The 57671-nt window shown below is 65.4% G+C and carries 54 protein-coding genes, 1 tRNA gene and 1 pseudogene (2 of these 56 only partly in view); 12 read left to right on the top strand and 44 right to left on the bottom strand.

Features of this window, described 5'->3' with window-relative positions:
* From AC1DN0_RS02110 to AC1DN0_RS02130, 5 genes are all read left to right on the top strand, one after another.
* Window positions 1-1419, top strand: the 3' portion of a protein-coding gene (locus AC1DN0_RS02110; RefSeq protein ID WP_477111081.1) for a 3-hydroxyacyl-CoA dehydrogenase. 105 nt of this gene lie to the left of the window's left edge; the window shows 1419 of its 1524 coding nt (coding positions 106-1524); its start codon lies beyond the left edge, outside the window; the stop codon is at window positions 1417-1419.
* 93 nt (window positions 1420-1512) lie between these two features.
* Window positions 1513-2292, top strand: coding sequence for an oxepin-CoA hydrolase, alternative type (locus tag AC1DN0_RS02115; RefSeq protein WP_045238115.1), 780 nt, complete (start codon window positions 1513-1515; stop codon window positions 2290-2292).
* A 78-nt stretch (window positions 2293-2370) separates the two neighbouring features.
* Entirely contained in the window at window positions 2371-3105 is a 735-nt protein-coding gene (locus AC1DN0_RS02120; RefSeq protein ID WP_477111082.1) for a histidine phosphatase family protein, read from the top strand.
* A gap of 66 nt (window positions 3106-3171) precedes the next feature.
* The gene (locus tag AC1DN0_RS02125) at window positions 3172-4248 is read left to right on the top strand and encodes a phosphotransferase (protein ID WP_477111083.1); all 1077 of its coding nucleotides are present in this window, start codon (window positions 3172-3174) and stop codon (window positions 4246-4248) included.
* 403 nt (window positions 4249-4651) lie between these two features.
* The gene (locus AC1DN0_RS02130; RefSeq protein ID WP_035868589.1) at window positions 4652-5665 is read left to right on the top strand and encodes a Bug family tripartite tricarboxylate transporter substrate binding protein; all 1014 of its coding nucleotides are present in this window, start codon (window positions 4652-4654) and stop codon (window positions 5663-5665) included.
* Between the two features lie 102 nt (window positions 5666-5767).
* On the opposite strand, the pseudogene ggt reads toward AC1DN0_RS02130, so the two are convergent.
* Window positions 5768-7627: pseudogene (gene ggt / locus AC1DN0_RS02135) on the bottom strand (gamma-glutamyltransferase); the annotation flags it as partial.
* A 263-nt stretch (window positions 7628-7890) separates the two neighbouring features.
* Here ggt and AC1DN0_RS02140 point away from each other — a divergent pair.
* The 3 genes from AC1DN0_RS02140 (at window position 7891) to AC1DN0_RS02150 (ending at window position 11755) form a co-directional block, all read left to right on the top strand.
* On the top strand, window positions 7891-9663 hold the full coding sequence (locus AC1DN0_RS02140) for a vWA domain-containing protein (RefSeq protein ID WP_477111085.1): 1773 nt from the start codon (window positions 7891-7893) through the stop codon (window positions 9661-9663).
* 92 nt (window positions 9664-9755) lie between these two features.
* Complete coding sequence (locus tag AC1DN0_RS02145) at window positions 9756-10376, top strand: RNA polymerase sigma factor (RefSeq protein WP_051648690.1); 621 nt, start codon at window positions 9756-9758, stop codon at window positions 10374-10376.
* Entirely contained in the window at window positions 10373-11755 is a 1383-nt protein-coding gene (locus AC1DN0_RS02150; protein WP_477145498.1) for a hypothetical protein, read from the top strand. Before AC1DN0_RS02145 ends, AC1DN0_RS02150 begins: the two co-directional genes overlap by 4 nt.
* Window positions 11756-11800: 45 nt before the next feature.
* Here AC1DN0_RS02150 and AC1DN0_RS02155 read toward each other — a convergent pair whose 3' ends face one another.
* Window positions 11801-12736, bottom strand: a complete 936-nt coding sequence (locus AC1DN0_RS02155; RefSeq protein ID WP_441630091.1) for a LysR family transcriptional regulator — start codon at window positions 12734-12736, stop codon at window positions 11801-11803.
* Between the two features lie 193 nt (window positions 12737-12929).
* Here AC1DN0_RS02155 and AC1DN0_RS02160 point away from each other — a divergent pair, with 193 nt between their 5' ends.
* On the top strand, window positions 12930-14192 hold the full coding sequence (locus AC1DN0_RS02160; protein ID WP_441630093.1) for an acyl-CoA dehydrogenase family protein: 1263 nt from the start codon (window positions 12930-12932) through the stop codon (window positions 14190-14192).
* A gap of 157 nt (window positions 14193-14349) precedes the next feature.
* A complete protein-coding gene (locus AC1DN0_RS02165; protein WP_441630095.1) occupies window positions 14350-15042 on the top strand; it encodes a glutathione binding-like protein in 693 nt (230 codons plus the stop codon).
* 43 nt (window positions 15043-15085) lie between these two features.
* On the opposite strand, the gene AC1DN0_RS02170 is transcribed toward AC1DN0_RS02165, so the two are convergent.
* Window positions 15086-15919, bottom strand: a complete 834-nt coding sequence (locus tag AC1DN0_RS02170) for a hypothetical protein (protein ID WP_441630097.1) — start codon at window positions 15917-15919, stop codon at window positions 15086-15088.
* A gap of 460 nt (window positions 15920-16379) precedes the next feature.
* On the opposite strand from AC1DN0_RS02170, the gene AC1DN0_RS02175 reads away from it, so the two are divergent.
* Window positions 16380-16766, top strand: a complete 387-nt coding sequence (locus tag AC1DN0_RS02175) for a helix-turn-helix domain-containing protein (protein ID WP_441630099.1) — start codon at window positions 16380-16382, stop codon at window positions 16764-16766.
* A 45-nt stretch (window positions 16767-16811) separates the two neighbouring features.
* Here the strand turns inward: AC1DN0_RS02175 and AC1DN0_RS02180 are convergent, their stop codons facing one another.
* From AC1DN0_RS02180 to AC1DN0_RS02250, 15 genes are all read right to left on the bottom strand, one after another.
* A complete protein-coding gene (locus AC1DN0_RS02180; RefSeq protein ID WP_441630101.1) occupies window positions 16812-17831 on the bottom strand; it encodes a threonine/serine dehydratase in 1020 nt (339 codons plus the stop codon).
* A 353-nt stretch (window positions 17832-18184) separates the two neighbouring features.
* Window positions 18185-18814: an urease accessory protein UreG gene (gene ureG, locus AC1DN0_RS02185; protein ID WP_035868617.1), complete on the bottom strand. Its 630-nt coding sequence runs from the start codon at window positions 18812-18814 to the stop codon at window positions 18185-18187.
* Window positions 18815-18861: 47 nt separating this feature from the next.
* Complete coding sequence (locus tag AC1DN0_RS02190) at window positions 18862-19554, bottom strand: urease accessory protein UreF (RefSeq protein ID WP_477145499.1); 693 nt, start codon at window positions 19552-19554, stop codon at window positions 18862-18864.
* 21 nt (window positions 19555-19575) lie between these two features.
* Entirely contained in the window at window positions 19576-20205 is a 630-nt protein-coding gene (ureE, locus tag AC1DN0_RS02195) for an urease accessory protein UreE (protein WP_477102668.1), read from the bottom strand.
* A gap of 9 nt (window positions 20206-20214) precedes the next feature.
* Entirely contained in the window at window positions 20215-21933 is a 1719-nt protein-coding gene (gene ureC, locus AC1DN0_RS02200) for an urease subunit alpha (protein ID WP_477145500.1), read from the bottom strand.
* Window positions 21933-22238, bottom strand: a complete 306-nt coding sequence (locus tag AC1DN0_RS02205) for an urease subunit beta (protein WP_441630109.1) — start codon at window positions 22236-22238, stop codon at window positions 21933-21935. The genes ureC and AC1DN0_RS02205 overlap by 1 nt, the downstream gene beginning before the upstream one ends.
* A gap of 19 nt (window positions 22239-22257) precedes the next feature.
* The gene (locus tag AC1DN0_RS02210; protein ID WP_441630111.1) at window positions 22258-22881 is read right to left on the bottom strand and encodes a HupE/UreJ family protein; all 624 of its coding nucleotides are present in this window, start codon (window positions 22879-22881) and stop codon (window positions 22258-22260) included.
* Between the two features lie 69 nt (window positions 22882-22950).
* Window positions 22951-23253, bottom strand: coding sequence for an urease subunit gamma (locus AC1DN0_RS02215; RefSeq protein WP_035868631.1), 303 nt, complete (start codon window positions 23251-23253; stop codon window positions 22951-22953).
* A gap of 55 nt (window positions 23254-23308) precedes the next feature.
* Entirely contained in the window at window positions 23309-24187 is an 879-nt protein-coding gene (locus AC1DN0_RS02220) for an urease accessory protein UreD (protein ID WP_441630113.1), read from the bottom strand.
* Window positions 24188-24398: 211 nt separating this feature from the next.
* The gene (gene urtE / locus AC1DN0_RS02225) at window positions 24399-25091 is read right to left on the bottom strand and encodes an urea ABC transporter ATP-binding subunit UrtE (RefSeq protein ID WP_035868638.1); all 693 of its coding nucleotides are present in this window, start codon (window positions 25089-25091) and stop codon (window positions 24399-24401) included.
* 31 nt (window positions 25092-25122) lie between these two features.
* Window positions 25123-25971: an urea ABC transporter ATP-binding protein UrtD gene (gene urtD / locus AC1DN0_RS02230; protein WP_441630117.1), complete on the bottom strand. Its 849-nt coding sequence runs from the start codon at window positions 25969-25971 to the stop codon at window positions 25123-25125.
* Window positions 25968-27173: an urea ABC transporter permease subunit UrtC gene (gene urtC / locus AC1DN0_RS02235; RefSeq protein WP_477111100.1), complete on the bottom strand. Its 1206-nt coding sequence runs from the start codon at window positions 27171-27173 to the stop codon at window positions 25968-25970. The genes urtD and urtC overlap by 4 nt, the downstream gene beginning before the upstream one ends.
* Complete coding sequence (gene urtB / locus AC1DN0_RS02240; protein WP_441630119.1) at window positions 27173-28810, bottom strand: urea ABC transporter permease subunit UrtB; 1638 nt, start codon at window positions 28808-28810, stop codon at window positions 27173-27175. The genes urtC and urtB overlap by 1 nt, the downstream gene beginning before the upstream one ends.
* 190 nt (window positions 28811-29000) lie before the next feature.
* On the bottom strand, window positions 29001-30266 hold the full coding sequence (urtA, locus tag AC1DN0_RS02245; protein ID WP_477145501.1) for an urea ABC transporter substrate-binding protein: 1266 nt from the start codon (window positions 30264-30266) through the stop codon (window positions 29001-29003).
* Between the two features lie 166 nt (window positions 30267-30432).
* Window positions 30433-30792, bottom strand: coding sequence for a hypothetical protein (locus AC1DN0_RS02250; protein ID WP_441630123.1), 360 nt, complete (start codon window positions 30790-30792; stop codon window positions 30433-30435).
* Between the two features lie 205 nt (window positions 30793-30997).
* Between AC1DN0_RS02250 and AC1DN0_RS02255 the strand changes: the two genes are divergently transcribed.
* On the top strand, window positions 30998-32299 hold the full coding sequence (locus AC1DN0_RS02255; RefSeq protein ID WP_477143852.1) for an MFS transporter: 1302 nt from the start codon (window positions 30998-31000) through the stop codon (window positions 32297-32299).
* 77 nt (window positions 32300-32376) lie between these two features.
* Here the strand turns inward: AC1DN0_RS02255 and AC1DN0_RS02260 are convergent, their stop codons facing one another.
* From AC1DN0_RS02260 to pnp, 26 genes are all read right to left on the bottom strand, one after another.
* The gene (locus AC1DN0_RS02260; RefSeq protein ID WP_035868658.1) at window positions 32377-32856 is read right to left on the bottom strand and encodes a MaoC family dehydratase; all 480 of its coding nucleotides are present in this window, start codon (window positions 32854-32856) and stop codon (window positions 32377-32379) included.
* 76 nt (window positions 32857-32932) lie between these two features.
* A complete protein-coding gene (locus tag AC1DN0_RS02265; RefSeq protein WP_441630128.1) occupies window positions 32933-33382 on the bottom strand; it encodes a MaoC family dehydratase in 450 nt (149 codons plus the stop codon).
* Between the two features lie 107 nt (window positions 33383-33489).
* The gene (locus AC1DN0_RS02270) at window positions 33490-34608 is read right to left on the bottom strand and encodes an acyl-CoA dehydrogenase family protein (protein ID WP_477145502.1); all 1119 of its coding nucleotides are present in this window, start codon (window positions 34606-34608) and stop codon (window positions 33490-33492) included.
* A gap of 13 nt (window positions 34609-34621) precedes the next feature.
* Window positions 34622-35824, bottom strand: coding sequence for an acyl-CoA dehydrogenase family protein (locus AC1DN0_RS02275; protein WP_035868668.1), 1203 nt, complete (start codon window positions 35822-35824; stop codon window positions 34622-34624).
* Between the two features lie 95 nt (window positions 35825-35919).
* Window positions 35920-36366 carry a DUF1178 family protein gene (locus AC1DN0_RS02280; RefSeq protein ID WP_441630131.1) on the bottom strand — a complete coding sequence of 149 codons (447 nt, stop codon included), beginning with the start codon at window positions 36364-36366 and terminating at the stop codon, window positions 35920-35922.
* Window positions 36367-37405: 1039 nt separating this feature from the next.
* Window positions 37406-38029, bottom strand: coding sequence for an NUDIX domain-containing protein (locus AC1DN0_RS02285; RefSeq protein ID WP_477102670.1), 624 nt, complete (start codon window positions 38027-38029; stop codon window positions 37406-37408).
* Between the two features lie 51 nt (window positions 38030-38080).
* Window positions 38081-38389, bottom strand: coding sequence for a DUF2818 family protein (locus AC1DN0_RS02290; RefSeq protein ID WP_477111087.1), 309 nt, complete (start codon window positions 38387-38389; stop codon window positions 38081-38083).
* Window positions 38390-38411: 22 nt separating this feature from the next.
* Complete coding sequence (gene nuoN / locus AC1DN0_RS02295; RefSeq protein ID WP_035868681.1) at window positions 38412-39887, bottom strand: NADH-quinone oxidoreductase subunit NuoN; 1476 nt, start codon at window positions 39885-39887, stop codon at window positions 38412-38414.
* Window positions 39888-39905: 18 nt separating this feature from the next.
* Window positions 39906-41372 carry an NADH-quinone oxidoreductase subunit M gene (locus AC1DN0_RS02300; RefSeq protein ID WP_441630137.1) on the bottom strand — a complete coding sequence of 489 codons (1467 nt, stop codon included), beginning with the start codon at window positions 41370-41372 and terminating at the stop codon, window positions 39906-39908.
* Between the two features lie 13 nt (window positions 41373-41385).
* Entirely contained in the window at window positions 41386-43485 is a 2100-nt protein-coding gene (gene nuoL, locus AC1DN0_RS02305; protein ID WP_477145503.1) for an NADH-quinone oxidoreductase subunit L, read from the bottom strand.
* 59 nt (window positions 43486-43544) lie between these two features.
* Window positions 43545-43850, bottom strand: a complete 306-nt coding sequence (nuoK, locus tag AC1DN0_RS02310; RefSeq protein ID WP_006156828.1) for an NADH-quinone oxidoreductase subunit NuoK — start codon at window positions 43848-43850, stop codon at window positions 43545-43547.
* A 16-nt stretch (window positions 43851-43866) separates the two neighbouring features.
* Window positions 43867-44517, bottom strand: coding sequence for an NADH-quinone oxidoreductase subunit J (locus AC1DN0_RS02315; RefSeq protein ID WP_045238145.1), 651 nt, complete (start codon window positions 44515-44517; stop codon window positions 43867-43869).
* A 144-nt stretch (window positions 44518-44661) separates the two neighbouring features.
* Window positions 44662-45153 (bottom strand): NADH-quinone oxidoreductase subunit NuoI, encoded by a 492-nt coding sequence (gene nuoI, locus AC1DN0_RS02320; protein ID WP_017224316.1) that lies wholly within the window; start codon window positions 45151-45153, stop codon window positions 44662-44664.
* A gap of 65 nt (window positions 45154-45218) precedes the next feature.
* Complete coding sequence (gene nuoH, locus AC1DN0_RS02325; RefSeq protein ID WP_006156831.1) at window positions 45219-46283, bottom strand: NADH-quinone oxidoreductase subunit NuoH; 1065 nt, start codon at window positions 46281-46283, stop codon at window positions 45219-45221.
* A gap of 18 nt (window positions 46284-46301) precedes the next feature.
* Window positions 46302-48677, bottom strand: a complete 2376-nt coding sequence (gene nuoG / locus AC1DN0_RS02330; RefSeq protein ID WP_477145504.1) for an NADH-quinone oxidoreductase subunit NuoG — start codon at window positions 48675-48677, stop codon at window positions 46302-46304.
* A gap of 12 nt (window positions 48678-48689) precedes the next feature.
* Window positions 48690-49985: an NADH-quinone oxidoreductase subunit NuoF gene (gene nuoF / locus AC1DN0_RS02335; RefSeq protein WP_477145505.1), complete on the bottom strand. Its 1296-nt coding sequence runs from the start codon at window positions 49983-49985 to the stop codon at window positions 48690-48692.
* Between the two features lies 1 nt (window position 49986).
* Window positions 49987-50481, bottom strand: coding sequence for an NADH-quinone oxidoreductase subunit NuoE (gene nuoE / locus AC1DN0_RS02340; protein ID WP_035868701.1), 495 nt, complete (start codon window positions 50479-50481; stop codon window positions 49987-49989).
* A gap of 200 nt (window positions 50482-50681) precedes the next feature.
* Window positions 50682-51935, bottom strand: a complete 1254-nt coding sequence (locus AC1DN0_RS02345) for an NADH-quinone oxidoreductase subunit D (protein ID WP_477145506.1) — start codon at window positions 51933-51935, stop codon at window positions 50682-50684.
* Between the two features lie 9 nt (window positions 51936-51944).
* On the bottom strand, window positions 51945-52544 hold the full coding sequence (locus tag AC1DN0_RS02350; RefSeq protein WP_045238149.1) for an NADH-quinone oxidoreductase subunit C: 600 nt from the start codon (window positions 52542-52544) through the stop codon (window positions 51945-51947).
* Window position 52545: 1 nt separating this feature from the next.
* Complete coding sequence (locus AC1DN0_RS02355) at window positions 52546-53028, bottom strand: NuoB/complex I 20 kDa subunit family protein (RefSeq protein WP_006156837.1); 483 nt, start codon at window positions 53026-53028, stop codon at window positions 52546-52548.
* Between the two features lie 6 nt (window positions 53029-53034).
* Complete coding sequence (locus AC1DN0_RS02360) at window positions 53035-53394, bottom strand: NADH-quinone oxidoreductase subunit A (RefSeq protein WP_477145507.1); 360 nt, start codon at window positions 53392-53394, stop codon at window positions 53035-53037.
* Window positions 53395-53558: 164 nt separating this feature from the next.
* Window positions 53559-53643: transfer RNA gene (locus AC1DN0_RS02365), tRNA-Leu, on the bottom strand.
* Between the two features lie 206 nt (window positions 53644-53849).
* Window positions 53850-54227 carry a preprotein translocase subunit SecG gene (gene secG, locus AC1DN0_RS02370; protein ID WP_477145508.1) on the bottom strand — a complete coding sequence of 126 codons (378 nt, stop codon included), beginning with the start codon at window positions 54225-54227 and terminating at the stop codon, window positions 53850-53852.
* 46 nt (window positions 54228-54273) lie between these two features.
* Window positions 54274-55011: a triose-phosphate isomerase gene (gene tpiA, locus AC1DN0_RS02375; RefSeq protein WP_441630149.1), complete on the bottom strand. Its 738-nt coding sequence runs from the start codon at window positions 55009-55011 to the stop codon at window positions 54274-54276.
* 160 nt (window positions 55012-55171) lie between these two features.
* Window positions 55172-56176 (bottom strand): NAD(P)H-quinone oxidoreductase, encoded by a 1005-nt coding sequence (locus AC1DN0_RS02380; protein ID WP_441630151.1) that lies wholly within the window; start codon window positions 56174-56176, stop codon window positions 55172-55174.
* Window positions 56177-56366: 190 nt separating this feature from the next.
* Window positions 56367-57671: the 3' portion of a polyribonucleotide nucleotidyltransferase gene (gene pnp, locus AC1DN0_RS02385; RefSeq protein ID WP_477111089.1), read on the bottom strand. It continues 891 nt past the right edge of the window; only the last 1305 of its 2196 coding nucleotides appear in the window; its start codon lies beyond the right edge, outside the window; the stop codon is at window positions 56367-56369.

Genomic DNA, 57671 nt, shown 5'->3' on the forward strand with positions numbered 1-57671 from the left:
GACACCAACGCGCAAGCCGTGGCGGCGGCCCGGCAATACCTGCAGGACACCTTCGCCAAGCTGGCCGAAAAGGGCAAGATGAGTGCAGAGGACGGCGCAGCGGCGCTGGCCCGCGTGCTGCCCTGCGCCACGCTGGACGACCTGGCCGGCTGCGACATGGTGCTCGAGGCCATCGTCGAGAAGCTGGAAGTCAAGCGTGACCTGGTGGCAAAGCTGGAAGCCATCCTGCGTCCGGATGCGGTGATTGCCTCCAACACGTCGTCGCTGTCGATTACCGCGATCGCGGTCGGCGCGAAGCAGCCCGGCCGCATCGCCGGCTACCACTTCTTCAACCCGGTGCCGCTGATGAAGGTGGTCGAGGTCATCGACGGCCTGTCGGGCGACCCCGCCGTGGGCGATGCGCTGATGGCGCTGTCGCGCCGGCTCGGCCACACGCCGGTGCGCTGCAAGGACATGCCCGGCTTTATCGTCAATCATGCCGGCCGCGGCATGAATATCGAAGGCCTGAAGGTGGCGCAGGAAGGCGTGGCCGACTTCGCCGACATCGACGCCATCATGCGCGAGCAGGCCGGCTTCCGCATGGGCCCCTTCGAGCTGATGGACCTGACCGGGCTGGACGTTTCGCACCCGGTGATGGAATCCATCTACAACCAGTTTTACCAGGAGCCGCGCTACCGCCCGTCGCCCATCACGGCGGTCCGCTCGGTGGGCGGCCTGATCGGCCGCAAGGCCGGCGCCGGCTTCTACCGCTATGCCGATGGCCAGAAGCAGGTGCCCGCCGCGGCCGCCGTGCCGGCCGCGCGCCCCACCAGCGTGTGGGTAAGCCTTGCCGACGAACGTGGCCACGGCATGGCCGTCAAGCTGCTGCTCTCGCTGGGCATCACGCCCGAAGCCGGCAACCGGCCCTCGGACGACGCCCTGATCGTGGTCACGCCGCTGGGCCTGGACGCCACCACCTGCGCGCTGCATGAGGGCCTGGATGCGACACGCGTGGTCGCCATCGACACCCTGCTGCCGTTCGAAGCCACCAAGCGCCGCACGCTGATGACCACGCCCGCCACCTCCGCCGCCATGCGCGAGGCCGCACACGGCCTGTTCGGCAGCGATGGCGTGCCCGTCACCGTGATCCGCGACTCGGCCGGCTTCGTGGCCCAGCGCATTGTCAGCTGCATCGTCAATATCGCCAGCGACATCGCGCAGCAGCGCATTGCCACGCCGGTCGACATCGATCTCGCCGTCAACCTCGGCCTGGGCTACCCCAAGGGCCCGCTGGCGCTGGGCGACGTGATCGGCCCGCACCTGGTGCTGACGGTGCTGCGCAACCTGGAACGCCTGACCGGCGACATGCGCTACCGCCCCAGCCCGTGGCTGTGGCGCCGCGCCGGCCTCGGCCTGTCGCTGCTGGCCGAAGAGCAGTAAGAACCGCGACCGCAGGCTTGTCTTGGCCTGCGGTCGTTTCGTATCCGCCCCCCGCTTCTGCATTGTTGCATTCGCTTCTTCCCACAGGCCGCCATGACCGCACAGTTGCTATCCGAACGCGTCGACTCCACCTTGGTGCTGACCATCTCGAACCCCGAGGCACGCAACGCGCTGCACCCGGACATCTACGCGGCATCGCAGGAAGCACTTGAACTTGCCTCACGCGATCAGGAAATCCGTGCGGTGGTGATCACCGGCGCCGACGGCGTGTTCTGTGCCGGCGGCAACCTCAACCGCCTGCTGGGCAACCGCGCCAAGCCGCCCGAAGTGCAGGCCGAGAGCATCGAAGTCCTCAATCACTGGATCGAAACGCTGCACGCCTTTCCCAAGCCCATCATCGCGGCGGTGGAAGGCCCTGCCGCGGGCGCTGGCTTCTCGCTGGTGCTCGCGTGCGATTTCGTAGTGGCCGCCAGCGATGCGAAGTTCGTCATGGCCTACGTCAATGTCGGGCTGACGCCTGACGGTGGCGGCTCGTATGAACTGGCCCGCGCCCTGCCCCGCCAGCTCGCCTCCGAACTGATGATGGAAGGCAAGCCCATCGATGCCGCGCGCCTGGCCCATTTCGGGCTGGTCAACCGCGTGGTGCCTGCCGGCCAGGCGCTCACCGAAGCGCTGCGCCTGGGCGAAACGCTGGCCGCGCGCTCGCCGCATGCCGTGGGCCGCATCAAGGCGCTGATCAATCACGCCAGCACCGCCAGCCTGACCGGGCACCTGACCGAAGAGCGCGACAACTTCGTGGCCGCGCTGCATCACAAGGATGCGGGCGAAGGCATTGGCGCCTTCCTGGAAAAGCGCAAGCCGAACTATCGCTGAGCGGCCGACCTGGCCACGCAATACCACGCCGACCATGCCCGCGCAGACGGGCGCATCGGCCAAGCACCGGAGACTTGCATGGAATTGCCGCCCTCGCCCCGCCGCCGCGTCTACCTGTTGCGCCACGGCGCCGTGACCTACTTCGACGCGACCGGCCGCCCGGCGCTGCCCGAGCTGGTACCGCTCAACGAAACCGGCCGGGCGCAGGCCAGCGCCGCCGGCCGCGCCTTTGCCGCGGAGAACATCCGCTTCGACCGCATCATCGTCAGCGGGTTGCCGCGCACGGTGGAAACCGCCGAACGCGTGCTGGCCGAACTACCCGGGATGGCAGACGCCACGCTGGAAACCTGGCCCGAGCTGCAGGAAATCCGCGGCGGCAAGCTGCAGGGCATCAGCGACGACAAGCTGCGCGATGCCTTTATCGGCGCTTTCGAAGGCGAAGTGCCGGAAGACAAGCGCTTTCTCGACGGCGAAAGCGTCGGCGAATTCCTTGACCGCGTGCTGCCCGCGCTGCGCCGCCTGCGCGAGGATCCCAACTGGGACACCGTCCTGCTCGTCCTGCATGGCGGCACCAATCGCGCCATCCTGTCCCACGCCATCACCTGCGGCCGCCGCGTGTTCTACGGCAGCCTGATGCAAACCGCCGGCTGCATCAACGTGCTGGACGTGGGCGACGATCCGCTGGACTGGGTGGTGCGCATGATGAACTACTCGCCGCCCACGCCGGTGCACAGCGGCACGCGCCACACCACCATGGAAGTGCTGCTGCACCAGTACCTGCGCTTTCGCGACCTGCGGGGGCCGGCCGGCTAGCCACGCCGCAGGCAGACAGTTTCGAATCTCGGAAAACCCGGAACATACCGAAAAAACGGAGACAGCATGAGCACCAACGTTTCGAATTTCGAAGGCACCCGCGAGGTAGCCGAGCAGCAACGCTTCGACATGGCCGCGCTGGAGGTGTGGATGCGCGAGCATGTGGCGGGTTTTGCCGGCCCGCTCACCATCGAGCAATTCAAGGGCGGCCAGTCCAACCCCACCTTCAAGCTGATCACGCCGGGCCAGACCTATGTGATGCGCGCCAAGCCCGGCCCCAAGTCCAAGCTGCTGCCCTCGGCCCATGCCATCGAACGCGAGTACCGCGTGATGGCCGCGCTGGCAGGCACCGACGTGCCGGTCGCCAGGATGTACGCGCTATGCGAGGACGAAACCGTGATCGGCCGCGCCTTCTACATCATGGAATTCGTCGCCGGCCGCGTGCTGTGGGACCAGTCCCTGCCCGGCATGACGCCGGCGGAGCGCAGCGCCATCTACGACGAGATGAACCGTGTCATCGCCGCACTGCACACGGTCGACTACAAGGCCATCGGCCTGGGCGACTACGGCAAGCCGGGCAACTACTTCTCGCGCCAGATCGAGCGCTGGACCAAGCAATACAAGCTGTCCGAGACCGAGAGCATCCCCGCCATGGACTCACTGATGGCCTGGCTGCCTGATCATATTCCGCAGGAAGACGCCGATCTCACTTCGATCGTGCATGGCGACTACCGGCTGGACAACCTGATGTTCCATCCCACCGAGCCGCGCGTGCTGGCGGTGCTCGACTGGGAACTCTCCACACTGGGGCATCCGATGGCCGACTTCGGCTATCACTGCATGAGCTGGCATATCGCGCCGGGCCAGTTCCGCGGCATTGCCGGCCTGGACCACGCAGGGCTCGGCATTCCCGACGAGGCGACTTACCGCAGGACCTACGAGCAGCGCACCGGCCGGCCGATCACGGGCGACTGGAATTTCTACCTCGCGTTCAGCATGTTCCGGATCGCGGGGATCCTGCAGGGGATCATGAAGCGCGTGGTCGATGGGACGGCTTCGTCGGCGCAGGCCCTGGATGCGGGGAAGCGGGCCCGACCGATGGCGGAGATGGGGTGGGAGTATGCAAAGATGGCGCAGCAATAAGCGCGCATTGCTGCGCACGGCTTGAATGGGAAGACCTCTTCGCTTGTTGAAGAGGTCTTTTTTTAGCCCTGGTTATCGTATCAGATGATGTGATGAGGTCATTCTCGATTTAACCAGCAAGATTGCAATGGGTGCCGGCGAACGGATGGCAAGCCGCATTGCGAACGCCCGCCCTCGCCCCCGGCCCTTCTCCCGCACGCAGAGGAAGGGGGTAAACCAGTCACCATAATCCGTATTTCAGCAGCCAGGAAGATCCGTCGCGGTAGTGAAGTTGCGCTTAAGGCCTTTAGCGTCAACGCACAAAAACCCTTCCAGAAGAATGCCCTGGACCCACCCAAGACTTCGAGCTATCATCCAACACATACGACAACATACAACACAATACAAATCCGGAGACAACAAGATGCCGACGACCCGCCGCACCTTTCTATCCCGACTCTCCACGCTTGGCGCGACAGCCACCCTGGGCAGCCTCGGCGCCGCCGGCGCCCTGATCGCCCCCCGCGCCGCGCAGGCCGCCACCGACTGGCCCACCCGCCCGATCAAGCTGGTAGTCCCCTATTCCGCCGGCGGTTCCTCCGACATCATCGCCCGCCTGATCAGCCGCCAGTTGGGCGAAGCGCTCGGCCAGCCCGTCGTGGTCGACAACCGTCCCGGCGCCAACGGCAATATCGGCGCCGCGATGGTCGCGCAGGCCGGCACCGACAACCACACCCTGCTGCTCTGCGATATCGGCGCGCTGGCCATCAGCCCGTCCGTCTACACCAAGCTCTCCTTCGATCCGGGCAAGGACCTGAAGGGCGTCGCCATGCTGGCTTACTCGCCGCATTTGCTGGTAGTCCACCCCTCGGTGCAGGTCAGCAACCTGAAGGAACTGGTGGACCTCTCCAAGCGCACCCAGCTCAACTTCGCGGTGACGGCCATCGGCAGCGCGCCGCACCTGGCTGGCGTGGCGGTGGCGCAGTCGACCGGCGCCAAGTGGCAATACGTGCCCTATAAGGGGGGCTCCCAGGCCGTGGCCGACACTGTGGCAGGCACCGCCCAGGTGCTGATGAACGGCATGCTGGCAACGCTGCCGCAGGTCCAGGCGGGCAAGCTGAAGGTGATCGCGATATCCAAGAAGACGCGCATGCCGCTGATGGGACAAGTGCCGACCATCGCAGAGCAAGGCGTGCCCGGCTTCGAATCGGGCACCTGGCAAGGCGTGATGGCGCCGGCCGGCATGCCCGACGCCCTGGTGGCGCGCATCAGCAGCGAACTGATCCGCATCATCCGCCTGCCCGAAGTGCGCGCGCAACTGGCTGGCCAGGGTGCCGAAGTGGTGACCATGACGCCGCCGGAAACGAACAAGTTCTTCGTCGGCGAGCGTGCGCGGTGGGCGGCGGTGGTGAAACAGGCTGACGTGCGGCTCGATTGAGCCAGCCGCGCGCCGGACAAAAAATGGCCGACTCGGAAGTCGGCCATTTTTTTGCGGGAGCGCCGGCAGAGCACGCCCCATGCCAACCCGGCGAAACGCCYAGTCGCCCAGCGCAACCCCTTCGCGGCGCGGGTCGGCGCCGCCGGCCCAGGCCCACGTGCCGTCGGGGCGCTGGCGGCGCATGATGGCCTGCGTGCCGCTGGTCATCTCGATCTGCGCCACTTCATGCCCACGGTCTTTCAGGCCTTGCACCAGGGCCGGGCTGACCAGTCCGGCTTCCAGTTCCGTCGGCCCGTTGCGGCTGCCGAAGTTGGGCATGTTGATGGCCCCCTGCACGTCCATGTTCCAGTCCAGCAGGCCCACCAGCGTCTTGGATACGTACTCGATGATCTGCGAACCGCCCGGCGAGCCCACCGTGGCGACCAGCTTGCCGGTCTCGCGGTCGAACACCAGCGTCGGCGCCATCGACGAGCGCGGGCGCTTGCCGGCCTGCACCCGGTTGGCGACCGGCTTGCCGTTCTCGCTCGGCACGAAGGAGAAGTCGGTGAGCTGGTTATTGAGAATGAAGCCGCGCACCATCAGGTGCGAACCGAAATAGCTCTCCACGGTGGTGGTCATGGAAATCGCGCCGCCGGTATTGTCAACGGCAACAATCTGCGAGGTGGACACGCGCGGCGGCGAACGGTCCGGTGCCAGCGCCAGCGTGTTTCCAGGCGGCGTGCCAGCCTCCGCCTTGCCCATGCTCTTCTCGCCGATCAGGCTCGCGCGTTGCACCAGGTAGTCACGATTTAGCAGCCCCGCAACGTTGACCGGCACGAAATCCGAGTCCGCCACATAGAGGCCGCGGTCGGCATAGGCCAGACGTCCGACTTCGGAAACAGCGTGCACGGCTTCGATACCCGGCTCGACGCCGGCAGGCGTGGCCACCTGTTTAGGCTTCATCGCTGCAAGCGCGTATTTCGGGTCTTTCGCCTCCAGCGCCTGCAAGGTCCCGAGCATCTGCGCGATCGCGATGCCGCCCGACGACGGCGGCGGCATGCCGCAGATCTTCCAGCGCTTGTAGTCGCTGCAGATGGGCGCGCGCTCCTTGGCGCTGTAGTCCCTCAGGTCCGCCAGAGACAGCGAACCGGCGTTGGCGCTGCCGTTGACCTGCTTGACGATTTCGCTGGCGATGGGGCCGGTATAGAGCGCATTCGGCCCGCGGCGGGCGATGTCGCGCAGGGTCTTGGCCAACGCCGGATTCTTCAACAGGGTGCCAACCGGCTTGGCCTTGCCGTCGGGCGTCAGGAAGTAGGCCGCCATCTCGGGCGAGTTCGGCAGGAACTTGTCCGCCGCGATCTGCGTATAGAGGCGCTGCGAAATCGGGAAGCCCTGCTCCGCCAGCGCGATAGCCGGCTCGAACAGCTTGGCCCAAGGCAGCTTGCCGTGCTGGCGATGCGCCATTTCCAGCGCACGCAACACGCCAGGCGTACCCACCGAGCGGCCGCCGATCTGCCCTTCGCTGAAGCTCATGGGCTTGCCATCGGGGCGCAGGAAGAGCTTCTCGTCGGCGCCAGCGGGCGCGGTCTCGCGGCCGTCATAGGCCTGCACGCGCTTGCCGTCCCAGTACATGATGAAAGCGCCGCCGCCGATGCCGGTGGCCTGCGGCTCCACCAGCGTCAGCACAGCCTGCATGGCGATCGCGGCATCGATCGCGGTACCGCCCGCGCGCAGGATCTTGCGGCCGGCTTCGGTAGCCAGGGGATTGGCGGCCGCGGCCATATGCTTGTCGGCATAGGTGGTGGTCATGCCCTGCCGGTAGCCGGACGACACTTCCGGTGCGGGCGGCATCGCCGTAGCGGCGGGAGCCGGGGCCACGGGAGGCGCGCTGGTCTGCGTCGAGCAGGCGCCTAGCAGCGCAAGCGCCGCGGCGGCGGCGAGCGGGCCGCGCCATAGCGCCGATGAATATGCCTGGGGTGCCATGCAATCGTCCTCCTGGGGGGAAAAATGCTCATTGTATGGCGCTCGGGCGCTGCTGCGGCACCCTTGACGCACACCTCAGGGACAGCACCGATGGACCGCGTCAGGCAAACGTGGGCCGGCCTGTCCCGCGCGGCGCGATCTGCACTCGCCGTCCCCTTTTGAATTTTTTCCACCCGACTTAACCCCGCCAGCCGGGCTGCTTCGTTTCACTGACAGCGCCCTGCCGCCGGCATCGCCGGCGCGGCCCTTCAGGAGAAAAAGAAATGCTCAAGCGCCTGGGAGTCCTGGCTACTGCCTTTGTACTGGCCGCATGCGGCGGCCATCCGGCGACTGCTCCGACCTCGCCAACGCGAGACGGCAACGCCGAACCGGCCACAAACCAACCGCTCGCGCCGCCGCCAGCCATGCCCGCCCAGCCCGTGCCCGCGAGCAAGGCCGGCGACGCCGCCACGCACGCCAGGGAGACAGCCGCCGGAGCCGTCGCCGATACGCGCGCCATGCGCGCCCAGCCGCCGGCGCCCCTGACCCTGATGACCCGCCCCATGCCCTACCCGCAGCCCCAGGCCGAGCCGGATCGCGAGCGCTATGGCGCCATCGACGAGAACGGCGTGCAGCTGGTTGCGCAGGCGCCCGTCTCCACCTTCAGCATCGATGTCGACACCGGCAGCTACAGCAATGTGCGCCGCCTGCTCAACGCCGGCCGCTTGCCGCCCGCCGATGCGGTGCGGGTGGAGGAGATGGTCAACTATTTCCCCTACGACTACGCGCAACCGCGCGATGGCCGTCCCTTCGCCGTGCACGCCGACGCCGCACCCGCGCCGTGGCACGCGCACAACGTGCTGCTGCGCATCGGCATCAAGGCGGCCGACGCGGCCCGCGACAGCCTGCCGGCGGCCAACCTGGTCTTCCTGGTCGATGTGTCGGGCTCGATGTACTCGGCCGACAAGCTGCCACTGCTGAAATCCTCGCTCAAGCTGCTGACGAATGTCCTGCGCCCGCAGGACCGCATCACCCTGGTCACTTACGCCAGCGGCACGCGCGTCGTCCTGCCGCCCACACCCGGCAGCGACAAGGCCGTCATCGCGGCGGCGATCGACTCACTGGTCGCGGGCGGCTCGACAGCCGGCGCGAGCGGCATCGCGCTGGCCTACCAGGCCGCGCAGCAGAGCTTTATCGCGGGTGGCATCAATCGCGTACTGCTCGCCACCGACGGCGATTTCAACGTGGGCATTACCGACTTCCGCCAGCTCAAGTCGCTGGTCGCCGAGAAGCGCAAGTCGGGCGTCTCGCTGTCCACRCTGGGCTTTGGCACCGGCAACTACAACGACCAGTTGATGGAGCAGCTCGCCGATGCGGGCGACGGCGCCTACTCCTATATCGACAACCTGATGGAAGGCCAGAAGGTGTTGGTGGAGGAGTTCAGTTCCACGCTCGCCACGGTGGCGCGCGACGTCAAGATCCAGGTCGAATTCAACCCCGCCACGGTCAGGGAATACCGCCTGATCGGCTACGAGAACCGTGCGCTCAAGCGCGAGGATTTCAACAACGACAAGGTCGATGCGGGCGACATCGGCGCCGGGCACACCGTGACCGCGCTCTATGAGCTGACCCTGACGGACCAGCCCGGCCTGCTTGACCCGCTGCGCTACCAGCCGGCCAGCCCCACCGCCAGGCCGGGCAAAGGCGCCGCCGGCGAGCTGGCCCACATCAAGCTGCGCTACAAGCTGCCGCAGGCCCAGGCCAGCGAGTTGATGGACCTGCCCGTGCAGGCCGCTTCGGTGCGGACGCTGGCGCAGGCCGACGATGCCTTCCGCTTTGCCACGGCGGTAGCGGGCTTTGGCCAGGTGCTGCGCGGCGGCAACCATGTCGGCGGCTGGACCTACGCCGACGCGCGGGCCCTGGCGCTGGGCGCGCGCGGCACCGACCGCTTCGGCTATCGCGGCGAGTTCATCAAGCTGATCGACCTGGCCCAGTCCTTGTCGACGCGCGCGCCGCTGGCGCAGGACGACGGGCCTGCCAGGGGGCAGCCACGCTGAAACCGCCATCGGCCGGGCTGCCCGCGCGCGCCGCCCGGCACGGACATCCCGGCCCGCACGACAGCGGGCGGGGCTGTCATATACTGCCGCGCATGCATGCCTCCACGCCTGGCGCCCCGCCGCCCACCCCACCCTCAGGACTGTCCGCGCTGCCTGACACCGACCTGATGCTGCTGGTCGCCAACGGCCTGATCGAGCAGCCGGTGGCCGAGCTGTTTCGCCGCCACAACGCGGCGCTATACAACTATGTGGCCTGGCTCTGCCAGGGCAATGCCGGCGAGGCCGAGGACGTGACGCAGAAGACCTGGGTCAAGCTGATGACCCGCTGCGGCGACTACCAGCCCAGCGCGGCCCTGCGCACCTTCCTGTTCCAGATCGCGCGCAATACCTGGCTGGACCAGTTGCGCGGCGCCTACGAGCGCCAGCGCGACACGCTCGACGAGGGCCACCTCGCCCTGCCGTCCGACGACCTGAGCCCCGAGGCCGAGGCGCAGCTGCGGCAGAACCTGCAAGGCGTGCGGCAAGCGTTGCTGGCGCTGCCGGCGGCGCAGCGCGAAGTGATCGTGCTGCGCTTTTTCAGCGAGATGAGCGTGGAGGAAATCGCCCTGACGCTGGGCGAGAAGTTCGAGACCATCAAGAGCCGGCTGCGCTATGCCTTCGCGCGGCTGCGCGATAGCCTGGCGGCCACGGCGTCGCAGGAGCGGCTGCCATGAGCGCGGACGAACGATTCATTGCCGGCGAAGACCGGCTCGCGGCACTGCTGCGCGAGGTGCCCGCCTTTGTGCCGCCAGCCTCGCTGGAGGCTGCGGTGATGGCCGCCGCGCGCGCCGAGCAAGCGGCCCGGCAGATGACCCGGCAAGCGGCCGCGCCATTGCCGCCCGCCGCCTTGCCGGCCAGGGTCCGGGCCTACACCGAGCAAGCCGACAACCCCGCCGTCGATGACGAACTGGCATTTGGCCCGCCAGCCGGACTGGAGGCATCGGTCATGGCGGAAGCCGCGCGGCTGCAGGTAGCACAGGCCGCCCGCCGCAGCGCCGTACTGGAGGAGGTCCGGCGCGGCGACGCGCCGCAGAGCGTGCTTGGCGCGCCGGTTAGCGCGGCGGCACAGGCCTGGCTGCGCGAACAGGCGCAGGCCGCGCAACAGGCTTCCGGCGAACAGGCGGCGGCCAAGCCGGAGCGCGCACGCCGTGCCCGGCGCTGGTGGCCCGCGCTGGGCGTGCTCGCCGGCACCCTCGGCGTGGGTGTCTTGTCGCTGCAGATCGTGTTGCGCCAGCTTGACCTGCGCGACGGCGAGATCACGCTGCCGGCCAAAGCGCCCGCGACGGAAAGCGCAAAGCGTGCGCCTGCCGCGCCGGCAATGCACGCGGAGGCAGGCAAGCCGGCAGCGGAACCAACGCAAGCCGCGTCCGCCAGGCAGCCTGCATCGCCACAGGCGGATGCCAAGGCGCCACCAGCCCCGGCAGCCGCACCCGGGCCATCGGCAGCCCAGGCGCCAGCAGCCAGCCCGGCCGCAACGGCCAACGCCCAGCCCAGTCGCGCGCCCGCTGCGGAGGCGCAGGCCAGGACCGCTCCGCGCGAGTCCGACATGCTGGCGGAGCACCGCCCGGCTGCCGCGCCGGTGATTCGCGCGCCGGCACCGATGGCATCGATGGCACCCATGCCGCCGATGGCTTCCGTCGCGCCTCCGGCCCCGGTCGCGCCTATCGCGCCGCCGGCGCCGGCTCCCGCCATCGAGCCGCCGCGCTTTGCGCTGCGAGCCAGCCCGGCACCGCAGGCCGAGACGGCGCGCGCACCTGCGGCCAGGGGACAAAAACTGGCGGCATGGACAATGAGCCTGCGGGAAGAACCTCAGTTGGCAGTAGAGCGCCTGATGTCGGATGYGCCAGGCACCGGATCCGCCGCCGGTGCGCCGCTTGCGCTGCGCATCACAGCGGCGGCACCCGCTAGCCCCGAGGTCCGGGCCTGGGTCGAACGGCTATGGCAAGCCGTGCCGGCCGAACGCCGCCCGCCGCTGCCTTACGCGGTACAGGCTGACAGCACGCTGCCCCCGGCCACCGTGCGCATCGAGCGACAGGCCGATAACGCGCCTTGACGGGCAACGCCGCGCGGCGGGCCGCGCCACCCTCAGCAAAGGGAGTCAGGTCTGCGCCGCCTCGCCAAGGCCACCGCCCAGCGAGGTGATCACGGCCATCAACTGTTCTCTCAGCCAGCGATTGGCTCCGTCGTTCTCGCCGCCCGCGTGCCAGTAAAGGTGCAACTCCAGTGAGGGCACCTTGAAGGGCAGCGACAGCAGCCGGTTGGCATAGGGTTCGTTGGCGATGCGCGCGTAGCGCAGCGGCAGCGTGGCCAGCAGGTCGGTGCAGCTCACCACGCGGCAAGCCGCGGCGTAGTGCTGACAGCGCAGCCGCACCCGGCGCGTCAATCCCATCCGGTGCAGCGCCTGGTCCTCCAGGCCGGCACCACGCCGGCGCGAAGACACATGCACGTGTTCGGCGGCCAGGTAGCGGTCCAGCGTCAGTTCCTTCTTCACCAGCGGATGATCGCGGCGGGCCAGCACCACCATCGGGTCGGCCATGAAGGGCGCGTGGTGGATCGCGGGCGACACCGGCAGCAGGATATCGATGGCGGCGTCGAGCGTGCCGGCCAGCAGTTCGGACTCCATCTCGCGCCGGTCGAAGCGGATTGCCGCGATTTCCACCTGCGGCGCGACGGCGGTCACCCGCGCCATCAGGGGCGGCAGCAGGGTCGACTCCAATGCATCGCGCATGCCGATGGTGAATCGCCGCACGGTGGCCGCCGGATCGAAATGCGGCGTATCTTGCAGGGTGCGCGCGAACGATTGCAGCGCGGTGCGCACCTCGGCGGCCAGCGAGCGCGCCAGCGGCGTGGGCGCCATGCCCTGCCCGCGCCGCTCGAACAGCGGATCGTCGAACAGGTTGCGCAAGCGCCCCAGCGCATGGCTGACCGCGGGCTGGGTCAGGTTAAGCTGGCGCGCGGCGGCCGTGATGCTGCCTTCGCTATGGATAGCGTCGAACACCACGAAGAGATTCAGGTCGATCCGGGATAGCTGCATGGCAGGCATTCTGGCATGGAATGCACCGCATTGATACTGGCAAATCCAGAAAATTCATTTTTCTAATTACCTGGATTACGGTACAGTCCTCTTCAGTCGGCGCGAACCGCGTCCGCCGGTGCCGGAAACGGCGCGCAGCAACCCGCTGCGGCCCCACCGGAAACCGGCCTCATTCTGAGGTGGAGGAGACAACATGCAATTCGAGTACACGCCCAAGGTCAAGGAAATGCAGGCCCGCCTGCTGGCCTTCTTCGACAAGCACATCTATCCGAACGAAAAGCGTTTCTACGCGGAAATCCAGGCCAATCGCCAGGCCGGCAACGCCTGGGTGCCGACCAAGGTGATCGAGGAACTCAAGCCGCTGGCCCGCGAAGCCGGCCTGTGGAACCTGTTCCTGCCCCACTCCAAACGTGCCCCGGAAGGCCTGTCCAATCTCGAATACGCGCCGCTGTGCGAAATCATGGGCCGGGTGCCCTGGTCGGCCGAAGTCTTCAACTGCGCCGCGCCCGACACCGGCAACATGGAAACGCTGGAGCGCTACGCTTCGGAAGCCCTCAAGGACAAGTGGCTGGAGCCGCTGCTGCGCGGCGAGATCCGCTCGGCCTTCCTGATGACCGAGCCGGCCGTGGCCTCGTCGGACGCGACCAATATCTGCTGCAGCATCCGCCGCGACGGCGACGATTACGTGATCAACGGCACCAAGTGGTGGTCGTCGGGCGCAGGCGACCCCCGCTGCCACGTCTACATCGTGATGGGCAAGACCGATCCGGAAGCGGGCCGCCATGAGCAGCAATCGATGATCGTGGTGCCGGCCGATACGCCGGGCATCACCATCAAGCGCTTCCTGCCAGTGTTCGGCTACGACGACGCGCCGCACGGCCACATGGAAATCGAACTGAAGGACGTGCGCGTGCCGGCCGCCAACATCCTGCTGGGCGAAGGCCGCGGTTTCGAGATCGCCCAGGGCCGCCTCGGCCCGGGCCGCATCCACCACTGCATGCGCAGCATCGGCGTGGCCGAGCGCGCGCTGGAACTGCTGTGCAAGCGCGCCCTGTCGCGCGTCGCCTTCGGCAAGCCGGTGGCCGCCCAGGGCGTGACGCGCGAACGCATCGCCGAAGCCCGCTGCGAGATCGAAATGGCTCGCCTGCTGACGCTCAAGGCCGCCTACATGATGGACACCGCGGGCAACAAGGTGGCCAAGGCCGAGATCGCCATGATCAAGGTAGTGGCGCCGAACATGGCGCTGAAGGTGATCGACTGGGCCATCCAGGTGCACGGCGCCGCCGGTGTCTCGGACGATTTCCCGCTGGCTACGTGGTGGGCGCACCAGCGCACCCTGCGTCTGGCCGACGGCCCGGACGAGGTGCACCGCAATGCCATCGCCAAGCTGGAACTGGCCAAGCACATGGGCGTGAATTCGGACGAGATCAACATGCCGGTCACGCGCGGTTTCTAAGCCGCAACCCGCACCGTTGCCGGCCCTGCCGGCAACATGGAAAACGCGCAGCCTGTCTGCGCGTTTTTTTCTTCTGTGCTTAAATCGCGCGGTTCACCACGTGCCACGCCAGTGGTTGACGTGGCGGTCACCCCTTCGCAGCCAGGAGCCCCATCCGATGATCGACGTCTACAGCTGGCCTACGCCCAACGGCCACAAGGTTCACATCATGCTCGAGGAGTGCGGCCTCGAGTACAAGGTCCACCCCGTCAATATCGGCGCCGGCGACCAGTTCGAGGCCGACTTCCTCAAGATCAGCCCGAACAACAAGATCCCGGCCATCGTCGATCCCGACGGCCCCGACGGCCAGCCCATCTCGCTGTTCGAGTCCGGCGCCATTCTGCTGTACCTGGCCGGCAAGACCGGCAAGTTCCTGCCCGAAGATGTGCGCGGCAAGTACGACGCGCTGCAGTGGCTGATGTTCCAGATGGGCGGCGTCGGCCCGATGCTGGGCCAGGCGCACCATTTCCGCATGTATGCGCCCGAGAAGATCGAATACGCCATCAACCGCTACACCAATGAGGCCCGCCGCCTCTACGGCGTCATCGACAAGCAATTGTCGGAGCATGCCTGGCTGGCGGGCGACGCGTACTCCGTGGCCGACATCGCCACCTTCCCCTGGCTGCGCAGCTGGCAGAACCAGGGCGTGGAAATGGACGACTACCCGCACCTCAAGCGCTGGTTCAACGAGATCGCCGAGCGCCCGGCGGTCAAGCGCGGGGTGGAAGTGCTGGCCATGGAACGCAAGCCCATCCGCGATGAGAAGTCGCGGGAAGTCCTCTTCGGCGCCAAGCAATACCAGCGCCGCTGAGCATCCGCCCGAAGCAGCCCCGGGGGACCGCGCGCGCGTGGCGTCAATGCAGACAGACGGACCGCAGCGCGGCCTCGCCCACCACATGCGCCGGCGCCTGCAGGCAGCACAGCAGGCTCGCCACGGGATGGAGCGCATCGATCCGATACGTTTCATCGGGATCCGGCGCGAAGACCATGCCGGGCTGCAGGTAGGCCACCTCGCGCTCGGCATGCGGCCAGGGCGAATGCCACTGCAGGCACAGCGTCCCCTCATGGCAGGCCGCCCAGTTCAGCCCGCCCGCGCGCAGGCGCATCGCCCATTCCGGCTCGCCCTCCCCAAGCGAGACAAAGGCCGCGTTGACCCGCAGCACGCCAGGCGCGGAACGCGCCTGGCCTTCGGCCAGCCCTGGCGCGAAGCATCCCGAGCGCACCGACACGCCGCTCACCTCGATCGTCTCGGCGCCGGGTGTAGCCCGCCAGCGCTCCGCCTGGCCCGTGGCAAACGCATCGTAGCTGCTGGTGATGCCCGCCCCCACCAGCCCGACGGCATTGGGATCCAGGATGGCGCGGATCATTACGGCGTCCTGCAGCACCGCCAGATCCAGGCGCTCGGCCTGACGCAGCGCGTACAAGCCGCCGGCGGACAACAGCACGGGGGCGCCGCCCACCGGCGTCAGCTTGATGGTGCCGTACAGACAGGCCCACCACTCGGCACGGGCGGTGACGATACCTGACTGCATCGCGCCCTCCGGCAGGAAGATGTAGTCGCCGCTGCTGCCCAGCCCGGCGGCCTCCGGCACCACCCTCACCTGCAAACCGACGCGCAACTGCGAAGCGCTTCCGCCCGCCAGTATTTCGCCGCGCATCTGTGCGTCGAACAACGAAAAAATACGCATGGCACTTCCTTCTCCGCGTAGTGGAAAAATGCAGCGCCGCGCTTCCCCGTGGGTTGGAGTCCCCGATGTCGTGATGCCCAAGGCTTTGGTTGCCTGGTTTCTTGGTTTCTTGGTTTTCTGGTTTTGCCGCTGCCTGGCCGCCCGGTATCGGCTCGCACAGGTGCCCGGCAGCGTTCGTAACACTCGGAAAAGCTTTTACCGAGCACTCGCGGGCATCATCCACAGGTTTTCCGAACGCATGCCGCCTGCAGCAGGCGCCAACGTATTCGCCAATGGCAACCGCGATAAAAAACGGCCGAAACCTCTTCAAACGAGGGGCAAAACCGAGCGTTCCTGCCCATCGACCATGCCAGCACTCTGCGTGTCTCGCCCAGTAACCTATAGTGCGTCCTACTATAAAGCGTCGCCACAAAGAGGTCAATAACTTAGCCTCGACCCGTTCTCCATTACGCATAGAGCCATGGTCGGTGATCCTCTCAAGCTGTTTGGACTGCACCTTGCGGAGTTGCGCAAACAGCGTGGCTGGTCGCAGGAGAAGCTTGCTCTCGAAAGCGGAATGGCACGCTCCTACCTGAGCGGTATCGAGCGCGGGATGCGCAACGTTTCCCTGATCAATATCTGCGCGCTGGCAGGCACGCTCGGCGTAAGCGCCAGTGAAATGCTCAACTTCAACAGCGGTGACGGCCAGAGCGGCGCCCTCGTGCTGGAGCAGAAGTGCGCCGAGTTCAATATCACGCCGGCGCAGCGTGTCACCGTGCGCCATATGGCACTGATGACCGACACCGAGCAGGATGTGATCGCGTCGGTGGCGCGCACAATCGCCGTCCGGGCCATGCAGCAGACCTAGCGGCCCGGCGCCCAGAGCGCCCCGGGCCGCGCGCGGCAGCCAGGCTCAGCCGGCGGCGGCCGGCGCATCCACTGCCAGCAGTTCGGCAAAGCGTGCCGCGTCGAGGTTGGCCCCGCACACGATCAGCGCCACCTTTTTCCCCGCCAGTGTTTCGCGCAGCGGCCCCAGCAACGCCGCGGTGGACACCGCCGTAGCCGGCTCCGTGGCCAGCTTCATGTCGCGGTAGAGGATGCGCATGGCGTCACGTATCGCCGCGTCGGATACCCGCACCATGCCGTCGACAAACTGGCGGCACACGCCGTAGCTGTAATCGAGCGCATACGGCGCGCCCAGGCTGTCGGCAATCGTCCTGACCCGCTCCAGGGCCTGCGGCCGCCCGGCCTCGAAGCTGCGGTTCATGGCATCGGCGCCATCCGGCTCGGCCCCATAGACCCGGCAGGCCGGATTGATCTGCTTGACCGCCGCGGCGATGCCGCCGCACAGCCCGCCGCCGCCCACCGGCACCACCACCGCATCTAGCCCGCTCACCTGGCGCATCAGTTCCAGCCCCACGGTCGCGGTGCCCTGCGCGATCAGCGGGCCGTCGTACGGGTGCACCATGGTGCGCCCCTCCTGCTCGACCAGTTGCAGCGCGTGGTCGAAGGCCGCGTGTATGTCCGGTAACAACAGCACCTCGGCCCCGGCCTCGCGGCAGGCGGCCATGCGCGCCGGACTGGCGCTGGCCGGCATCGCCAGCTTGGCGCCAACGCCAGCCACCTTTGCCGCGTGGGCTACCGCCATGGCATGGTTGCCCGCACTGGCCGCCACCACGCCACGCGCGCGCGCCGCGCCGTCCATGCGCTCGATACTGTTGAGCGCGCCGCGCAGCTTGAAGGTGCCGGTGATCTGGAACAGTTCCAGCTTGAGCCATACCTCGGTGGCGGGATCGAGCTGCTGCATGGCGCCGGTCTGCCAGCGCCACACGGGCGTCTCCAGCACCTTGCCCTGGAGCCGGCGCGCGGTCTCCTGGATGTCGGGCAGGCTGGGATAGCGGGCGTGCGCGCGCAGGTCGGAAAGATCGGACATCGGGTGTTCTCCATCGAATCGGTTGGTCGCGTGCAGGCCCCATGGCCGTGCACGGCAAGGGAGGGACCACGGGCCACCGAGCACCAGCCAAAGCCGCAGCTCAGCGACCCCGGATAATTCGAATAATGGAGAACGAGAAGGAGGAGGACAGGCGGGACGTGGGCTGCCCGGCGCCCGCGCATGCAGCGGCGCCACCGGTAGCGGTGTCGCGGCAATGCGAAGAAGGGGCGGGCGATGTCGACGTCATGGACCGGCCAGTATGCCACAAGCGGTGGCCACCGCAAACACGGAGCAGGGCCGCGCCGACATGCGGTACGCGCCGTCGTTGAAGACGCGATTGCGGCGGCCGCGCGTTACACGCCCAGCATGCCCTGGCGCTCGATAAAGGCGATCACCTGGTCCAGCCCCTGCCCCGACTTCACGCTGCCCATCACGAACGGGCGTACGCCGCGCATCTTGCGCGCATCGCTTTCCATGATGTCCAGGTTGGCGCCCACATAGGGGGCCAGGTCGGTCTTGTTGATCACCAGCAGGTCCGACTTGGTGATGCCGGGGCCGCCCTTGCGCGGGATCTTCTCGCCGCCGGCCACGTCGATCACGTAGATGGTCAGGTCCGACAACTCCGGGCTGAAGGTGGCGGCAAGATTGTCGCCGCCGGACTCGATGAAGACGATATCGGCATCGGGAAACTTCGCCAGCATGCGGTCGACCGCCTCCAGGTTGATCGAGGCATCTTCGCGGATCGCGGTATGCGGGCAGCCGCCCGTTTCCACGCCCATGATGCGCTCGGCCGGCAGGGCCCCGGAGATGGTCAGCAGCCGCTGGTCTTCCTTGGTGTAGATATCGTTGGTGATGGCGACCAGGTCATAGCGCTCGCGCATGGCCTTGCACAGCATCTCCAGCAAGGTGGTCTTGCCGGAACCGACGGGGCCGCCCACGCCGACGCGCAACGGGGGATTCTTCTTGGTACGGGCCTGGGTCATGATGAGAGTCTTGTCCTGGTAATCGTCTGGTTGCCGCGGTGGCCCGCTCAGGAACGGAACAGCCGGGAGTATTGCGTTTCGTGCCGCGCGGACAGCAGGCCCAGCATCGGGGAAAAAGTAGACAGCATTGGCGGCTCGGCATCGGYGCGGCGCACCGCCTCGTCGACGGTTGCGAGCACCGCGGGATGCAGCCGGCGCAGGATGTGCTGCCCCGCCACCTGGCCCAGCGGCACCGCCTTGAGGGCGGCGGACACCTGGTTCTCGGCCCAGCTGAAGCAATAGGCCGCCAGCCCGTCGCGCTCGCCAACGTCCAGCGCCACGCAAGCCGCGGCGAAGGCGGTCGGCAGGCATACCGGCGACAGCACCGCGAGCTGCGCGCGCAGTGCGGCGTCGCCCCACTCCATCTGCGCCACCAGCCGGGCCAGCGACCAGCCCATCTGCTCGGTCTCCAGCCGCAGCTCCGCGCTCTCGCGCGTGGCGTGGAACCAGTTGTTCCATTCGGCCAGGCGCGTCGCGTCCAGTGTGCGCCAATGGCGATAGAGCAGCAGCCACACCGGTGCCTCGCACTGCGACTGCACATCCAGCAGGTTGCTGCGCACCCATTGCTCCGCGCTGCCGGCATCGCGCACGATGCCGCAGTCGATGGCCGCCTCCAGCCCTTGCGAATAGCTGAAGCCGCCGATCGGCAGCGCGGGGGAGGCCAGGTGCAGCAGGGAGATGAGCTGGGAGAGTTGGGTCATGGAACGACTGCGCACTGAAGGTCAGTGCTTGTGCCCGCAATGCTCGTCATGGACATGCGGCGCAAGATCGTGGTCGTGCTTATGACCATGTTCATGGCTGTGCGCGTGCCCGTGGTCATGCTCATGCTCATGCCCGTGATGCTCATGAAACACCGCCTGCGCCGCGGCGTAGTCCTCGGCGAAAGTGGCATCGTGACCGTGCTTGTGCCCGCCGCCGTAGGCGCCGGCCTCGGGCTCGAACGGCAGCTCGGCGCGCTCGGCCTGCACGCCAAGGCGGGCCAGCATGTCCGCCAGCACCGGGTCGTACTCCAGCCGCAGGTAGTCGCGCCCCACTTCCACCGGCGTGTGCCGGTTGCCCAGGTGATAGGCCGCGCGCATCAGCGCCTGCGGATCACTGGCTCCCACCTGCAGCACGGACTCCGGCGCGGCGAGCACCTCGACGAAGACTCCGCTCTCGGTGACCAGCAGATCGCCGCCGCGCAGCACGGTGCCGCGCGGCAGAAACAAGGCGACTTCCTCTCCGCTATCGAGGGTGGCGCGCAGGCGGCTCTTGCTGCGCTCGGCGAAAGGCAGCACCAGCTTGGGCGCGCGGCGCACCAGCACGGCGGCGATGCCATGCGGGGCGCTGAGGTGTTTGTCGATCTTTTGCAAAGGGGGCCTTCAAAAAAGGAAATAGCGCTGCGCCATCGGCAGCACGGTAGCCGGCTCGCAGATCAGCAACTGGCCGTCGGCCACCACCTGGTACGTCTCGGGATCCACCGTGACGTTCGGCTGCCAGTCATTGTGCACCATGTCGCGCTTGCTGACGGTGCGCGTACCGCGTACCGCCGAAAGCACCTTCTCCAGTCCATAGCGGCCGCCCACATCGGCTGCCAGCGCGGCCTGCGAGACAAAGGTCAGCGAAGACTTGTGCAGGGCCCGGCCGGCAGCGGCGAACATCGGCCGGTAGTGCACCGGCTGCGGCGTCGGGATCGATGCGTTGGGATCTCCCATCGCTGCCGCGGCGATCATCCCACCCTTGAGGATCAGGCTCGGCTTGACGCCGAAGAAGGCCGGCTTCCACAGCACGAGGTCGGCCCACTTCCCCACCTCGATCGAGCCCACCTCATGCGCGATGCCGTGCGTGAGCGCGGGGTTGATGGTGTACTTGGCGATGTAGCGCTTGACGCGGAAATTGTCATGCCCGCCGCGCGCATCTCCGGGATCGCCGGGCAGCTTGCCGCGCTGCGCGGCCATCTTGTGCGCGGTCTGCCAGGTGCGGATGATGACCTCGCCGACCCGGCCCATGGCCTGCGAGTCGCTGGAGATCATCGAGAASGCGCCSAGRTCGTGCAGGATGTCCTCGGCSGCRATSGTCTCGCGGCGGATGCGSSWYTCCGCGAARGCGATRTCCTCGGCRATCGMCGGRTCCAGGTGATGGCASACCATCAGCATGTCGAGGTGTTCGTCGAGCGTGTTGATGGTGTAGGGCCGCGTCGGGTTGGTCGACGACGGCAATACGTTGGGCTCGCCGCACACCTTGATGATGTCTGGCGCGTGGCCGCCGCCCGCGCCTTCGGTGTGGTACGTATGAATGGTGCGGCCCTTGAACGCAGCCACCGTAGCCTCGACGAAACCGGCCTCGTTGAGCGTATCGGTATGAATCGCCACCTGCGTATCGGTGGCATCCGCCACGCCCAGGCAGGTGTCGATCGCCGCCGGCGTGGTGCCCCAGTCTTCATGCAGCTTGAGCCCGATGGCGCCGGCCTCGACCTGCTCCGTCAGCGGCCCCGGCTGGCTGGCGTTGCCCTTGCCGAGCAGGCCGATATTCATCGGATAAGCCTCGACCGCCTGCAGCATGCGCTCCATGAACCAGGGGCCAGGCGTCACGGTGGTGGCAAACGTCCCCGTCGCGGGCCCGGTGCCGCCGCCGATCATGGTGGTGACGCCGCTCATCAGCGCTTCTTCGATCTGCTGCGGGCAGATGAAGTGGATGTGGCTGTCGATGCCGCCGGCGGTGACGATCATGCCCTCGCCCGCGATCACTTCGGTGCCGGGACCGACGACGATGGTCACGCCTGGCTGGATGTCCGGATTGCCGGCCTTGCCGATCGACGCGATGCGGCCATCCTTGAGACCGATGTCGGCCTTGACGATGCCCCAGTGATCGACGATCAGCGCATTGGTGATGACGGTGTCGACGCAGTCCTTCGCCATGCGCTGGCTCTGCCCCATGCCGTCGCGGATCACCTTGCCACCGCCGAACTTCACCTCCTCGCCGTAGATGGTGAAGTCCTTCTCCACCTCGATGATGAGCCCGGTGTCGGCCAGCCGCAGGCGGTCGCCGGTGGTGGGGCCGAACATCTCGGCATAGGCCTGCCTGGAGATTTTCACGCTCATCACAGCGCTCCCATGATCTTGCCGTTGAAGCCGTAGACGATGCGCGCGCCGGCCAGCGCCACCAGCTCCACCGTGCGGCTCTGGCCCGGCTCGAAGCGCACCGCGGTGCCGGCGGCGATATTGAGCCGGAAACCGCGGGTGGCCTCGCGGTCGAAATCCAGCGCGGGATTGGTCTCGTAGAAATGGAAATGCGAGCCGACCTGGACCGGACGGTCGCCGGTGTTGGCCACCGTCACGCTCACCGTGGGGCGGCCGGCATTGAGTTCGATCTCGCCCTCTGCGGGCATCAGTTCACCGGGGATCATGCTGGTTTCCTTGTCGAGATCAGGCAACCATCAGGCCGACGCCATAGAGCGCCACGCCGGCGCCCGCCAGCCGTGCCAGCCAACCGGCCTGGCGGCGCAGCGCGCCGCCCAGGCCGATGCCGGCCAGGTGCAGCGTCATGGTGGCGACAGCGAAGCCGCCGACATAGGCCACCACCGCGGGCAACGCGCCAGCCGTGGCCGGCAGCTCGGCGCCATGCGCGTAGCCATGAAAGACGGCGAAGCCCCCGACGATGGCCATGCCCGCCCACGCCGGCAGCCTGGCACGCAGCGCCACCAGCACGCCGATCACCAGCAGCGATGCGGCAATCATCGGCTCCACCAGCGGCAGGCCGAGGCCGCTCAGCCCGAGCGCCGCGCCGGCCAGCATCAGTGCAACGAACACAAAAGGCATGCGCAGCGCCTCGCGCGGCGAGCGTGCTCCCAGCGCGCTCCACACGCCCACGCCCGCCATGGCGAGCAAGTGGTCCATGCCGGTGAAGGGATGCAGCAGGCCCGCCCACAGGCTGGCGCCGACCGTGGCGGCATCGTGGCCGGGATGGGCGAAGGCCGCGGCGCTGGCAAGCGCCAGCGGGACACCCGCCATGGCGGCCCTGGCGGCGCGCGAGCGATTGGAACGGTTCATGTCTTGACCTCGTGTTTTCGTTCAGTGGTTCGGCAGGCCTGGCGTGCGCAAGCAAAGCGCTCGCCCGTCTCAGACGATCGGATGATGCACAGTGACCAGCTTGGTGCCATCGGGGAAGGTGGCTTCCACCTGGATCTCGGGGATCAGTTCGGCCACCCCCTCCATCACATCTTCGCGCGTGAGCACCGTGGTGCCTTCGTGCATCAGCTCGGCCACGGTGCGGCCATCGCGCGCGCCTTCCATGATGGCCGCCGTGATCAGGGCCACCGCCTCGGGATAGTTGAGCTTGAGCCCGCGCGCGCGGCGGCGCTCGGCCAGCAGCGCGGCGGTGAAGATCAACAGCTTGTCCTTCTCTCGCGGAGTCAGTTCCATCTTGGTATTCCCGTAGTTTCTTGTTCTGCATGTCCGGTACGCGGCCGGCAAGCGCCTACGTCGCCCACAGCCTCAGCGGCCTGGCGGCAACGCCGTGGATGGGCTCGCGCAATGCGCTCCATGCGCTTACCATCAGATGCCTGACCGCCTCCATCTGCGCACCCAGCACGCGCAGCAGCAGCATGGACTGGCCATCCTGCTCAAACCGCGTCACGCCGGCACGCAGGTCCGGCCCATACGGCAGCCGTTCGGCAAGCGCTTCGGCCAGTTCCTGCGTGGCACCCTCGCCCACCGCCCACAGCGTGCCCATCACATTGAGCCCATCCAGCCCGGCCACCGCATGCCGCAGCGCGGAGCCGGCGTCCAGTTGCGCGCTTTCGATCCACAGCGGGCGCGTACCGCCATTCACCGTGGTCTCCATGACCAGCGATCCGCGCGCCCACGTTTCGCCGCTGGCCTGGCGGCCCAGCACGACGGCATCCCAGCCGATCGCGCTGGCGCCGGGCGCCACCGTCACGGTGGTGGCAAGGCGCGCGTGCGCGTCGTCGAATACGATGTTTTCCTGCGGCAGCCAGTCCACCCGCGCGCCGGCTTGCAGCGTCAGCGTGACGCGTTGCGCGGCCTCGCGGCCGAGCGACTTGTACCACTTGGTGGCGCCGGGCGTCGCCAGCACCGCATGGGCGCCCGCCTCCACCGTCACCTCGATCTCCAGGCTGTCGCCGCCGGCCACGCCGGCGGGCGGATGCAGGATCACCACGTGGCAGATCGCCCCCCCTGCGCCCTCTGGATAGAGCGGCTTTTGCACCAGCAATGGCCCCCGGTGGCGGCGCTCGGCCAGCACACTGCGTTCGCCGCGCGCGGCAAACCGCAGGCGCAGGCTGGCCTCCCATGCGGGCGGCACGGCAAGGGTCGAAGGAAAGTCTGGATGACGCATGGGCGATGGAAAGGCGGACGCTGCCGGTGATGCGTGGCGCGCTCGATGCGGGCATCATAGCGCGGGGTCGGTGCGGCTGGAAGCGGTATTGTCGGCGCGCGGCATCTGGCGGATTGGCATGCTCTTCGCTACTGCCGACGCAAGCTCTCTGCCCCGGCAGCCGCTTTATGTTCAGCCACGGCTCTCTCGCCGGACAAACCCACGACCTCGCTTACACCGCGATCAGCTCCCGCACCCCCTCCTCTTCCATTCTTGCCCCCTCCCCTCTCGCCACCACCTCACCGCGGCTCATCACGACGTAGTGATCCGCCAGATGCCGGGCGAACTCGTAATACTGTTCCACCAGCAGCACCGTCATGCCGAACTCGTCCACCAGCAGCCGCAGCGCGCGGCCGATGTCCTGGATGATGGAAGGCTGGATGCCCTCGGTCGGCTCGTCCAGGATCAGCAGCTCCGGCTCGCTCATCAACGCGCGGCCGATTGCCAGTTGCTGCTGCTGGCCGCCCGAGAGATCGCCGCCCCGGCGCTGGCGCATGCTGCGCAACACCGGGAACAACTGGTAGATCCGGTCGGGCACGCCGGCCGGGCGCTTCAGGCTCGCGGCGCCGATCAGCAGGTTCTCCTCCACCGTCAGGCGCGGGAATATCTCGCGTCCCTGCGGCACGTAGGCGAGCCCGGATGCCACGCGCTCGTACGGCGGCTTCTTTTCCAGCGCGTGCCCCGCCCAGCTGATGCTGCCGCTCCTCGTGGGCACCACGCCCATCAGGCATTTGAGCAGGGTGCTCTTGCCCACGCCGTTACGGCCCAGCAAGGTCGTCAGCTTGCCTTGCGGCACCTCGAAGGTGACATTGCGCAGGATGTGGCTGCCGCCGTAGAACTGGTTGAGTGCATTGACCTGCAACATGGTTTGGTTTCCTTTATCTACGCGTGCGCGCTTACCGGCCCAGATAGGATTCGATCACGCGCTCCTCGCGCTTGACGGCGTCGAGCGTGCCTTCGGCCAGCACGCTGCCTTCGGCCAGCACCGTGACCTTGCCGCTATCGCCGGCCAGCGCCGCGACAAATTCCATGTCGTGCTCCACCACCATCATTGAGCAGGTGCCGCGCAGGCTGTTCAGCAGCTGGGCCAGTTGCATGGTTTCCTCGTCGGTCATGCCGGCCACCGGCTCGTCGAGCAGCAGCAACTGCGGTTGCTGCATCAGCAGCATGCCGATCTCGAGCCGCTGCTTCTGCCCATGCGACAGCATGCCGGCCGGGCGATACGCTTCATCTTCCAGCCCCGTCAACGCCAGCGTTTCCTCGATGCGGCGATGCCCTTGCGCCCCCAGGCGCGCCCGCAAGGAAGAGAACCAGCGCTTGTCGCCCTTCATCGCCAGTTCCAGGTTCTCCCACACCTCGTGCTGCTCGAACACGGTGGGCTTCTGGAACTTGCGGCCGATGCCGGTCTGCGCGATCTTGGGCTCGGTCATGCGCATCAGGTCGATGCTCTGCCCGAGGAACACGCGCCCGCTCACATTGGCATTGCGTGGCCCGGTCTTGCCGGTGATCACGTCCATCATCGTGGTCTTGCCCGCGCCATTGGGACCGATCACGCAGCGCAGTTCGCCGTGGTCGATCGACAGCGTGAGCTGGTTGAGCGCGCGGAAGCCATCGAACTGCACAGTCACGTCTTCCAGGTAAAGGATGGGACCGTGCGAGACATCGATGACGCCGGGCTCCAGCACGCGGCCGAGGCCGGTGGTGCCCCCGCTTTCCGCCTGCTGCGCTCCGAGTGCGGCGTTCATGCTTCACCTCCGCTGCGGGTAACTTTGGCCGGCGCGCCGGCCGATGTGCCTTGTGCAACCGGGTGCCTGGCACGCATGCCGCGCACGCGCTTGATCAGGCCGATCACGCCGTCCGGCAGGTACAGCGTGACCAGCACGAACATCGCGCCCAGCAGGAACAGCCAGTACTCGGCGAAATAAGCCGTGAACATCGTCTTGGCGCCGTTGACAAGGAAGGCGCCGATGATCGGGCCGATCAGCGTGCCGCGTCCGCCCACGGCGACCCACACCGCCATCTCGATGGAGTTGGCCGGCGACATCTCGCCCGGGTTGATGATGCCCACCTGCGGCACGTAAAGCGCGCCGGCAATGCCGCATAGCACCGCCGAGAACGTCCACACGAAGAGCTTGTAGCCAAGCGGGTTGTAGCCGGAGAACATCACGCGCATCTCCGCATCGCGCACCGCCGTCACCACGCGGCCAAGCTTGGAGGTGACGATGTAGCGGCAGGCGATAAAGCCGGCCAGCAAGGCAAGGAACGTCAGCACGAACAGCGCGGTACGGGTTTCGGGCGCGGCCACGGCAAAACCGGCGATGCGCTTGAAATCGGTGAAGCCGTTGTTGCCGCCGAAGCCGGTCTCGTTGCGGAAGAACAGCAGCATCGCGGCATAGGTCATGGCCTGCGTGATGATGGACAGGTACACACCCTTGATGCGCGAGCGGAAGGCGAAGAAGCCGAACAGCCACGCCAGCACGCCGGGCACCAGCACCACCAGCAGCATGGCGTAGCCAAGATGTTCGGTGCCATGCCAGAACCACGGCAACTCCTTCCAGTCGAGGAAGACCATGAAGTCCGGCAGGTCGCTTTTGTAGACACCTTCACGGCCGATGGCGCGCATCAGGTACATGCCCATGGCATAGCCGCCGAGCGCGAAGAACAGCCCGTGGCCCAGGCTGAGGATGCCGCAGTAGCCCCACACCAGGTCCAGCGCGATCGCGGCCAGCGCAAAGCACATGATCTTGCCGATCAGCGTCAGCGCATAGGCCGACAGATGCATCGGATGGCCTTCGGGCAACAGCAGCGCGCACACCGGCACGCCGATGCCCGCCACCAGCGCGATCGCCAGCAGCGCCGCCCAGCCGCGGCCCGAGAACAGCGGCTGGCGTTCCGGCACCGCCAGCCGGAATCCGGTCGCGGATTGTTTCGATGTTGAAGTCTGCATCATGCCTCCGCGCTGCGCCCTTTGAGCGCGAACAGTCCTTGCGGGCGCTTCTGGATGAAGAGCACGATCAGCACCAGGACAAAGATCTTGGCCAGCACCGCACCGTAGAACGGCTCGATGAACTTGTTGATAAGGCCCAGCCCGAAGGCACCGATGATGGTGCCCGCCAGTTGCCCCACGCCGCCCAGCACCACTACCATGAAGGAGTCGATGATGTAGGCCTGCCCGAGGTCGGGCCCCACATTACCGATCTGCGACAAGGCGCAGCCACCGAGCCCGGCAATGCCCGCACCGAACGCGAAAGCGTAGCTATCCACTTTCCAGGTGCGCACGCCCACGCAGGCCGCCATGGTGCGGTTCTGCGTGGTGGCGCGCACGAACAGGCCCAGGCGGGTGCGGTTGAGCACGGCCCATGCCACCGCCACCACCGCCAGCGCGAACACGATGATGATCATGCGGTTGTAGGGCAACACCATCCCCGGCAGCCATTCAACGCCACCGCTCATCCAGGAGGGATTGGCCACTTCCACGTTCTGCGCGCCGAACAGCGTGCGCACCGCCTGCATCAGCAGCAGGCTCACGCCAAACGTCGCCAGCAGCGTTTCCAGCGGACGGCCGTAGAGATGGCGCAGCACCAGCCGCTCCAGCACGAAGCCAACCACGGCCGATGCCAGGAACGATGCTGGCAGCGCAAAAAGCAGGTACCAGTCGAAGGCACCGGCGAAATGCGCCCGGAATACGCCTTGCACCATATAGGTGGCGTACGCGCCGATCATCAGGAATTCTCCGTGCGCCATATTGATGACGCCGATCAGGCCATAGGTAATGGCCAGGCCCAGCGCGGCCAGCAGCAGCACGCTGCCCAGGCTCAGGCCGGCGAAGAGGTTGCCGATGAGTTCGGCGCGGCGCTGGTCGCCGCGCAGGGCATCGAGCGCCTGCTGGGCGGCGCCTCGCAGTTCGGCGTCGGGCTCGCGGTATTTGCCGGCTTCGTCACGCTCCAGCAGTGGCTGCAGCTTCTGCCGGCTTTGCGGATTGCTGTCGCGCCCGAGAATATGAATGGCTTCCAGCCGTTCGTCGCGATTGCCCTCGGCCAGCACGATATTGGCCCAGATCACATCGAGCTTGGCACGCAGGCCGGCATCGGCCTCGGCCTTGCGCGCGGCTTCCACCACCGGGCGCGAGGCGCTGCCGGGCTGGTCCAGCAGCGTGTTGACGGCCTGCGTGCGCACCGCCGCATCGGGCGATTGCAGCAGCGTGCTGCTGGCGGCACTGTCCACCAGCGCGCGCAGGCTGTTGTTAAGGGTCAGCGCTTCGAGCGCATCGGGCTTGACCGTGACCGGTTTGCCGCTGATGGCGTCCACCAGCTTGTCGCCGTCCTGGCGCACCATGCCGACGCCGGGCGCGTATTGCAGCGTATCGTCTTGCAGCGCCTTGAGAATGGGGCCCGCCTCCGCCACCGGCGCCTTGGTGAGCGCGGTGATGGCGGCAGTCTTGGCATCGAAGTCGTCTTCGGCCAGTGGCTTCAGGTCGGCCTGCGTCAGCGGCGCGGCCCACAGCGGGCACGCGGCGAGCAGCAGCAACGCTGCCAGCATGGCGCGCAACCGTGAAGCGAAAGAGAACGATAAGGGTCGGTGCATAAGGTTTGCGATCGCGCGCAGGAAGCGCGCGACCACCTTGGTCGGCGTGACGGGTTTTGCTTTGCGCCGCGGCCCTGAAGCGGCCCGCGGCAGTGAAACAAAGTCGGTTTGCTCCCCTCTCCCGAAGGCGGAGAACAAACACCGGACAGCTTGCGGGCGCGGTCTTCTCGACGCAGGCCCGCCCGCGGTCTTACATCACCTTGTCCGGCTTGCCTTCGTTACCCGCGATGAACGGGCTCCACGGCTGCGCGCGCACTGCCTTCGGCGTCTTCCACACCACCGTGAACTGGCCGTCGCCCTTGACCTCGCCGATCATCACCGGCTTGTACAGGTGATGGTTCTCGCCCATGGTCAACGTGAAGCCGTCCGGCGCCTTGAAGGTCTGGCCATACATCGCGGCGCGCACCTTGTCGGTATCGGTGGTGCCGGCCTTCTTCACGGCTTGCGCCCACATATGGATGCCCACGTAGGTGGCTTCCATCGGGTCGTTCGTCACGCGCTTGTCGCCGCCCGGCAGGTTGTTGGCCTTGACCCATGCCGCCCATTGCTTCTTGAAGGCTTCGTTTTCCGGGTTCTTGACCGACATGAAGTAGTTCCATGCGGCCAGGTGGCCCACCAGCGGCTTGGTGTCGATGCCGCGCAGCTCTTCCTCGCCGACAGAGAACGCCACCACCGGCACGTCCTTGGCCTTGAGGCCGGCGTTGCCCAGTTCCTTGTAGAAAGGCACGTTGGAGTCGCCGTTGATGGTGGAGATCACCGCGGTCTTGCCGCCTTGCGAGAACTTCTTGATATTGGCGACGATGGTCTGGTAATCGCTGTGGCCAAACGGCGTGTAGACCTCTTCGATATCCTTGTCCGCCACGCCCTTGCTCTTCAGGAAGGCCCGCAGGATCTTGTTGGTGGTGCGCGGGTAGACGTAGTCGGTGCCCAGCAGGAAGAAGCGCTTGGCGCCGCCGCCCTCCTTGCTCATCAGGTATTCCACGGCGGGAATGGCCTGCTGGTTGGGTGCGGCGCCGGTATAGAAGACGTTCTTGGACATCTCCTCGCCTTCATACTGCACCGGGTAGAACAGCAGTGAGTTCAGCTCTTCATAAACGGGCAGCACCGACTTGCGCGAAACCGAGGTCCAGCAGCCGAAGGTGACGGCAACCTTGTCCTTGGTGATCAGCTGGCGCGCCTTCTCGGCGAACAGCGGCCAGTTGGAAGCGGGATCGACCACGACCGGCTCAAGCTTGCGGCCAAGCACACCACCGCTCTTGTTGATCTCGTCGATCRTCATCAACGCCACGTCCTTGAGCGACGTCTCGGAAATGGCCATGGTGCCGGACAGCGAATGCAGGATACCGACCTTGATCGGCTCCTTGGACTGCGCCAATGCCAGCGGGCTAACACCTGCCGTTGCGAAGAATGCCGCGGCGGCTACCGCCGACAGTTTCAGCATGTCACGTCTTTTCATTGCAGCTCCCAGATTGTCGTGTTGGATAAGGAACAACGCACCCCGGGTACACCTTCTGCAACTAGCATGCCATGGCATACAAGCTTGTATACATGGTTGCACACACCGCCTGGCGAGCCTCCGGCGGCGGCCACGCGCCATGCCGCACCACGATAGTGCGGATACGTCACGCACCAAGCCAGTGCGGCGTCAGCGGCTGAATCAGATTGGGGCATCCGCCGGCGCGCATGCTGCGGCGTGACTTGCCCGAATCCCGAATCGGCTCTATGGTGGCCGTTCGCTTGCGCGCCGTGCCCTTGCCGCATATTGCGCAGACAAGCAGAAAACAGCACGACGGAGACAACCCATTGAACGCGTCAGCGGCGCCAGGGAACCAGATCGTCATCATCGGCGCGAGTGTGGCCGACATGTGCATGGGCATCCGGCTCAGGCAAGCCTGCATCGATACCTTCGTCGTCTTCGGGAATGCCGGCACGGTGGGCGGCACCTGGCGCGACAACACCTGTCCGGGCCGCGGCTGCGACATTCCCTCCCGCCTGCACCGCTTCTCCTTCGCGCCAAAGCCTGGACCGGTCCAGCGCATGCTTGCCACAGCCGGAAATCCCCGAGCGCTTCGGCCCGCTCGGGCACGTCCGCTATGGCACTGATCGCGCAGCACCTGGATTGAACGGAACCATCAAGCCGGCTTTTTGAACATCCCATCCCAACCAGCAACGCCTCCAGGCAAACCGATGACCACACTTCCGTCATACCAGCCACGCAGCGCCTGGGCCATGGCCTCGATGCTGACCTGGCTGTCGCTGATCAACTTCCTCGACAAGATCGTGCTGGGCATGGTGGCCGTGCCGCTGATGGCGGACCTGAAGCTGCCGCCGGCGGAGTTCGGCCTGATCGCCAGCAGCTTCTTCTGGCTGTTTTCGCTGTCCACCGTGCTGGTGGGATTTCTGTCCAATCGCGTGGCCACGCGCTGGCTGCTGCTGGCGATGGGCCTGTCGTGGGCCCTGCTGCAAATACCGCTGGCGCTGGCCACCTCGGCCATGACCATTCTCTTGTGCCGCATGCTGCTTGGCGCGGCCGAGGGCCCGGCCTTCCCGATCTCCGTGCATGCGTTATTCAAATGGTTTCCCGACCACAAGCGCAATCTGCCGGTGGCGGTGGTCAACCAGGGCGCGACGGCGGGCCTGCTGCTGGCGGGCTTGCTGATCCCGCTGGTGACGATGCATTGGGGATGGCGCGCCAACTTCATGATCCTCGCCGCCATCGGCGCGGCATGGAGTGCGATGTGGCTCTGCGTGGGACGCGAGGGGCCGCTGGCGCAGGCGAGCGACCGGCGCCCCGGCGCCGCGGCCATGCCCGTGCGGCTGCCCTATCGCCGCATCTTCCGCGACCCGACCGTGCTTTCCTGCCTGGCCATCGGCTTCTGCGCGTACTGGGCGCTGGCGCTGGGGCTGACCTGGCTGCCGGCCTACCTGGAGAAAGGCCTCGGCTTCGACCCGGTCACCACCGGGCGCTGGTATGCGGCCATCGTGGCCTCGGCCATGCCCGTCACGCTGATCCTTAGCTGGCTGTCGCAACGCATGTTGCGCGGCGGCGCGTCGTCGCGGCTGGCGCGCGGCGTGATCATCTCGATCGCCGCGCTGGTGGGCGGCTGCGTGTACCTGGTGATCGCGTCGGTAACGCTGCCCCCCGTCCCGAAGACCTTGCTGATTGCCGTGGCGGCATGCCTGCCCCCCGTGGGCTTCGCGCTGACGCCGGCGATGCTGGCGCAGATCGTACCGGAGGCCCAGCGCGGGAGCGTGCTGTCCATCCACACGGCGCTGATCACGCTGGCGGGCATCCTGGCCCCGGCCGTGGTGGGGCAACTGGTGCAGCGCCACGGCATGATCGGTGGCTTCGAAGTGGGATTCACGATCAACGCCATGCTGCTGATGGTGGCCGGCGTGATCGGCCTGTGCTGGCTGAATCCCGAGCGCTCGGCCAAGGCCCTGGCGGCGGCCACGCATGACATGACGGCGGCGCGCTCGCCCGCCTGAGCCCGGCCCCCGCTCAGCGGGCAAACCCCACCAGGCAGCGGCCGCCGCGCACCCGTTGCGGCGGTGGCCTTCAGTGATTACGAATAACGCCGGCTGATCGACTCAGCGACGCACACCGGCCGCTCGCTGCCTTCGCGCTCCACGGTGACTTCCCAGTTCGACTGGGCGCCGACCAGCGCGGGCGCGTTCGGCAGCGGCTCCAGTCGCTCCACCGACAGCAGCTTCACGCGGGCGCGCAGGCGGCTGCCCACCGGTACCGGCGCGGTAAAGCGCACACGGTTCAGGCCATAGTTGACGCCCATCTTGACGCCCGGCATGTCGATCGCGTTGTGCATGAAGGCCGGCAGCAGCGACAGGGTCAGGAAGCCGTGCGCTACCGGGCCGCCAAACGGAGACTCGCGCCGGGCGCGCTCCACGTCGACATGGATCCATTGATGATCGCCAGTGGCTTCGGCGAACAGGTTGACCTGCTGCTGGGTGATTTCAATCCAGTCGCTGACGGCCACTTCCTGGCCCTGCAGGCTTTCCAGTTCTTCGAGCGAAGCGATGGTACGCATGGTGTCTCCTAGTTGTTGTGATGGCCGGGATGGCCGGGATTCAATCGAGGTGCGTGCTGCCCCGGTGCAAGCGCTTTCAGGCTGGGCGGCGGCCGTACATACCCATGCCCTTGACGGTGCAGACCAGTTCGCCGCGCTGATTGGTGGCTTCCCACTGGGTGTGCACCACGCCGCGATCGGGCTTGGACGACGAGGCGCGCGCATCCAGCACGACCAGCGATACGCTCAGCGTGTCACCCGCGTAAACCGGCTTGAGCCAGCGGATTTCGTCCACACCGGGCGAGCCCATGCTGGCCGCCTTGCTGGTCATGTTGTCCACCAGCAGGCGCATCATGATCGAGCAGGTCATCCAGCCGCTGGAGATCAGGCCCTTGTAGATGCTCTTCTGCGCGGCATCCTTGTCGATATGGAAGGGCTGCGGATCATACTGGCGGGCAAAGGTGAGGATCTCTTCCTCGGTCACCAGGTGGGACCCCAGATCGCGCTTGCTGCCGACGCTAAAGTCTTCGAAATAGAGGGTGGGCATGAATGGCTCCGTCAACGAAAGCTATGGCGATGTCCATGTAGCGAGGACAATGCATAACAAAAAACCGCGCCTGGAACAACCGGCGCGGTTCTTTTACTCAACCTGGATCAGACCGTTTCCAGGAAACCGGGCTGTGTCGCAAAGCGGCCCAGGTGATGATCGACATCCCCGAAGGTCGTGTTGATCAGCGTCAGGCGCTTGAACATATGCGCCGCCGGCAGTTCGTCGGTGACGCCCATGCCGCCGTGGATCTGCACCGCTTCCTGGCCGACCGAGCGAGCCGCCTGGCCCACGCGTGCCTTGGCTGCGGAGGCGAAGCGCCGGCGTTCTTCCGGGCTGGCCTCGTCGAACTTGGCGGCGGCCAGCAGCGTGATCGAGCGCGATTGCTCGGCGTGGATGAACATCTCCACCATCCGATGCTGCAGCGCCTGGAAACGCGCGATCGGCACGCCGAACTGCTGGCGGGTCTTGGCGTATTCCAGCGTCGCCGCATTGAGCGCATCCATCACGCCCACCGCTTCCGAGCACAGCAGCACGGCGGCGTAGTCGGCCGCCTGCTCGATCAGCGCAAACGCGGCGCCTTCGGTGCCCAGCAGTTCGCCCGGCGCGTCCTTGAAGGTGATATCGGCAGCGCGCAGGTTGTCGATGGTGCGGTAGTCGGTGATGCTGACGCCAGCTGCCTTCGGGTCCACCAGGAACAGCGAAATGCCATTGGTATCGGCATCGGCGCCGCTGGTGCGAGCCGAGACAACCAGCTTGCCGGCTTGCGCGCCGTGAATGGTCACGACCTTGCGGCCGTTGAGCTTGCCGCCCTTGGCCGTCRCGCGCACGTCGTTGAGCGCATAGCGTGCATGCGGCTCATTGAAGGCAACCGCCAGCTTCAGCTCACCGGCGGCGACCTGCTCCAGCAGCGCGTCCTGGCCGCCGGCCAGCTTGAGCGCGTATGCGGCAACCACGGTGGCGAAGTACGGCTCGACCACCAGGCCGCGGCCCAGTTCCTGCATCACCACCATCATGTCGACGGGCGTGCCCGAGAAGCCGCCCTGCGCTTCAGGCACCGGCAGCGCGGTCAGGCCGAGCTCGACCAGAGCGCCCCAGGCGGCATCGCTATGGCCGGCTTCGGCCTTGATGCCCTTCTTGCGGGTTTCGAAATCGTAGTCTTTGTCGATGAAGCGGTGGACGGCGTCAGCCAGTTGCTTCTGTTCGTCGCTGAGATTGAAGTTCATATCGCGTGTCTCCTCACAGCCCCAGGATCATCTGGCTGATGATGTTCTTCTGAATTTCGTTGGACCCGCCGTAGATGGAGGTCTTGCGATAGTTGAAGTAGTAAGCGGCGAGCGGCGCGGCATCGTCATAGCCGGTCACCGCGTGCTCGTGTTCGCATTCCAGGTAGGCGGTGTCGAACGGCTGGGCATAGGGGCCGACGGCCTCCACCATCAGTTCGGTCAGCATCTGCTGGATTTCCGTGCCCTTGATCTTGAGCATCGAGGCCTCGGGGCCGGGGCCCTTGCCGGCGCTCTCGCTCGACACCACGCGCAGCACGGTCAGTTCCAGCGCCATCAGTTCGATTTCCAGCGCGGCAACCTTGGCGCCGAACAGCGGATCTTCCAGCAACGGGCGGCCGTTCTTCTGCTGTTGCTTGGCAACGCGCTTGAGGAAACCCAGTTCGCGCTTGGAGTTGCCCACGCGGGCGATACCGGTGCGCTCATGGCCGAGCAGGTACTTGGCATAGGTCCAGCCGCGGTTCTCCTCGCCCACGCGGTTTTCCACCGGCACCTGGACGTTGTCGAAGAACACTTCGTTCACCTCATGCTCTTCGTCGAGCATGATGATCGGGCGCACGGTGATGCCCGGCGTCTTCATGTCGATCAGCAGGAAGGAAATGCCCTCTTGCTTCTTGGCTTCGGGATCGGTGCGGACCAGGCAGAAGATCATGTCGGCGTGCTGGCCGAGCGTGGTCCAGGTCTTCTGGCCGTTGACGATGTAGTGCTTGCCGTCCGAGGTCAGTTCGGCGCGGGTCTTCAGCGATGCGAGGTCGGAACCCGAACCCGGCTCCGAGTAACCCTGGCACCACCAGTCGGTGCAATCCAGGATGCGCGGGAGGTAGTACGACTTCTGCTCCTCGCTGCCGTACTTCATGATCACGGGCGCGACCATGGCCACGCCGAAGGGCAGCACGCCGGGTGCGCCGACGCGGGCATTTTCCTCGTCCCAGATATGGCGTTGCGTGGCGTTCCAGCCCGTACCGCCGTACTGGACCGGCCAGTGCGGCGCGGACCAGCCGCGGCCGGCCAGCAGCTTGTGCCAGCGCACCAGATCGTCGCGATTGGGGCGGCGGTGGTTCAGAATCTTGCTGCTGATTTCCGCCGGCAGGTTGGCCTCCAGCCAGCCGCGCACTTCGGCGCGGAAAGCATCGTCGGACGCCGAATAGTTGAGATCCATGCCCGTCTCCAGTGATGCCGGTGTGAGACCGGCAAATTGTTCTAGCTAGCGCGTCATGCGCCGGCAAGAGCACTGCCTCGGGCACAGGACGCTATTCAGTGAGCCGTCTGCTTGAGCGCATCCGGCACCACGAGCTGGAAAGTATCGATGCCTTCGTCGGCAAGCGCCTGCACTTCGTCCGGCGAAGCCGTTCCGCGGATCCCGCGTTCCGGCGCTTCGTCGTAATGCATGCGCCTGGCCTCTTCGGCAAAGCGTTCGCCCACGTCCTCGGTCTGCGCCAGCACCTGCTTTACCGCCTTCAGGTAAAGCGACTGCAGCGTTGCCGGCGCCGGGGCTTTCGCCTCGGCTGGCCTGCCAGCCGGCGCGGCGACCGCTCCCGAAAGATTCAGGCGCGGCGCGCTGGGCAGCCGGGTGATGGCATGGTCCTCGCAGACCGGACATTGGACGAGATTTTGCGAAATCTGCGATTGCGCATCGTCCTCCGAAGCAAACCAGCCCTCGAAACGATGGTCTTGCGCGCAGCGCAGGTCGAGCACCTTCATGATGTTTCCAGCCCGTCGAAAGCTATAGTATCCGCGAAACGGAATTTTGTGAACGGTCGTGCTAATTTTTTTGCGGCCATAACGGGGCCCTTGGTGGGAAAGCCTTGGGCGGGGGGGTGAGGAGGTATGGCTGCAATCACACGGCTAAAGAGGGATTTTACGCTTATGGGGGGTGGGATGCGTTGGGGCGCTGTTTCTTTGGGCGGCGATGGCTATTGCACCCGAAAGCCGTACGACATCATCTTGCGGGGCTGGTCGCTGTTTCTTTGAGCGGTGATGGCCCTTGGACCCAACAGCGTACGACATCCCCCTACGGGGGACGCCGGTCACTCTTCTTTGCTTCGGCAAAGAAGACTAACGAGAAGAAAACCGACCCTGCCGGGGGCAGAGCAATCGCGGGTGCGAAGGGCGCTGGTTTCGTCGTATGGCCAATGGTTCTGCTGATATCTGCCGTTACCGGCCCGTACGGCATCGCAATAGCATGACCCATGGGTTTCGTGGTGGTGCCCCTGACCTCGTGTGCGGTGACCATTCTCACATCTGCCGTTACCGGCGCGGCCTACCACGACACATCACATGCCAATGGTTTCGTGGTGGGGCGGGCGCGGTGGTGATGGCCTCAGGCATATCACTCGGTGCCACCGCGCCCACGACGGAACCGGCGCGCCTGCAACTTCGTGGCCGCCCGCTCCGCGAGCGACAGACGGCTTGAAGCAAGTGATGTTTGCTACCGGGGCCGCACCACGCTTCCCGGAAATTGGCAGGTTCGTGGCCGCTCAAACTGGTAGCGGCAGAAGCCCGCCGGCACTCCGGGCCGTACGACGAAACCACCGATATTCGAAAGCCTTATTGCTCTGCTCCCGGCAGGGTCGGCTTTCTTCTCGTTAGTCTTCTTTGCCGAGGCAAAGAAGAGTGACCGGCGTCCCCCGCAGGGGGATGTCGTACGCACTTGGGTGCAAGAGCCATCGCCGCTCAAGAAAAAACCAAAGGAACAAAAACCGATGACTCCACCCTCAGCCAGCCCCCGCCCAATCCCCCTTTACCCCGGCAACACCTGCTCCCCCGCCTCCCATATCCCCGACACCACCTTCTCCAACCAGAAAGCCCCAATGATCGTCTTGACGTCGGTAATCCGCCCCGAACGCACCCAATCGATCACCTGCCCCGCCGGCACGATAAACGTCTCGAGGAATTCGCCTTCATCGAGCTGGGCGGGCCCAGCGGTCAGGTCCCGAGCCAGGAAGATATCGATAAACTCGGTCGAGTAGGAAATGACGGGATGGATCCGAGTGAGGTAATCCCAACGCCGCGCGCTATAGCCAGTTTCCTCACGCAACTCGCGCTCGCCACAGCGCTGCGCGCCCTCCTGGGGGTCCAGCTTGCCAGCAGGAAACTCAAGCATCACTTCACCAACGGGATAGCGATACTGCCGCTCCAACAGCACAGTCCCATCGTCGAATAGCGGAATCATCATCACCGCGCCAGGATGCAGTACGTATTCGCGCCCGGCATGCTTGCCGTCGGGCAGCTTGACGATGTCCTGCTTGAGCGTGAGGAATTTGCCTGTGTGCAGCGTGGCGGACGCCACGCAGGTTTCTTTCAGGCCCTGATCGTCGCCAGCGGCGATAGCACCGGCGTCCAGCATGTCAATCTTGTCGCTCATGAAAGCTCCGGGTCCGGACGCGGCCGGCCCGGGCGCCTTCGCTACCCGGCCTCAGGCCGCGCGATGTTTGACGAGATACTGCCAAGTGAAGCCCGGGAAGGCGAACACCAGCATCATGCAACCGGTGATGGCGTAGAACTGCCAGCCTTGCGGGAAGGCGTTGCCCAGCCCAGCCTCCACGGCGAAGCCGGCCAGACCGGCCCCCACATACCAGGCAAACAATTCGCCCGCCCTGATCCACAGCGGCTTTTTGACAAAGCGCAGCGGGATCAGCACGAACAATCGCTGGTTGACAAACGGCAGGTTGGCACAAACCAATGCCAGCAAGATGACAAACCAGCCCGCCGTCGATGAACTCATATCGCTACGCCGCCGTCGCGCATCAGGACGCCAGCGTGGCGCGGATGGCCTGGTAGCACAGGTTCATCAGCGCTGCCGGGAACAGGCCCAGGGCAATGATGACCGCGCCGTTCAGGGTCAGCATCGAACGCAGGCCGAAGCTCGATTCCAGCTTGCGCTCGTCGGCCGGCGCATCGAAATACATCAGCTTGACCACACGCAGATAGTAGAACGCGCCGATCAGCGAGAACAGCACCGCCACCACGGCCAGCCAGGTCATGCCGCTATGGACCACGGCCTCGAGCACGGCCAGCTTCGCGTAGAAGCCCATGGTCGGCGGAATGCCAGCCAGCGAGAACATCATCACCAGCATCAGCAGCGCGTACCAGGGATTCTTGCGCGACAGGCCCTTGAGGTCGTCCAGCGTCTCGGCTTCGAAATCCTTGCCGGCGCGCAGCAGGACGATGCCGAAAGTGCCCAGGGTGGTGATCACGTAGGTCACCGCGTAGAACATCGACGAACCGTAGGCGCTGGCCGCGCCATCGGCCTTGCCGTCAGCCACGCCGGACAGCATGCCCAGCAGCAGGAAGCCCATGTGCGAGATGGTGGAATACGCCAGCATCCGCTTCAGGTTGGTCTGCACGATGGCGGTCAGGTTGCCGATGGCCAGCGAGGCCACGGCCAGTACAGTCAGCATCACTTGCCAATCCACCGCCAGCGGCAACAGGCCTTCCACCAGCAGGCGCAGCGCCATGGCGAAGGCTGCCAGCTTCGGCGCACCGGCGATCAGCAGCGTCACCGCGGTCGGCGAGCCCTGGTAGATGTCCGGAATCCACATATGGAACGGCGCCGCGCCCATCTTGAATGCAATGCCCGCCACCAGGAAGACYACGCCGAATGCCAGCATGGTGGTGTTGACCCGGCCCGACTCCACGACACGGAACACTTCGCCAAGGTTCAGCGAACCGGTCGCACCATAGAGCATGGACATGCCATACAGCAGGAAACCCGACGCCAGCGCGCCCAGCACGAAGTACTTGATGGCCGATTCGGACGTCACGCGGTTGTCGCGGCGCAGGGCCACCAGCGCGTAGGACGCCAGCGACAGCAGTTCCAGGCCCAGGTACAGGGTCAGGAAGTTGTTGCCGGTGATCATCACGATCTGGCCGCCGAGCGTGAACAGCGCGAGCATGTAGAACTCGCCGCTGTACATGTCGCGGTCAGCCAGGTAGCTACGCGTATAGACCAGCGTGACGAACAGCGCGCCGGAGGCGAAGGCCGACAGCACATTGGCCATCGGGTCCACCACCACCAGGTTGGCGAAGGCGTAGTGCGTGTCGCCGGCGGCCGCGTTCAGGCCAAACCAGACGGTCAGCACGAGCGTGGTGAGTAGCGACAGCGGATAGGCCACGCTGGAGCGGCCCTTGCCCCGGGCAAGGTCGATCCAGTTGACCGCGGCGATGGCGATCGCCAGGAAAATGATTGGCGCCACAGGTGCCAATGTCGAGGACGGTTGCATGTTTGTTTCTCTCCCCGATTACAGCTTCGACTGCGCCACGTGCGACAGCAGGTTCACCACGGAAGCGTGCATCACATCGGTGAAGGGTTTCGGATACAGGCCCATATAGAGCGTCATGATCGCCAGCAGGCCAAGCATGAGGAACTCGCGCTTGTTCAGGTCGACCAGTTCGGCCACGTGCTTGTGCACCACGTCGCCAAAGATCACGCGCTTGACCATCCACAGCGAGTAGGCGGCGCCCAGGATCAACGCGGTGGCGGCCAGCAGGCCAATCCAGAAGTTGAACTTGACCGCGCCCAGGATCACCATGAACTCGCCGACGAAACCCGAGGTAGCCGGCAGGCCGCAGTTGGCCATGGCGAAGAACACCGACAGCGCCGCGAACTTCGGCATGGTGTTCACCACACCGCCGTAATCGGCGATCTGGCGCGAGTGCACGCGGTCATACAGCACGCCGATGCAAAGGAACATGGCGCCCGAGATAAAGCCGTGGGAGATCATCTGGATGATGCCGCCCTCGATGCCGATCTCGTTGAAGATGAAGAAACCCAGCGTGACGAAGCCCATGTGGGCGATCGACGAGTACGCCACCAGCTTCTTCATGTCGGCCTGCACCAGCGCGACCAGGCCGATGTAGATCACCGCGACCAGCGAGATCGTGATGATGAAGGCGGCCATGCTATGGCTGGCATCCGGTGCGATCGGCAGCGAGAAACGCAGGAAACCGTAGGCGCCCAGCTTCAGCATGATGGCGGCCAGCACCACCGAGCCGCCGGTTGGCGCTTCCACGTGGGCGTCCGGCAGCCAGGTGTGGACCGGCCACATCGGCACCTTGACCGCAAACGCCAGGAAGAAGGCAATGAACAGCGCGGTCTGCTCGCTCATCGACAGCTTGGCCTGGTGCCATTCGAGGATGTCGAAGGTACCGGTCTTGCTGTACAGATACAGCAGCGCAACCAGCGTCAGCAGCGAGCCAAGCAGCGTGTAGAGGAAGAACTTGAAGGCCGCGTACACACGGTTCGGGCCACCCCAGACGCCGATGATGATGTACATCGGGATCAGCGTGGCCTCGAAGAACACGTAGAACAGCATGCCGTTGAGCGCGCAGAACACGCCGACCATCAGGCCCGACAGGATCAGGAACGAGGCCATGTACTCGGCCACGCGCTCGGTGATCACTTCCCAGGCGGAGATCACCACGATCACCGTGATGAAGGCGGTCAGCACCACGAACCACATCGAGATGCCGTCGACACCCAGGTGGTAGTTGATGTTGAAGCGTTCGATCCACTCCGACTTCTCGACGAACTGCATGGCAGCCGTGGAACGGTCGAAGTGGAATACCAGCGGCAGCGTAACGAGGAAGCTGGCGATGGAGCCGAACAGCGACATCCAGCGGACGTAGCCGGGGCTACGGTCGGAACCCGAGGCAAGGACCAGCAAGCCAAAAAAGATCGGCAGCCAGATAGCGAAAGACAGAACCATTTTCTTGTTTTCCTTACTTGGCGCTCACCGTGGCGAACGAGGTGCCGAACACCGTCATCGTCAGCAGGATCAGCATGCCCAGGATCATGGCGAATGCGTAGTGATAGATGTAGCCGGATTGCAGGTAACGGCTCACCGACGCGAACCAGCCCACCACACGTGCGGCGCCGTTGACCACGAGGCCGTCGATCAGGCCCTGGTCGCCGCCCTTCCACAGGCCGGTGCCAAGCAGACGGGCACCGCGGGCGAACACAGCCTCGTTGATTGCGTCCATGTAGTACTTGTTGTCCATCAGCGTGTACAAGCCCGAGCAGCGCTGCTTGATGGCCGCGGGGATATCCGGGCGCTTCATGTAGAAGAACCAGGACAGCACCACGCCGGCAATCGCCAGCCACAACACCGGCGTAGTCACCGAGTGCAGCGCCATCTCCACCCAGCCGTGGAAGCCTTGGGCCAGCTCTTCCATGGCGTGGTGGTTCTCACCGACGAAGATCACGTCCTTGAAGGCCACGCCGTGCTTGAAGAAGTCGCCGAACAGCATCGGCTTGATCGTAAGGGCACCGATCACGACCGACGGAATCGCCAGCAGCACCAGGGGCAGCGTGACAACCCACGGCGACTCGTGCGGCTTCTCGCCCGGAGCCAGGCCATGATGATGGTCCGAGGTCGCTTCCTCGTCATCATGATTGCCCGCGTGATGCGCGTGGTGATCTTCCTTGCCGAAGCGTTCTTCCCCGTGGAACACCAGGAAGTACAGGCGGAAGGAATAGAACGCCGTGACGAACACGCTGGACAGCACCGCGAAGTAAGCGAAGCCCGAGCCAGCGATATGCGATTCGGCCACCGCCTCGATAATCGAGTCCTTGGAGTAGAAGCCCGCGAAGAACGGCGTGCCGATCAGCGCCAGCGAACCCACCAGCGACGTGATCCAGGTAATCGGCATGTACTTGCGCAGGCCGCCCATGTTGCGGATGTCCTGGTCATGGTGCAGGCCGATGATGACCGAGCCGGCCGCAAGGAACAGCAGTGCCTTGAAAAACGCGTGGGTCATCAGGTGGAACACGGCCACCGAGTAGGCCGAGGCGCCCAGCGCGACCGTCATGTAGCCGAGCTGCGACAGCGTGGAGTACGCCACCACGCGCTTGATGTCGTTCTGGATCATGCCCAGGAAGCCCATGAACAGCGCGGTAATGGCGCCGATCACCAGCACGAAGGACAGCGCGGTGTCCGACAGCTCGAACAGCGGCGACATGCGCGCGACCATGAAAATGCCGGCCGTCACCATGGTGGCGGCGTGAATCAGCGCGGAGATCGGGGTCGGGCCTTCCATCGAGTCCGGCAGCCACACGTRCAGCGGGAACTGGGCCGACTTGCCCATCGCGCCGATAAACAGGCAGATGCAGGCAACCGTGATCATCATCCAGTCGGTGCCCGGGAAGATCACCGTGGCGAGCTGGTCGCGCGCGGCGAACACTTCGGTGTAGTTCATGCTGCCGCTGTAGGCCAGCAGCAGGCCGATGCCGAGGATRAAGCCGAAGTCRCCSACGCGGTTGACCAGGAACGCCTTSAKGTTGGCGAARATSGCGGTCGGGCGGGTGTACCAGAAGCCGATCAGCAGGTACGACACCAGACCCACGGCTTCCCAGCCGAAGAACAGCTGCAGGAAGTTGTTGCTCATCACCAGCATCAGCATCGAGAAGGTGAACAGCGAGATGTAGGCGAAGAAGCGGTTGTAGCCGGGGTCTTCGCTCATGTAGCCGACGGTGTAGATGTGCACCATCAGCGAGACGAAGGTCACCACCACCATCATCATCGCGGTCAGCGAGTCGACCAGGAAGCCCACTTCCATCTTGAGGCTGCCGATCGTCATCCACTCGTACACGGTGGCATTGAAGCTCGCGCCGTCAAGGACGTCCATCAGCACGATGATCGACAGCAGGCAGGAGATCGCCACACCGAGGATCGTCACGGTGTGGGCCAGCGTGCGGCCGGCGCGCGTCTCCGAGGAGAACGTGCTGAAGAACTTGGTGCCGAACAGGCCGGCGATCGCTGCACCGGCGAGCGGTGCGAGCGGAATCGCCAGTAGCAGGTTGGGGTCGAGCGTGGTTGCCATAGGACGCTTAGTGGTGTGCGGTCGGAGAACGGTCTTGGTTCATAACGTAGAAACTCGGATCAGCCCTTGAGGGTGTCCATGTCGTCCACGTTGATCGTGTCCAGGTTGCGGAACAGCACGACCAGAATTGCAAGGCCGATTGCCGATTCGGCCGCAGCCACCGTGAGGATAAAGAAAACGAAAACCTGTCCTGCCAGGTCGCCCAGATAGTGCGAGAAGGCGACGAAGTTCATATTGACCGCAAGCAGCATCAGTTCGATCGCCATCAGCAGCACGATGACGTTCTTGCGGTTCAGGAAAATACCAACGATGCTGATGGCGAACAGGATCGCACCGAGCACGAGGAAATGGGCGAGAGAGAGCACAGCGTTTCTCCGGGCTTTAGTTCTTGTTGGCGGCAGCCGCGGCATCCGGGCTGGCTTGGGTGCCGGCACGGGCTTCGCTGGGCATCGAGACCAGGCGCACGCGGTCCTGGCGGCGGGTACGCAGTTGCTCGCCCACGTCTTGCGACTTGTTGTCCTTGCGGCGGCGCAGCGTCAGCGCAACGGCGGCGATGATCGCCACCAGCAGGATGATGCCGGCCACTTCGAAGGCGTAGATGTAGTCGGTGTAGATCAGCTTGCCGAGCTCGGCGGTGTTGGAGTAGTCCGGGCCGTGCACGACGTTGTTCAGCGGCGTGGTCGTGCCGATGAAGTTGCGCACCAGCACGGTGGCCATCTCGGCGATGATCAGCGCGCCAACCACCGAAGCCATCGGTACATAGGTCCAGAAGTCCCGTCGCAGGTGCTCGATATCGATATCGATCATCATCACCACGAACAGGAACAGCACCATCACCGCGCCCACGTACACCAGCACCAGCAGGATGGCGAGGAATTCGGCCTTCAGCAGCATCCAGATCGCGGCTGCCGTAAAAAACGACAGCACGAGGAACAGTGCGGAGTGCACCGGGTTCTTCGCGGTGATGACTTTCAGTGCGGAGAGCACCAGCACCAGCGCAAAGACATAGAAGATGGTGGTCGTGAGTTCCATGGTCCTCGTCGAGCCTTCTGGCACAAGCCACCCCTGGTGGCCTGCCCTTGCGGCATCCTTTTCGTTGGCCCCACACGGGGCCCGATTCACTATTCGTTGGCAACGTCCGCCAGAATCGGCGGACGCGCCCTGTATCGCGCCGTATTAACGGTACTTGGCGTCCGCGGCCTTCGCCGCGGCAATCTGCGGCTCGTAGCGGTCGCCCACGGCCAGCAGCATGTCCTTGGTGAAGTACAGGTCGCCGCGCTTCTCGCCGTGGTATTCGAGAATATGCGTCTCGACGATGGCGTCGACCGGGCAGGCTTCCTCGCAGAAACCGCAGAAAATGCACTTGGTCAGGTCGATGTCATAGCGCGTGGTGCGGCGGGTACCGTCGACGCGTGCATCGGACTCGATGGTGATGGCCAGTGCCGGGCAAACCGCTTCGCACAGCTTGCAGGCGATGCAGCGCTCTTCGCCGTTCGGGTAGCGGCGCAGCGCGTGCAGACCCCGGAAACGCGGCGACATCGGCGTTTTTTCTTCCGGGAACTGGACTGTGATCTTGCGCGCGAAGAGATAACGCCCGGTCAGGGCCATGCCCTTGAAGAGTTCCTTCAGGAGCAGGCTGTTGAAGAAGTCCTTGATGGCGAGCAGCATGACGATTGCTTCCTAATGATTCCACGGGGCGCCGCCAAATGCGGCTGCGCCCCTGCTTTGGCCGTTCAATGCCAGATATTCCAGGGCGACCGGATCCAGATCGCCACGATGACCAGCCAGCCCACCGTCAGCGGGATGAAGATCTTCCAGCCCAGGCGCATGATCTGGTCATAGCGGTAACGCGGGAACGAAGCGCGGATCCAGATAAACACCGACAGCAGCAAAAATACCTTGATCAGCAGCCAGAAGAAACCCGGCACCGCGTTCGTGATGAAGCTCTCGAACGGGGGCGCCCAGCCGCCCAGGAACATCAGCGCGGTCATCGTGGAGATGACGATCATGTTGATGTACTCGGCCAGGAAGAACAGCGCGAAGCCCATGCCCGAGTATTCGATCATGTGGCCGGCCACGATTTCCGACTCGCCTTCGACCACGTCAAACGGGTGGCGGTTGGTTTCGGCCACGCCGGAGATGAAGTACACGCCGAACATGGGCAGCAGCGGCAGCCAGTTCCACGACAGTACGTTGATCCCCATGTTGGCGAAGTAGCCGGTGTTCTGCGAGTTGACGATGGCCGACAGGTTCAGGCTGCCCGACACCATCAGCACAGTCACCAGGGCAAAGCCCATGGCGATTTCATACGACACCATCTGCGCCGCGGCGCGCATGGCGCCGATGAAGGCGTACTTGGAGTTGGAGGCCCAGCCTGCCAGGATCACGCCGTACACGCCAACCGAGCTGATCGCCATCACGTACAGCAGGCCGGCGTTGACGTTGGCCATCACCACCTCGGCCTGGAACGGAATCACCGCCCAGATCGCCACGGCGGGCATCAGCACCATCAGCGGGGCAACCAGGTACATGCCCCGGCTGACCTGCGTGGGCATCATCACTTCCTTGAGCAGCAGCTTGAGCACGTCGGCGATCGGCTGCAGCAGGCCCAGCGGGCCGACCCGGTTCGGGCCGATACGCACGTGCATCCAGCCGATCAGCTTGCGCTCCCAGAGGATCAGGTAGGCCACGCACAACAGCAGCGGCACCACAATGACCACGGCGCGAATCAGGATCCACAGCGGCGTCCAGGCGCCGCCGAAGAGATTCTGTCCTTGCGAGGTAATCCAGTCGATCATGTTTCTTTCTCGCTCTTCTTATGCCGTGGCCGCCGGCTCGGCCGCGCCCTTCGCGGCGGCGGCCAGGTCGATGGCTTTCTCTACGGTGACGGTACCGAACATGGCGCCCAGGCTGGTCGCGGCAACGGTGCCGGCGGACACGCGCACGGTGCCGGCAGGCAACGCGGCTTCCAGGGCGGCCGGCAGCACCACGCTGCCCTGCCCTTGCGTCACGCGCACCGGGTCGCCCGCCTGCACGCCCAGCGAGGCGAACAAGTCGGCCGACAGGCCGGCTTGCATGGCGCGGCGCGCGGCTGCGGTCAGTTGCAGCGAATCGGCACGGCGCACGATCGGGTCCGCGTGGTAGATCGGCACATCGGCGATGCGCTCGATGCCGCCCGCGGCGGCGCTCACGCGGATGGCCGCGTCGGTGCCGTTGTTCAGTTGCGGAGCGACCGGCTTGGCCAGCACTTCGTCGCGCACGCTTTCGGCGGTCTCGTAGTCGAAACCAGGCACGTCGAGCAGGTTGCCCAGCACGCGCAGCACCTTCCATGCCGGACGCGAATCGCCCAGCGCACGGACGACGCCGTTGAAGCTTTGCGGCAGGCCTTCGCAGTTCACGAACGTACCCGCGGTTTCGGTGAACGGGGTCACCGGCAGGATCACGTCAGCATATTGCAGCGCGGCTTCCGAGCGGAACGGCGACAGCACCACCACGGTACCGGCCTGGGCCAGCGCGGCCAGGGCCTGACGCGGGTTGGCAGCGTCGAACTCGGGTTCCGTGTTCAGCAGCACGTAGGCGCGGCGCGGCGTGTCGAACATGGCCTGCGCGTTGGCGCCGCCCTTCTGCGGCAGCGCACCTGCGATATGGCCGCCGACCGTGTTCGCGGCTTCGGTCAGGAAGCCCAGCGTGGCGCCGGTTTCGGTGGCGATCCACTGTGCCAGCGCGTGCAGCGCGGCGAATTGCGGGTGACGCACGGCCTCGTTGCCGAGGAACACGGCGCGGCGCTCGCCCGACAGCAGCGCATCGGCTACCAGCCTGGACTTGTCGTCGCCGTCGAAACCATCGGTGCCCGCCGGAGCGGCCACGCCCTTGGCGGCGGCGACGGCACGGGCCACGCCGGCCAGGGCTGCGGTCCAGCCGGACGGTGCAGCGTCGATGCGTGCGGCCAGCGGCATCAGCAGGTCATCGGCGCTGGCGCCGAGCACTGCCACGCGGGCGCCCTTCTTGCCGGCCTGGCGCAGACGCGCGGCCAGCAGCGGGTGATCCTTGCGCAGAGATGAACCGATCACCAGTACGCGCTGCAGCGCGGAGACGTCGGCAATCGGCAGGCCCAGCCACGGCGCGCCCTTGATGGCGGCCGAGAAGTCGGTCTGGCGCTGGCGGAAGTCAACGTTGTCGCTGCCCAGTCCACGCACCAGCTTACCCAGCAGGTGGAGTTCTTCCAGCGTGCTGTGCGGGCTGGCCAGCGCGGCGATCTGGTCGGCGCCATGGTCGCGCTTGATGCTGGCGAGGCCATTGGCCACGTATTCCAGCGCGGTCTGCCAGTCCGTTTCCATCCACTCGCCACCTTGCTTGAGCAGGGGCTTGGTGAGACGGTCGGCGCTGTTCAGGCCTTCGTACGAGAAGCGGTCCTTGTCGGACAGCCAGCATTCGTTGACGGCTTCGTTGTCCAGCGGCAGCACGCGCATTACGCGCTGGTTCTTGGTCTGTACCACCAGGTTCGCGCCCAGGCCATCGTGCGGCGACACCGACTTGCGGCGAGCCAGTTCCCAGGTACGGGCCGAGTAGCGGAACGGCTTGCTGGTCAGCGCGCCGACCGGGCACAGGTCGATCATGTTGCCGGACAGTTCCGAATCCACGGTCTGGCCGACGAAGGTCGTGATCTCGGAGTGCTCGCCGCGGCCCAGCATGCCCAGCTCCATCACGCCGGCCACTTCCTGGCCRAAGCGCACGCARCGGGTGCAGTGGATGCAGCGGSTCATCTCTTCCATGGAGATCAGCGGGCCAACGTTCTTGTGGAAGACGACGCGCTTTTCTTCCTTGTAGCGCGATTCCGATGCGCCGTAGCCCACGGCCAGATCCTGCAGCTGGCACTCGCCGCCCTGATCGCAGATCGGGCAATCCAGCGGGTGGTTGATCAGCAGGAATTCCATCACCGACTTCTGCGCCTTGACCGCCTTCTCCGAATTGGTGAAGACCTTCATGCCAGGGGTAACGGGCGTGGCGCAGGCCGGCAGCGCCTTGGGCGCTTTCTCAACCTCAACCAGGCACATGCGGCAGTTAGCCGCAATGGACAATTTACGGTGGTAGCAGAAGTGCGGGATGTAGGTGCCCAGCTGGCGGGCGGCTTCCATCACCAGGCTGCCTTCAGCAACCTCAACCTTCTTGCCGTCGATCTCGAGTTCAACCATGTTCTGCCACGCTTAAGAGTAGGCCGGAACCATGCACTGCTTGTGTTCGACGTGATATTCGAACTCTTTCCAGTAGTGCTTGAGCATGCCGCGGACCGGCATCGCTGCCGCATCACCGAGCGCGCAGATGGTGCGGCCCATGATGTTTTCAGCGACGTTATTGAGCAGGTCCAGGTCTTCCTGGCGCCCTTCTCCGTGTTCGATACGATTCACCATGCGGTAGAGCCAGCCGGTGCCTTCACGGCACGGCGTGCACTGGCCGCACGATTCTTCAAAGTAGAAATACGACAGACGCAGCAGCGAGCGAACCATGCAGCGCGTCTCGTCCATCACGATCACCGCGCCCGAGCCCAGCATCGAKCCGGCCTTGGCGATCGAGTCGTAATCCATGTCGGACGCCATCATCATGTCGCCCGGCACCACCGGGGCGGACGAGCCACCCGGGATCACTGCCTTGATGCGCTTGCCGCCGCGCATGCCGCCGGCGAGTTCCAGCAGGGTCGCGAACGGCGTGCCCAGCGGGATCTCGTAGTTGCCGGGACGCTCGATGTCGCCGGAAATCGAGAAGATCTTGGAGCCGCCGTTGTTCGGCTTGCCCATCTTCAGGTAGTTTTCCGGCCCGATCGACAGCAGGAACGGCACCGCGGCGAACGTCTCGGTGTTGTTGATGGTGGTCGGCTTGCCGTACAGGCCAAAGCTGGCCGGGAAAGGCGGCTTGAAGCGCGGCTGGCCTTTCTTGCCTTCCAGCGATTCGAGCAGCGCGGTTTCCTCGCCACAGATGTAGGCGCCGTAGCCGTGGTGGGCGTGCAACTGGAAGTTGAAGCCCGAATCCAGGATGTTGTCACCCAGGAAGCCAGCCGCGCGCGCCTCTTCGAGCGCCTGCTCGAAGATCTTGTATTCGTTCCAGATCTCGCCGTGGATGTAGTTGTAGCCCACGGTGATGCCCATCGCGTACGCACCGATGGCCATGCCTTCGATCAGCGCATGCGGGTTGTAGCGGATGATGTCGCGGTCCTTGAAGGTACCTGGCTCGCCCTCGTCGGTGTTGCAGACCAGGTATTTCTGGCCGGGGAACTGACGCGGCATGAAGSWCCACTTSAGGCCGGTSGGGAAGCCTGCGCCGCCACGGCCGCGMAGGCCCGAGGCCTTGACGTCCGCGATCACCTGCTCGGGCGTGATCTTCTCGGTCAGGATGCGCTTGAGCTGCTGATAGCCGCCGCGCTTGACGTAGTCTTCGAGGTGCCAGTTGCTGCCATCGAGGCCGGCCAGGATCAGCGGCTTGATGTGGCGGTCGTGCAGAGAGGTCATGTTACTTGTCCCCCTTGGCGGTGCCCTTGAGCTCGTCCACCAGCGCGTCCAGCTTGGCGTCGCTCATGTGGCTGCACATGCGGGTATTGTTGACGATCATCACCGGTGCGTCGCCGCAGGCGCCCATGCACTCGCCTTCCTTCAGGGTGAAGGTGCCGCACGGGGTGGTTTCGTTATAGCCGATACCCAGCTTTTGCTTGAGGTAGTCGCCGGCCCGTTCGCCACCGGAGAGTGCGCACGGCAGGTTGGTGCAGACGGTCAGCTTGTACTTGCCGACCGGCTTGGTGTCGTACATGTTGTAGAAGGTTGCGACCTCCTCGACCCATACCGGCGGCATGTCGAGGTAGCTGGCAACGAACTGCATGACTTCCGGGGAGACCCAGCCCACTTCGCCCTGCGCCACGGCCAACGCCGCCATCACGGCCGACTGCTTCTGGTCAGCCGGATACTTGGCGATCGCGCGATCGATTTCCTTGAGAGCTTCTGCTGATAGCATGGTCGTTGCTGTAATACGCCGAGTCATTTGCGGAACTGCGCCGCCACATGGCACGCATCCGCAGGTTTGCAGCCGTCGCTGCCGTTGCGGCCCGCATGTCGCAGCATGCTGGGCCCACCGCGGGTTTCCCGTGGCCGGACACCGTGATTCGGGTCCTTGCCAGGGGCGCCCGGATCGTCGTCCGGGGCCGGCGGTACCAATTAGCGGTCGATCTCGCCGAAGACGATGTCCTGGGTACCGATGATCGTTACCGCGTCCGCAATCATGTGGCCCTTGGCCATTTCATCCAGGGCGGCAAGATGGGCAAAGCCCGGTGCCCTGATCTTCAGGCGGTACGGCTTGTTCGCGCCGTCGGAGATCGCATAGATGCCGAACTCGCCCTTGGGATGCTCCACCGCCGCGTAGGTCTCGCCTTCCGGCACGTGAATGCCTTCGGTAAAGAGCTTGAAGTGGTGGATCAGCTCTTCCATGTTGGACTTCATGTCCACGCGCGAAGGCGGCGCCACCTTGTGGTTGTCGGTCATCACCGGGCCGGGGTTGCGGCGCAGCCAGTCGATGCACTGCTTGATGATGCCGTTGGACTGCCGCATCTCTTCGATACGCACCAGGTAGCGCGAGTAGCAATCGCCGCCCACGCCCACCGGGACCTGGAAGTCCATGCGGTCATACACTTCGTAGGGCTGCTTCTTGCGCAGGTCCCACTCGATGCCGGAGCCGCGCAGCATCGGGCCGGTAAAGCCCATTTGCAGCGCGCGTTCCGGGCTCACCACGCCGATGCCGACCAGGCGCTGTTTCCAGATCCGGTTGTCCGTCAGCAGCGTTTCGTATTCGTCAACGTACTTCGGGAAACGGTTGGTGAAGTCCTCGATGAAGTCCAGCAGCGAACCCGAACGCGCCTCGTTCATGGCCTTGATGGCGCGTTCGTTGTGGATCTTCGATGCCTTGTATTGCGGCATTGTGTCCGGCAGGTCGCGGTACACGCCGCCCGGACGGTAGTAGGCCGCGTGCATGCGCGCGCCCGATACCGCCTCGTACATGTCGAACATGTCCTCGCGTTCGCGGAAGGCGTACAGGAACACCGCCATCGCGCCCACGTCGAGCGCGTGCGAGCCGATCCACATCAGGTGGTTCAGCAGACGCGTGATCTCGTCGAACATCACGCGGATGTATTGCGCGCGGACCGGCACGTCGAGACCCAGCATCTTCTCGATGGCCATCACGTAGGCATGCTCGTTGACCATCATCGACACGTAGTCGAGGCGGTCCATGTACGGCACGCTCTGGATCCAGGTCTTTTGCTCGGCCAGCTTTTCGGTGGCACGGTGCAACAGGCCGATATGGGGGTCGGCGCGCTGGATCACTTCGCCGTCAAGCTCCAGCACAAGGCGCAGCACRCCGTGYGCSGCMGGATGCTGCGGGCCGAAGTTCAKGGTGTAGTTCTTGATATCTGCCATTGCGCGTTCTCAGTGCTGCAAGCCGCCGTAATTCTCTTCGCGGATGACGCGCGGCGTTACCTCGCGCGGCTCGATCGTGACGGGCTGGTAGATCACCCGCTTCTGTTCGGGGTCGTAGCGCATCTCGACATAGCCCGATACCGGGAAGTCCTTGCGGAACGGATGGCCGACGAAACCGTAGTCGGTCAACAGGCGGCGCAGGTCGTTATGGCCCTCGAACACGATGCCATAGAAGTCGAACGCTTCGCGCTCGAACCAGTTGGCCGAGTTCCAGACGTCATTCAGCGACGGCACCACGGGCACGTCGTCATCCGGCGCGAACACACGTACGCGCAGACGCCAGTTGTGCGTCACCGACAGCAGGTGCGTCACGGCGGCGAAACGGGGACCATCCCAGGCGCCGTCGCCATAGGAGGAATAATCGACGCCGCAAACGTCGATCAGCTGCTCGAAGCGCAGCGACGGATCGTCGCGCAGCATCAGCGCGGTTTCGACGGAGTCTTCGGCCTTGACGATAAGGGTAATCTCGCCTACCGCCTCCACCAGTTTCTGGATACGCTTGCCCAGTACCTTTTCGAGCGCGGCCTTCAGAGTATCGAGGTTCGACATGTCAGCCCTTGCGCGCGATGGTGTTGGTGCGACGGATCTTGTTCTGCAGCTGGATGATGCCGTAGATCAGCGCTTCCGCCGTGGGGGGGCAGCCAGGCACATAGATATCCACCGGCACGATCCGGTCGCAACCACGCACCACTGAATACGAGTAGTGATAGTAACCGCCGCCATTCGCGCACGAACCCATCGAGATCACCCAGCGTGGCTCGGCCATCTGGTCGTAGACCTTGCGCAGCGCGGGGGCCATCTTGTTGCACAGCGTGCCGGCCACGATCATCACGTCCGACTGGCGCGGCGACGGGCGGAAAATCACGCCGAAGCGGTCCATGTCGTAGCGCGCGGCGCCAGCATGCATCATTTCCACAGCGCAGCACGCCAGGCCAAAGGTCATCGGCCAGAGCGACCCGGTGCGGGTCCAGTTGATCAGCTTGTCAGCGGTAGTCGTGACGAAGCCTTCATTGAGAACGCCTTCGATTGCCATATCACATCACTCCCAATCGAGCGCGCCCTTTTTCCAGATGTAGACGAAGCCCACGATGAATTCCAGCAGAAACACGCCCATGGCGAAGAAACCCGGCCAGCCGATATCCCGCAGGGCTACACCCCAGGGAAACAGGAAGGCGGTTTCGAGATCGAACAGGATAAAAAGAATAGCGATGAGGTAGTAGCGCACGTCGAACTTCATGCGCGCGTCCTCGAACGCTTCGAAGCCGCACTCGTACGGAGAGAGCTTCGCGGKATCAGGWTTGTTGGGACCGAGWATYCGRCCAATSGACATCAGTGCMAYRCCGAGCACGACRCCRAAGAKGATGAAGATGAGGACGGGGAAGTAGGCTTCGAGAKTCAAGGTACGGCCAGCCTTATCTGGAATGTTGTCAACAGCACCAGCGGTAAGCGGCGTCCTGTTGCCCACCCCAAGCGCCATTCCGTAGAAATTACGACGCCGCCTTGCGGACTGGCCGGGCTGCCCATCCGGGATACACTCCGGACGGACAACCCGATCAAGTTGTTTGGTGCCGACGGCGAGACTCGAACTCGCACAGCTTTCGCCACTACCCCCTCAAGATAGCGTGTCTACCAATTTCACCACGTCGGCTGGGGGAGAAACAATATTGCCTCGCGCCGGGCTTTTCAGGGCCCAGGGTTTTTACACCCTTCGGAACTCTGGCTGGGACTGCTTTGTCCTGGCTAGAGCCCCGTCGCTGGGGGATCGTTTCAAGCCTTGTATTCTAACCTAGAATTCCTGATTTGTTCAATGCACAACTGCAAAAATCTTCAAGAATCAGACACAAGGCAGGTTGATTATTTCGGTACTGCGGGCGCGGACGAATTCGAAGCCGCGGCACCCGATGCGGCAGCCGCGGCTGCAGGCGCCGAAGCCCCCGCCACTGCCGGTGYCACCTGCGGCGCGGAGCCCATCACACCCAGCGATGCCGCCGGCCGATAGTTGCCCAGCAGCGTCAGGCTCAGCGTGCAGATGAAGAACAGCGTCGCCAGCACGGCGGTGGTACGCGACAGGAAGTTGGCCGAGCCGGTGGCGCCGAACAGGCTGCCCGAGGCCCCCGAGCCGAACGCCGCACCGACATCGGCGCCCTTGCCATGCTGCAGCAGCACCAGGCCAATCACGCCAAGCGCGGATAGTACCTGCGCCACTACCAACAAAGTTTTGAAAATTGCCATTTGGTTCGATTCGCTTGCCTGATCAGACCCTATGAGCGGCCGGCATTCAGGCGTTGCCGATCGCGAGGAAATCGTCCGACTTCAGCGAGGCGCCTCCGATCAGCCCCCCGTCGATGTCGGGCATGGAAAATAGTTCTGCCGCGTTGTCCGGCTTGACGCTGCCGCCGTACAGCATGGCCATGCGAGCCGCAACCCCTGCATCGCGCGCTGCCACCTGGCCGCGCAAGAAGGCATGCACGGCCTGGGCCTGCTCGCTGCTTGCGGTCTTGCCGGTGCCGATTGCCCACACCGGCTCATATGCCAGCACGATACGCCCAAGCTGCTCCAGCGACAGCGCTTCGAGCACGGCGCCAAGCTGACGGCCAACCACCGCCTCGGTCTCGCCGGCCTCGCGCTGCGCCAGGGTCTCGCCCACGCACACCACCGGCACGATGCCGAATTCGAGTGCGCGCAGCGCCTTGGCCGCCACCGTGGCATCGTTCTCGCCATGGTAGCTGCGGCGCTCCGAATGCCCCACGAGGGCGTACGAAACACCGAACTCGGCCAGCATGGATGCCGCCACTTCGCCCGTGAAGGCACCGCGCGCCTCGGCGGATACGTCTTGAGCGCCCCAGGCCACATTGGAGCCGACCAGCAACGACTGGCACTGTGCCAGGTAAGGGAACGGCGCACACACCGCAAGGCGGGCACGTGCCGGTACAGCCTTGATACCTTCCAGCAGGGCCGCGTTGGCGGCCAGGCTGCCGTGCATCTTCCAGTTGCCGATGACGAGCTTTTGTCTCACAGGGCGCCCCTCTCAATCAAACCGGCTATTGTAGCGCGGGCCAGGGCCCTACGCCACCGAAGGGGCCCGAAATCGGCCAGGAGGCTCCCGCGCCCAGGCGATCCCGGGGCCCGCCCTACCCTGCCATACCGCCGGGGCGCGCAGCCCCAGCTCCGCCCGCTTACCAGGTCAGGACGATCTTGCCGATGTGCTCGCTCGATTCCATCAGGCGATGCGCGTCCGCCGCCTGGGCGGCCGGGAAGGTCTGGTGGATCACCGGCTTGATCTTGCCCGCGGCCAGCAGCGGCCAGACGTGCTGGTGCAGTGCTTGCGCTATCTCACCCTTGAACGAAACCGGGCGCGGACGCAGCGTCGAACCGGTAACGGTGATGCGTCGGCGCAGGATGTCGCCCAGCGGGATCTCCGCCTTTGCGCCGCCCAGCAGCGCAATGATCACGATGCGGCCGTCGTCGGCCACGCAGGAAAGCTCGCGCGCCAGGTAGGGGCCGGCCACCATGTCGAGGATGACGTCCGCGCCGCGGCCACCGGTCAAGGCCTTGACCTCGGCGACGAAGTCTTCGGTCTTGTAGTTGATGGCGCGGTCGGCGCCCAGTTCCTCGCAGGCACGGCACTTGTCTGCGCTGCCAGCCGTCACGAAGACCTTGTGGCCCAGTGCCTTGGCAATCTGGATGGCGGTCGTGCCGATGCCGCTGGAGCCACCCTGGATCAGCAGGGTCTCATCCTTGCCCAGCGGGCCGCGGCCCAGGTAGCCGCGATCGAACACATTGCTCCATACGGTGAAGAAGGTCTCGGGCAATGCCGCCGCCTCGATATCCGACAGGCCGGCCGGCACCGGCAGGCATTGCGCCGCGGGGGCCACGCACAGCTCCGCGTAGCCACCGCCCTGCACCAGCGCGCAGACGCGATCGCCCAGCTTCAGGCCGAAGCGGTTGTCGGTGTGCGACAGGTCGCCGCCGGCAACCACCCCCGCCACTTCCAGGCCCGGCAGGTCGGACGCGCCGGGCGGCACAGGATAGTTGCCGGTGCGCTGGAATACGTCGGGGCGGTTGATGCCGGCCGCGCTCACGCGGATCAGGATCTCTCCCGCCTTGGGCACGGGATCGGGACGTTGCGCCAGTTGCAGGACTTCGGGGGCGCCGTATTCGCGGATTTCGATGGCTTGCATTGCTGCTCCTTGCTTTTCGCATGCGGCGGGCTCTCGCACGCATGACGGGGGATCGATCTGCTCTGCCGCCGCGCAGCACTACAAACGGGCCGAGCGGGCCGCCGGTGGCGGACGGGACTGGCGGCAGTGTAAACAAAAAAACGGCTGGACATCGCCAGCCGCTTTCTCTGCTACGGATACTACGAAACGCTTACTGCTGTTGCTGATCCGCCGAAGGCGTCGTCGGCGCAGCCGGTGCGGCCGGAGCAGCAGGTGCTTCGCTGGTGTTGGCGATCGGGCTGATGCTGCCACCCTCTTCGGCCAGCGCAGCCTTCAGGGACAGGCGCAGGCGGCCCTTTTCGTCGGCCTGGATCAGCTTCACGCGAACGTGCTGGCCTTCCTTGAGCCAATCCTTGATGTCCTTGACGCGCTCGTTGACGATCTCGGAGATGTGCAGCAGGCCGTCCTTGCCCGGCAGGATGTTGACGATGGCGCCAAAGTCCAGCAGCTTCAGCACGGTGCCGGCGTAGATCTTGCCCACTTCGGCTTCCGCGGTGATGCCTTCGATGCGGCGCTTGGCTTCGGCCATGCCATCGGTCGAGGTCGAGGCGATGGTGATGGTGCCGTCTTCCTGGATGTCGATGGTGGTGCCGGTTTCCTTGGTCAGCGCCTGGATGGTCGAGCCGCCCTTGCCGATCACTTCGCGGATCTTGTCCGGATGGATCTTCATGGTGATCATGCGCGGTGCGTGCTCCGACAGCTCGGTGCGCGCATGGCCCATCGCATCCTGCATCTTGCCCAGGATATGCAGGCGGCCTTCCTTGGCTTGCGCCAGCGCGACCTGCATGATTTCCTTGGTGATGCCCTGGACCTTGATGTCCATCTGCAGCGCCGTGATGCCGTTGTCGGTACCCGCGACCTTGAAGTCCATGTCGCCGAGGTGGTCCTCGTCACCGAGGATGTCGGTCAGCACGGCGAACTTGTTGCCTTCCAGGATCAGGCCCATGGCCACGCCGGCCACGTGCGCCTTGATCGGAACGCCGGCGTCCATCAGTGCCAGGCAGCCGCCGCACACCGATGCCATCGACGACGAGCCGTTGGATTCGGTGATTTCCGACACCAGGCGAATGGTGTAGGCAAATTCGTCATCCTTCGGCAGGACCGGGATCAGCGCGCGCTTGGCGAGGCGGCCGTGACCGATTTCGCGGCGCTTGGGGCTGCCCACGCGACCGGTTTCGCCGGTGGCGAACGGAGGCATGTTGTAGTGGAGCATGAAGCGGTCGCGGTATTCGCCGGCGAGCGCGTCGATGATCTGCTCATCGCCCTTGGTGCCCAGCGTGGCAACCACCAGCGCCTGGGTTTCACCACGGGTGAAGATGGCCGAGCCGTGGGCGCGCGGCAGCACCGACGAACGGATCTCGATCGGGCGCACGGTGCGGGTATCGCGGCCATCGATGCGCGGCTCGCCCGACAGCACCTGGCTGCGCACGATCTTGGCTTCGATGTCGAACAGCAC

This window comes from Cupriavidus sp. 05N39 (assembly GCF_056397325.1).

Bases quoted from the DNA above. Each gene is read 5' to 3' on its own strand.
- AC1DN0_RS02115 (WP_045238115.1), top strand. From the start codon at position 1,513: ATGACCGCACAGTTGCTATCCGAACGCGTCGACTCCACCTTGGTGCTG.
- AC1DN0_RS02120 (WP_477111082.1), top strand. From the start codon at position 2,371: ATGGAATTGCCGCCCTCGCCCCGCCGCCGCGTCTACCTGTTGCGCCAC.
- AC1DN0_RS02125 (WP_477111083.1), top strand. From the start codon at position 3,172: ATGAGCACCAACGTTTCGAATTTCGAAGGCACCCGCGAGGTAGCCGAG.
- AC1DN0_RS02130 (WP_035868589.1), top strand. From the start codon at position 4,652: ATGCCGACGACCCGCCGCACCTTTCTATCCCGACTCTCCACGCTTGGC.
- AC1DN0_RS02145 (WP_051648690.1), top strand. From the start codon at position 9,756: ATGCATGCCTCCACGCCTGGCGCCCCGCCGCCCACCCCACCCTCAGGA.
- AC1DN0_RS02155 (WP_441630091.1), bottom strand. From the start codon at position 12,736: ATGCAGCTATCCCGGATCGACCTGAATCTCTTCGTGGTGTTCGACGCT.
- AC1DN0_RS02160 (WP_441630093.1), top strand. From the start codon at position 12,930: ATGCAATTCGAGTACACGCCCAAGGTCAAGGAAATGCAGGCCCGCCTG.
- AC1DN0_RS02165 (WP_441630095.1), top strand. From the start codon at position 14,350: ATGATCGACGTCTACAGCTGGCCTACGCCCAACGGCCACAAGGTTCAC.
- AC1DN0_RS02170 (WP_441630097.1), bottom strand. From the start codon at position 15,919: ATGCGTATTTTTTCGTTGTTCGACGCACAGATGCGCGGCGAAATACTG.
- AC1DN0_RS02175 (WP_441630099.1), top strand. From the start codon at position 16,380: ATGGTCGGTGATCCTCTCAAGCTGTTTGGACTGCACCTTGCGGAGTTG.
- AC1DN0_RS02180 (WP_441630101.1), bottom strand. From the start codon at position 17,831: ATGTCCGATCTTTCCGACCTGCGCGCGCACGCCCGCTATCCCAGCCTG.
- ureG (WP_035868617.1), bottom strand. From the start codon at position 18,814: ATGACCCAGGCCCGTACCAAGAAGAATCCCCCGTTGCGCGTCGGCGTG.
- AC1DN0_RS02205 (WP_441630109.1), bottom strand. From the start codon at position 22,238: ATGATCCCCGGTGAACTGATGCCCGCAGAGGGCGAGATCGAACTCAAT.
- AC1DN0_RS02210 (WP_441630111.1), bottom strand. From the start codon at position 22,881: ATGAACCGTTCCAATCGCTCGCGCGCCGCCAGGGCCGCCATGGCGGGT.
- AC1DN0_RS02215 (WP_035868631.1), bottom strand. From the start codon at position 23,253: ATGGAACTGACTCCGCGAGAGAAGGACAAGCTGTTGATCTTCACCGCC.
- AC1DN0_RS02220 (WP_441630113.1), bottom strand. From the start codon at position 24,187: ATGCGTCATCCAGACTTTCCTTCGACCCTTGCCGTGCCGCCCGCATGG.
- urtE (WP_035868638.1), bottom strand. From the start codon at position 25,091: ATGTTGCAGGTCAATGCACTCAACCAGTTCTACGGCGGCAGCCACATC.
- urtD (WP_441630117.1), bottom strand. From the start codon at position 25,971: ATGAACGCCGCACTCGGAGCGCAGCAGGCGGAAAGCGGGGGCACCACC.
- urtC (WP_477111100.1), bottom strand. From the start codon at position 27,173: ATGCAGACTTCAACATCGAAACAATCCGCGACCGGATTCCGGCTGGCG.
- urtB (WP_441630119.1), bottom strand. From the start codon at position 28,810: ATGCACCGACCCTTATCGTTCTCTTTCGCTTCACGGTTGCGCGCCATG.
- AC1DN0_RS02250 (WP_441630123.1), bottom strand. From the start codon at position 30,792: ATGTCGCAGCCGCGGCCCGGACAGGTGTTGTCGCGCCAGGTGCCGCCC.
- AC1DN0_RS02255 (WP_477143852.1), top strand. From the start codon at position 30,998: ATGACCACACTTCCGTCATACCAGCCACGCAGCGCCTGGGCCATGGCC.
- AC1DN0_RS02260 (WP_035868658.1), bottom strand. From the start codon at position 32,856: ATGCGTACCATCGCTTCGCTCGAAGAACTGGAAAGCCTGCAGGGCCAG.
- AC1DN0_RS02265 (WP_441630128.1), bottom strand. From the start codon at position 33,382: ATGCCCACCCTCTATTTCGAAGACTTTAGCGTCGGCAGCAAGCGCGAT.
- AC1DN0_RS02275 (WP_035868668.1), bottom strand. From the start codon at position 35,824: ATGGATCTCAACTATTCGGCGTCCGACGATGCTTTCCGCGCCGAAGTG.
- AC1DN0_RS02280 (WP_441630131.1), bottom strand. From the start codon at position 36,366: ATGAAGGTGCTCGACCTGCGCTGCGCGCAAGACCATCGTTTCGAGGGC.
- AC1DN0_RS02285 (WP_477102670.1), bottom strand. From the start codon at position 38,029: ATGAGCGACAAGATTGACATGCTGGACGCCGGTGCTATCGCCGCTGGC.
- AC1DN0_RS02290 (WP_477111087.1), bottom strand. From the start codon at position 38,389: ATGAGTTCATCGACGGCGGGCTGGTTTGTCATCTTGCTGGCATTGGTT.
- AC1DN0_RS02300 (WP_441630137.1), bottom strand. From the start codon at position 41,372: ATGGTTCTGTCTTTCGCTATCTGGCTGCCGATCTTTTTTGGCTTGCTG.
- AC1DN0_RS02315 (WP_045238145.1), bottom strand. From the start codon at position 44,517: ATGGAACTCACGACCACCATCTTCTATGTCTTTGCGCTGGTGCTGGTG.
- nuoI (WP_017224316.1), bottom strand. From the start codon at position 45,153: ATGCTGCTCGCCATCAAGGACTTCTTCAACAGCCTGCTCCTGAAGGAA.
- nuoH (WP_006156831.1), bottom strand. From the start codon at position 46,283: ATGATCGACTGGATTACCTCGCAAGGACAGAATCTCTTCGGCGGCGCC.
- nuoE (WP_035868701.1), bottom strand. From the start codon at position 50,481: ATGCTATCAGCAGAAGCTCTCAAGGAAATCGATCGCGCGATCGCCAAG.
- AC1DN0_RS02350 (WP_045238149.1), bottom strand. From the start codon at position 52,544: ATGTCGAACCTCGATACTCTGAAGGCCGCGCTCGAAAAGGTACTGGGC.
- AC1DN0_RS02355 (WP_006156837.1), bottom strand. From the start codon at position 53,028: ATGGCAATCGAAGGCGTTCTCAATGAAGGCTTCGTCACGACTACCGCT.
- AC1DN0_RS02380 (WP_441630151.1), bottom strand. From the start codon at position 56,176: ATGCAAGCCATCGAAATCCGCGAATACGGCGCCCCCGAAGTCCTGCAA.